39 protein-coding genes and 1 tRNA gene (1 of these 40 running past the window's edge) are annotated in these 57,671 nt (G+C 49.0%); 14 read left to right on the top strand and 26 right to left on the bottom strand.

From position 1 onward, the window contains the following. The 4 genes from JNJ77_11410 to JNJ77_11395 all read right to left on the bottom strand — a co-directional run. Window positions 1-1,993: the 5' portion of a PSD1 domain-containing protein gene (locus tag JNJ77_11410; protein MBL8823187.1), read on the bottom strand. The gene continues 761 nt to the left of window position 1, outside the view; 1,993 of the gene's 2,754 nt are visible here — the first part of the coding sequence; the start codon lies at window positions 1,991-1,993; its stop codon lies beyond the left edge, outside the window. 218 nt (window positions 1,994-2,211) lie between these two features. Then, window positions 2,212-2,745, bottom strand: a complete 534-nt coding sequence (locus JNJ77_11405; GenBank protein ID MBL8823186.1) for a DinB family protein — start codon at window positions 2,743-2,745, stop codon at window positions 2,212-2,214. A gap of 53 nt (window positions 2,746-2,798) precedes the next feature. Next, on the bottom strand, window positions 2,799-4,850 hold the full coding sequence (locus JNJ77_11400; GenBank protein MBL8823185.1) for a molybdopterin-dependent oxidoreductase: 2,052 nt from the start codon (window positions 4,848-4,850) through the stop codon (window positions 2,799-2,801). Window positions 4,851-4,876: 26 nt separating this feature from the next. Then, window positions 4,877-5,455: a hypothetical protein gene (locus JNJ77_11395; protein ID MBL8823184.1), complete on the bottom strand. Its 579-nt coding sequence runs from the start codon at window positions 5,453-5,455 to the stop codon at window positions 4,877-4,879. Window positions 5,456-5,572: 117 nt separating this feature from the next. On the opposite strand from JNJ77_11395, the gene JNJ77_11390 reads away from it, so the two are divergent. Continuing rightward, window positions 5,573-6,994: a PLP-dependent aminotransferase family protein gene (locus JNJ77_11390; GenBank protein ID MBL8823183.1), complete on the top strand. Its 1,422-nt coding sequence runs from the start codon at window positions 5,573-5,575 to the stop codon at window positions 6,992-6,994. Window positions 6,995-7,122: 128 nt separating this feature from the next. Here JNJ77_11390 and JNJ77_11385 read toward each other — a convergent pair. From JNJ77_11385 to ligD (JNJ77_11375), 3 genes are all read right to left on the bottom strand, one after another. After that, a protein-coding gene (locus tag JNJ77_11385; protein MBL8823182.1) for an IS3 family transposase occupies window positions 7,123-8,306 on the bottom strand; the annotation gives its coding sequence in 2 pieces (ribosomal slippage) (window positions 7,123-7,997 and window positions 7,997-8,306; 1,185 coding nt in all). Between the two features lie 267 nt (window positions 8,307-8,573). Beyond that, window positions 8,574-9,236, bottom strand: coding sequence for a hypothetical protein (locus tag JNJ77_11380; GenBank protein MBL8823181.1), 663 nt, complete (start codon window positions 9,234-9,236; stop codon window positions 8,574-8,576). 1 nt (window position 9,237) lies between these two features. After that, window positions 9,238-10,833: a non-homologous end-joining DNA ligase gene (ligD, locus tag JNJ77_11375; GenBank protein ID MBL8823180.1), complete on the bottom strand. Its 1,596-nt coding sequence runs from the start codon at window positions 10,831-10,833 to the stop codon at window positions 9,238-9,240. A 170-nt stretch (window positions 10,834-11,003) separates the two neighbouring features. Here ligD (JNJ77_11375) and JNJ77_11370 point away from each other — a divergent pair, with 170 nt between their 5' ends. The 4 genes from JNJ77_11370 (at window position 11,004) to JNJ77_11355 (ending at window position 17,574) form a co-directional block, all read left to right on the top strand. Beyond that, entirely contained in the window at window positions 11,004-11,882 is an 879-nt protein-coding gene (locus tag JNJ77_11370; protein ID MBL8823179.1) for a Ku protein, read from the top strand. Window positions 11,883-11,888: 6 nt separating this feature from the next. Then, window positions 11,889-12,812: a non-homologous end-joining DNA ligase gene (gene ligD / locus JNJ77_11365; protein ID MBL8823178.1), complete on the top strand. Its 924-nt coding sequence runs from the start codon at window positions 11,889-11,891 to the stop codon at window positions 12,810-12,812. 5 nt (window positions 12,813-12,817) lie between these two features. Further along, on the top strand, window positions 12,818-13,975 hold the full coding sequence (locus JNJ77_11360; GenBank protein ID MBL8823177.1) for a tetratricopeptide repeat protein: 1,158 nt from the start codon (window positions 12,818-12,820) through the stop codon (window positions 13,973-13,975). 329 nt (window positions 13,976-14,304) lie between these two features. Then, window positions 14,305-17,574 carry a serine/threonine protein kinase gene (locus JNJ77_11355; protein MBL8823176.1) on the top strand — a complete coding sequence of 1,090 codons (3,270 nt, stop codon included), beginning with the start codon at window positions 14,305-14,307 and terminating at the stop codon, window positions 17,572-17,574. Window positions 17,575-18,268: 694 nt separating this feature from the next. Here JNJ77_11355 and JNJ77_11350 read toward each other — a convergent pair. The 4 genes from JNJ77_11350 to JNJ77_11335 all read right to left on the bottom strand — a co-directional run bounded on the left by JNJ77_11350 (window position 18,269) and on the right by JNJ77_11335 (window position 24,242). Beyond that, complete coding sequence (locus JNJ77_11350) at window positions 18,269-18,997, bottom strand: PEP-CTERM sorting domain-containing protein (GenBank protein MBL8823175.1); 729 nt, start codon at window positions 18,995-18,997, stop codon at window positions 18,269-18,271. A gap of 84 nt (window positions 18,998-19,081) precedes the next feature. After that, entirely contained in the window at window positions 19,082-22,555 is a 3,474-nt protein-coding gene (locus JNJ77_11345; protein ID MBL8823174.1) for a protein kinase, read from the bottom strand. Continuing rightward, on the bottom strand, window positions 22,552-23,157 hold the full coding sequence (locus tag JNJ77_11340) for a sigma-70 family RNA polymerase sigma factor (protein MBL8823173.1): 606 nt from the start codon (window positions 23,155-23,157) through the stop codon (window positions 22,552-22,554). The genes JNJ77_11345 and JNJ77_11340 overlap by 4 nt, the downstream gene beginning before the upstream one ends. Before the next feature lie 557 nt (window positions 23,158-23,714). Continuing rightward, window positions 23,715-24,242: a response regulator transcription factor gene (locus JNJ77_11335; GenBank protein ID MBL8823172.1), complete on the bottom strand. Its 528-nt coding sequence runs from the start codon at window positions 24,240-24,242 to the stop codon at window positions 23,715-23,717. Window positions 24,243-25,172: 930 nt separating this feature from the next. Between JNJ77_11335 and JNJ77_11330 the strand changes: the two genes are divergently transcribed. Then, window positions 25,173-26,537 (top strand): DUF3987 domain-containing protein, encoded by a 1,365-nt coding sequence (locus tag JNJ77_11330; protein MBL8823171.1) that lies wholly within the window; start codon window positions 25,173-25,175, stop codon window positions 26,535-26,537. Between the two features lie 185 nt (window positions 26,538-26,722). After that, window positions 26,723-28,051, top strand: coding sequence for a site-specific integrase (locus JNJ77_11325; protein MBL8823170.1), 1,329 nt, complete (start codon window positions 26,723-26,725; stop codon window positions 28,049-28,051). Between the two features lie 21 nt (window positions 28,052-28,072). Here JNJ77_11325 and JNJ77_11320 read toward each other — a convergent pair whose 3' ends face one another. Genes JNJ77_11320 through JNJ77_11310 form a run of 3 tightly spaced genes read right to left on the bottom strand, consistent with a single transcriptional unit; the run spans window position 28,073 to window position 33,597 of the window. After that, the gene (locus JNJ77_11320) at window positions 28,073-29,746 is read right to left on the bottom strand and encodes a restriction endonuclease subunit S (protein ID MBL8823169.1); all 1,674 of its coding nucleotides are present in this window, start codon (window positions 29,744-29,746) and stop codon (window positions 28,073-28,075) included. Beyond that, the gene (locus tag JNJ77_11315) at window positions 29,743-31,224 is read right to left on the bottom strand and encodes an SAM-dependent DNA methyltransferase (protein ID MBL8823168.1); all 1,482 of its coding nucleotides are present in this window, start codon (window positions 31,222-31,224) and stop codon (window positions 29,743-29,745) included. The genes JNJ77_11320 and JNJ77_11315 overlap by 4 nt, the downstream gene beginning before the upstream one ends. Window positions 31,225-31,227: 3 nt before the next feature. After that, a complete protein-coding gene (locus JNJ77_11310; protein ID MBL8823167.1) occupies window positions 31,228-33,597 on the bottom strand; it encodes a DEAD/DEAH box helicase family protein in 2,370 nt (789 codons plus the stop codon). Window positions 33,598-33,735: 138 nt separating this feature from the next. Here JNJ77_11310 and JNJ77_11305 point away from each other — a divergent pair, with 138 nt between their 5' ends. Continuing rightward, the gene (locus JNJ77_11305; protein ID MBL8823166.1) at window positions 33,736-34,812 is read left to right on the top strand and encodes a hypothetical protein; all 1,077 of its coding nucleotides are present in this window, start codon (window positions 33,736-33,738) and stop codon (window positions 34,810-34,812) included. 201 nt (window positions 34,813-35,013) lie between these two features. Here JNJ77_11305 and JNJ77_11300 read toward each other — a convergent pair whose 3' ends face one another. The 7 genes from JNJ77_11300 to JNJ77_11270 all read right to left on the bottom strand — a co-directional run bounded on the left by JNJ77_11300 (window position 35,014) and on the right by JNJ77_11270 (window position 45,274). After that, window positions 35,014-36,555, bottom strand: a complete 1,542-nt coding sequence (locus JNJ77_11300; GenBank protein ID MBL8823165.1) for a hypothetical protein — start codon at window positions 36,553-36,555, stop codon at window positions 35,014-35,016. Between the two features lie 75 nt (window positions 36,556-36,630). After that, the gene (locus JNJ77_11295) at window positions 36,631-38,472 is read right to left on the bottom strand and encodes a hypothetical protein (protein MBL8823164.1); all 1,842 of its coding nucleotides are present in this window, start codon (window positions 38,470-38,472) and stop codon (window positions 36,631-36,633) included. A gap of 218 nt (window positions 38,473-38,690) precedes the next feature. Then, window positions 38,691-39,908: a patatin-like phospholipase family protein gene (locus tag JNJ77_11290; GenBank protein MBL8823163.1), complete on the bottom strand. Its 1,218-nt coding sequence runs from the start codon at window positions 39,906-39,908 to the stop codon at window positions 38,691-38,693. A gap of 552 nt (window positions 39,909-40,460) precedes the next feature. Further along, a tRNA-Ile gene (locus tag JNJ77_11285) sits at window positions 40,461-40,532 on the bottom strand. Between the two features lie 143 nt (window positions 40,533-40,675). Then, entirely contained in the window at window positions 40,676-41,815 is a 1,140-nt protein-coding gene (locus tag JNJ77_11280) for a hypothetical protein (protein ID MBL8823162.1), read from the bottom strand. A 169-nt stretch (window positions 41,816-41,984) separates the two neighbouring features. Then, window positions 41,985-43,103 (bottom strand): hypothetical protein, encoded by a 1,119-nt coding sequence (locus tag JNJ77_11275; GenBank protein MBL8823161.1) that lies wholly within the window; start codon window positions 43,101-43,103, stop codon window positions 41,985-41,987. 458 nt (window positions 43,104-43,561) lie between these two features. Then, entirely contained in the window at window positions 43,562-45,274 is a 1,713-nt protein-coding gene (locus tag JNJ77_11270; GenBank protein MBL8823160.1) for an NAD-binding protein, read from the bottom strand. An 84-nt stretch (window positions 45,275-45,358) separates the two neighbouring features. Here JNJ77_11270 and JNJ77_11265 point away from each other — a divergent pair, with 84 nt between their 5' ends. From JNJ77_11265 to surE, 3 genes are all read left to right on the top strand, one after another. Then, a complete protein-coding gene (locus JNJ77_11265; GenBank protein ID MBL8823159.1) occupies window positions 45,359-45,601 on the top strand; it encodes a CDGSH iron-sulfur domain-containing protein in 243 nt (80 codons plus the stop codon). A gap of 86 nt (window positions 45,602-45,687) precedes the next feature. After that, window positions 45,688-46,533: a hypothetical protein gene (locus JNJ77_11260; protein ID MBL8823158.1), complete on the top strand. Its 846-nt coding sequence runs from the start codon at window positions 45,688-45,690 to the stop codon at window positions 46,531-46,533. A gap of 92 nt (window positions 46,534-46,625) precedes the next feature. After that, window positions 46,626-47,408 carry a 5'/3'-nucleotidase SurE gene (gene surE, locus JNJ77_11255; GenBank protein ID MBL8823157.1) on the top strand — a complete coding sequence of 261 codons (783 nt, stop codon included), beginning with the start codon at window positions 46,626-46,628 and terminating at the stop codon, window positions 47,406-47,408. Between the two features lie 6 nt (window positions 47,409-47,414). Here the strand turns inward: surE and JNJ77_11250 are convergent, their stop codons facing one another. Both JNJ77_11250 and JNJ77_11245 read right to left on the bottom strand, forming a co-directional pair. Beyond that, the gene (locus tag JNJ77_11250; protein ID MBL8823156.1) at window positions 47,415-48,572 is read right to left on the bottom strand and encodes a cysteine desulfurase; all 1,158 of its coding nucleotides are present in this window, start codon (window positions 48,570-48,572) and stop codon (window positions 47,415-47,417) included. Next, a complete protein-coding gene (locus JNJ77_11245; GenBank protein MBL8823155.1) occupies window positions 48,569-49,369 on the bottom strand; it encodes a hypothetical protein in 801 nt (266 codons plus the stop codon). Before JNJ77_11245 ends, JNJ77_11250 begins: the two co-directional genes overlap by 4 nt. 179 nt (window positions 49,370-49,548) lie before the next feature. Between JNJ77_11245 and JNJ77_11240 the strand changes: the two genes are divergently transcribed. The 3 genes from JNJ77_11240 to ggt all read left to right on the top strand — a co-directional run bounded on the left by JNJ77_11240 (window position 49,549) and on the right by ggt (window position 53,824). Further along, on the top strand, window positions 49,549-50,595 hold the full coding sequence (locus tag JNJ77_11240; protein MBL8823154.1) for a hypothetical protein: 1,047 nt from the start codon (window positions 49,549-49,551) through the stop codon (window positions 50,593-50,595). 31 nt (window positions 50,596-50,626) lie between these two features. After that, on the top strand, window positions 50,627-51,946 hold the full coding sequence (hisS, locus tag JNJ77_11235) for a histidine--tRNA ligase (GenBank protein ID MBL8823153.1): 1,320 nt from the start codon (window positions 50,627-50,629) through the stop codon (window positions 51,944-51,946). An 87-nt stretch (window positions 51,947-52,033) separates the two neighbouring features. Continuing rightward, window positions 52,034-53,824: a gamma-glutamyltransferase gene (gene ggt / locus JNJ77_11230; GenBank protein MBL8823152.1), complete on the top strand. Its 1,791-nt coding sequence runs from the start codon at window positions 52,034-52,036 to the stop codon at window positions 53,822-53,824. A 98-nt stretch (window positions 53,825-53,922) separates the two neighbouring features. Here the strand turns inward: ggt and JNJ77_11225 are convergent, their stop codons facing one another. The 3 genes from JNJ77_11225 to JNJ77_11215 all read right to left on the bottom strand — a co-directional run. Continuing rightward, window positions 53,923-56,052, bottom strand: coding sequence for a S9 family peptidase (locus JNJ77_11225; protein MBL8823151.1), 2,130 nt, complete (start codon window positions 56,050-56,052; stop codon window positions 53,923-53,925). Between the two features lie 104 nt (window positions 56,053-56,156). Then, on the bottom strand, window positions 56,157-57,521 hold the full coding sequence (locus JNJ77_11220) for an aspartate aminotransferase family protein (GenBank protein MBL8823150.1): 1,365 nt from the start codon (window positions 57,519-57,521) through the stop codon (window positions 56,157-56,159). Between the two features lie 34 nt (window positions 57,522-57,555). After that, a partial coding sequence (locus JNJ77_11215; protein ID MBL8823149.1) for an IS5/IS1182 family transposase occupies window positions 57,556-57,671 on the bottom strand: 116 nt, incomplete at its 5' end.

Here is a 57,671-nt window from a genome sequence, read left to right as displayed (position 1 = left end):
TCGATGTAACTTCCTGCGCAAGTTCCAGCCGTCCACTGCCGTTTTTAAACGGTTTTCGCTGTGGATTTACAACTGCGAGGAATTGCCGAGGTACATGTTCACCCATTCGGTTAGGTTGACCACGCAGAAACACGCTCGGTTCATAAGGTCTGGTTGCATCGTTCAGCACCATGGCCCGGGCCGGCCCCTTGGCGCAATGAACTTCCACATCCTTGATCAGTTTCTTGTATTCTTCCTGCGTTGCCCTGTCTGGAAATAGAGAAAGGAAACCCCAGTCTAATTCAAGCGGCGCATCAGCAGCGGACTGTGGACCGTAGAGTACGTTACGCAGTTGTTCCGCATCAGGATCGTCCAGTTTGACGGGAAGCGGCTTGCCCCTGAAATACGATCTGATAAGTAGATGCTTCCAGCGACGCTCGATGCTTTCGAGCAACTGTCCATAACGTTTTGCCACTTCCTGCATATCTCGCGGAGGCGTCAGAAACAGCTTCTTGACCAGTGGATTCAAGCCACTCTCCGCTTTGATGCTTTGATTTATCCTTTCGCTTCTTGCAGCAAACTCCTTCTCACCCAATACTGCAAATGCATGCCAGGGTTTCCAGAGTTGATCGCCTCGCTTGCCCGCTTCCTCGATATAAACCCGCCAGCGGTTGATCATGGTCGGATTCAGATCGCCCTTGTCAGCAATCAGCATGAAGTCATCAGCCGGCGGCTGATTGCGCGTGGCATAGACTGCCAATAAATATTCCGTCACACGTTGACGGGCGCCCGTCACCAGTTCCTGATGCCGGGCTGATACGAAGTTTAGAAGTTTCTTCTCCAGTAATGTCAGTTCTTTTTCAAATTTCTCATACTCCTTCGTGTGGGGAGTCTGCTCCCAGAGCGGCGGCACCAACGGCTCCGTACTGCTTCTGAAAACACCGTACAGCGAGTAGTAATCAGCCTGCAAGACTGGGTCAAACTTATGATCGTGGCACCGGGCGCACGTGACGGTGAGACCCAATAACCCACGCGAGAGTACATCAATGCGATCATCGATAATGTCATGGGTATTATTCATGAAGTGCCCGCCAACGGTCAGAAATCCCAGGGCTGCCAAGGATTTCGTATCTTCCAGTTTCAGTTGATCTGCAGCCAGTTGCTCTTGTATGAAGCGGTCGAACGGTACATCCCTGTTGAATGCATTGATAACGTAATCACGATAAGTGAATGCCCACGGATAGTTCTTATCTTCGAAGAAGACATACCCTTTATTATCGGCGTAACGGGCGACATCGAGCCAGTGCCGTGCCCAGCGCTCGCCATAGCGTGAGGAAGCGAGCAGTCGGTCAATCATCCTGGTGTAAGCGTCGGGCGAAGTGTCGGCAACAAATGCATTTACTTCCTCAATGGTTGGTGGCAGTCCATGCAGGTCAAACGTTGCACGGCGAATCAGGGTATATTTCTCTGCCGGTGCCGATGGTTGAATGCCTGCCTTATCGAGTGATGCCAGAATGAAGCAATCAATCGGGGTTCGTATCCAGTTCTTATTGGTGACAGTAGGTGGTTTGAAATGAACAATAGGTTGAAACGACCAGTGTTTTTTTGCAACAGTGGCAATGGTTTCAGGGGAAGCAAGTCTGATGTTTTCCGGCCAGGGCAGGCCTGTCTCAATCCACTTCTCGATAGCTTTGATTTCTGCCTCCGATAATTTACCCGACGGCGGCATCTGTACATCACCCTGGTGCAGAAGAACTTCCATCAATCTGCTTTTGTCTGGCTGCCCAGCTGTTACGATGACACCGCTATTGCTGCCCTTGAGTACAGCATCTCTCGAATCGAGTCGCAACTTGACCTTGGCAACATTCGATCCATGACAGGCAAGACATTTCTCTGCCAGGATAGGTCGGATTTGCTTCTCGAAGAACTCCACTTTCTCTGCTGAAAATTGCTGTCCCGGTGCCGGCGTTACTGGCAACATGAGATGCAGCATAACAAGAAAAGACCAACGCATAAGCAAACCAGTAGGAAAATGGAAAACAACACAATGCAGGCGGGTTGACTTAGCTTAACTGATTCAGGTTTGAGTTGCAATTTATTAGACAGTTGGAATTCCGCGCAATCAATTGCATTAATAGATTGGTTGCGGGTATGTGATAAGAGCAGGAACAGTCGACCAAATGGGCATCAAGGCAGACCAATATCCGGTATCATCAGAAGTCGGTTTAAACACTAGTTACCCAGACGCTTGCGAACGATCTTGAGGTGATGATTGATGTGTCCTACCAGGATGTAAGCAAGCGCTCTCACTGTGACAGGATGATCGGAAGCTACGCCTCGATTATCCCAGGCTTCCGGTTTGATACGGCGTAGAAGAAGAACATTCGCCTGACGAAGGTGAATCAGCTCATTGAGCAGCGCTGGCAGCGTTGGTTTCACATAATCGTTGTTGACAATATAGGGGTCCTGATCCATTCCAGGAATCGGTTGTAGATCGCCCGAAGCAAAACGATGAAGTCGCTCAGCGAAGATTCGTTCAGCATCAATGAGATGACCGACCACTTGCTTCATGGTCCAGGTATAGGGAGGATGTAATTTCATCGCCTCCTGCTCACTGACATTTCCCAGGACAGAACGAAGTTCCGAGATCTGTCCGTCGAGCAAGTTGAAAAAATCGCCTGCAGGAACGCAATTAATGTAGTTTTGGTAATACTCGAAATACTCATCTGCCTCTGGTCGGCGTGTGTAATCGGGTTGATGGGACATGATTTCTCCTTAGCTGATAGTCTTTGATGCGGGAGGCCATTTAAGATCCGTTGCTAACATTTCTCAACTTCCACAAAAGCATCGTAAAAGCCACTGCCTCCGCCCCAATCAGTTGGCTCTTCAGGGGTAAGTATATTGACCGAGCAAGCCTGGCCTTTCACATCGCCGAAACCGCCAAAAGGCATCCACACCACACCTGGCTGCACCCGATCTGAAATGCGGCACTCAGCTGTGATCATTCCTTGCTCGTTGCCGACCTTTACTGTTTCTCCATGACTCAGCTGACGGGCTTTCGCATCGTCCGCATGAAGCTCAATAAAGAGTGTTCCTTCCTTTTGACGATGATGCTCCACATGAGCATAACTGGAATTAAGGAAGTGCAACGTCTTGCCCGTGATCAACTGCAATTGTCTGCCTGAAGCCTGGCGTATCTCTCCACTGGCAGGTAAGGGATCGAGCCCTTTTTCTCGCAACGATTCAGACCATAATGCTGCCTTGCCGGAAGGTGTGGCAAAATCACCGTGAGCAAAAGGTATCCAATCTCGCTCTGGATTTAGCCTGACAAAACCCTCGTTCCAGAGTCGTTCGAAGGTGATGCCACTCATCCACGGATGGTTGGAATTCAATGCGATGCGAAGCAAAGTTTCATCGCTATCAAAGAGCCAGGGTTCGGTTCTTCCCAAAGCTTTAGCGAGACGGCGAAAGAACTCGGTGTTGGAGACAGCTTCACCCAACGGTGCAATAGCCGGTCGGTTTAACGTCAGGTAATGATGTCCCCAAGCGGGAATAATATCGAGGCACTCAATCTGACTGGTCGCAGGCAGAACGTAGTCCGCAAAGCGAGCCGTTTCTGTTATGAAGAGATCATGCACCACGGTGAAGAGATCTTCTCGCCGCAAGCCCTTGATGATTTTTGACTGGTTGGGAATAGTAACCACCGGATTGCAGTTATAGATGCACAAGCTACGAATGGGTGGAGCCAGTTCCTTCGAGCATAAATCTTTGCCAAGGTCTCGCATATTAAGAGTGCGAACGTCTGCTTGGTTCTTCTCTGGCATTAGCACGGCACTATTGTTAAGAGTCGAATACTGGAGCGAATGAGTCGAACGAGCTAGACCGCCACCCCGATGCCGCCAGGCGCCGATCAGGATAGGAAGACATGCCAGCGTGCGAAACATCATCGCTCCATTCCGATGATGTTCAATGCCAATCAACGGACGTAACATCGAAGGAGTGATCGTTGCATACTCTCTCGCGAATCGTTCGATTTCTTCGACTGACAAGCCAGTGATCTGCGTCACTTTGACGGGAGAATACTCTTTCACTCGCTCGACGAGCTGTTCATAACCCTCGGCATAACGTGATACAAAATCATGATCTACCAGATCATCACGGATAATGATGTGCATCATGGCTAACATCAGTGCTGCATCGCTCCCGGGCCTTGGTGCAATATGCCAATCCGCCTGAGCAGCTGTGCGGGTCCTGATGGGGTCAACGACAACGACCTTCGCTCCCCTCTTCCTGGCCTCCAGAATAATCGGCCACAGGTGCAAATTGGTGACAACCGTATTGGTTCCCCAGAGCACGATGTATCGACTGTGCACCAGGTCCTCCGGATCAGCGCCAAACCCATTGCCTTGCGTGGTGGCTAGACCAGTGGCTGCTACTTCGCCACAGATACTTCGCTCGAGTTGGGTGCACCCTAGCAGACCGAATAAGCGCCGATCCAGTGACGCACACTGAATCAGTCCCTGTGTACCAGCTGAGCTATATGGCAAAATGGCCTCTGCACCATTTTCATCCATAGTGCTTAACCAACGGGCAGCGATGTCCTTCAACGCCTCGTCCCAACTCACACGTGTGAATCGACCTTCCCCTTTTGCACCCATGCGTTTGAGTGGATAAAGCACTCGATCGGGATGATATACACGTTCGAGATAATGATTCACCTTGCCGCAGAGCGTACCCCGCGTGAAAGGGTGGTCAGGATCGCCGTACATCCGCTCAGCTTTTCCATCGCGAACTTCAACTTTCCATGAACAGGTATCAGGGCAATCATGTCCGCATGCGCCATGAATTACTGTGAGAGGTTTAGCAGTCATCGAGAGTACCCCCTAGCTTCGGATCGCTACTTCACCCGAGTCCAGTCCATGAACCAACTTTCCTTCCAGGTTTTACCCCCATCGTTGGATCCGGCTTGATACCATCGGCAAGAACTGGGAGTGATTCGATCCCAAACGCCTTTGGAAATCACTTTCTTTCCGTTTTCCATCTCCTCGGCTGAAAAGGTACCAACTCCTTTTTCGAAGTTTCCGGTGAGTCCTGGTGTGGTAAGTACACCACTCTTGGCATTAACCCAATAGTCGTTCCATACTTTCTTCTGAACATCAAGAAGCCGCAAGCCCATACCTGCGAAATGGCGAGCAGGTATTCGCAATTCCTCTATGCTGCAGACTCCCATGAGAATGCTCCAGCATGTGGCTTCTCCGTCGAACTCATCCCATTCTTTCCCGCCAGGCGTTTTCAAGCGACGGTTCTTGATCTTCCACTCGCCAGTAAGGAATTCAAAGTCTCCAGGCTTCCCTTCTGGTTTGCCTTCCAAAAGAACTTCCATCGACGAGTAGGCAGAACAAGCTTGCACAGCCAATCCAGCCGCAAGCGACCCCATTACTAACTGCAACAACTGGCGACGTGGTACGTTGATCATGGACTGTCTTTCTCAAGAGCAAGTTGGTGACATGAGATACCCGGAATATAAGAAGCATATCTGGATCTAGTAAAGCTCCAGAATTGTGAATTATCATGGTACCAGATAGAGAATAGCATGAGTCGCAAGCCGTTACTTTCCATTACTCTCAATCCTACTCTTGGCCGCTCATTGCAGGATCAGCTTTTCTTCGGATTGAAACAACAGATTCAATCAGGCCTCATTGTCACAGGTACTTCTCTCCCATCCAGTCGCGATCTGGCACGCGACTTGGGTGTATCAAGAAACACTGTAATTGCGGCGTATGATCGCCTATCGGGTGAAGGGTATCTGGAGACCAGACCCCGTTCCGGAATCTACGTTACACCGGCAATTGTTGAAGGATATGCTACAAGGCCGAACGCATCAGACAGACATAACAGACTTCATTTCAAGGCTTCTCAAACCATTCTGCATGATCCGATTCCCTTTCGTCCTTGTCAGCCTGATGTTCGACTTTTCCCGCTCACGCTCTGGAACCGGCTTAGGCTTCGTGCCTTACGTAAGTTCAGCACCGGGATCTTACATTATCAATCAGCCCATGCATTGGGCCTCCCGATTCTCCGGCAAGCATTAGCTTTATACCTCCACGAAAGTCGAGGTGTGAACTGCAATTGGGAACAAATCGCAATAACCACAGGTTCACAGCAAGCCATCTATCTGCTTAGCCAGATTCTGCTCAAACCTGGTGATCACGTTTTGCTAGAGAATCCGGGATATCCCGGGGCGCGAGAGGCGTTTCACAAGGCGCGAGCACTGATTCGGCCACTTTCCGTTGATGCCCATGGAGCCTTGCCTCCCAAAAAAATCGAAGCAGCAAAACTGATTTACACAACGCCTTCACGTCAGTTTCCGACAGGTGCTTGTCAGCCTGTGGCTCGCAGAATGGCATTGCTTGAGTTCACGCGAAAAGCAAAAGCCTGGCTGCTCGAAGATGACTACGATTCCGAATTCCGTTATACTCGACCGCCGATGCCGAGCTTGCATAGTCTTGATGTCGCAGGGCGGGTGATCTACCTGGGCACGATGAGTAAAGTGCTCTTCCCTTCACTTCGTATTGGCTATGCAGTGTTGCCTCCAGCACTGATACATCCTTTCGAAACGCTTCGCCTCATCATGGAAGACCACGGCCCATTGATAGATCAAGCGACCCTTGCAGAATTTGTTTACTCTGGTGCTTTCTACACCCATATACGTCGTTGCCGTAAAAACTATGCAGCTAAACTCGCCACATTTCTGAACGCTGCCAGGAAGCACCAACTACCCCTGGACTTCCCGCATATCGATGGCGGGATGAACCTGATGGGTTTCTTCAGAGAAGCCGATGTTAACACCGAAGCTATTTCGGAACGTCTCCGTCAGCAGAGCATTATGGTACCTTCCAGCGATTTTTATTCCATAAAGAAAACCAAACCCGGCCTAGTGTTCGGTTTCACAGCTTTTGATCACAATGTGATTCGCGAAGGGATAGAAAGCGTGGCGCGAGTTATCGCTCGATAAGTTACTATCAAAATTATTGTCGGGATATCAAAACAAAATCTCTCGTCCTAAATAAAGTCTACACGTAAGTAGTAGTAGTCCAGGGGGGTCTGGGGGGATATTGACATGTCAATAACCTCTGGGGTTGTTCAGGCAGCCAGTTCATACATCTCCATTGGAGTGCGTAAGCCCAGGCTCCAGTGCGGTCGTTTGGTGTTATACACCTCCACGGCTCGTTCGACAGCCGTTTGTACATGGTTGACATTGATGAACTCCGCATCCAGGTTGAACTCATCCTTGAGGATGCCGTTGATCCGTTCGGCGATGGCATTCTGGTAACAATGGTCAGCGTCGGTCATGCTCGACTCCATTCCGTGCGACTTCAGCATGGCCAGGTACTCATGACAGCAGTACTGGCAGCCTCGGTCCGAATGATGAATCACGCCTTGACCCGTCACGCCCTGGGACTCCTTCAGCCAGGTCGCCGCTTTTGACAGCGCGATCACCGCTGAGTAATGCGACAAGTCCCGACTTACGTGATACCCCACGATCCGTCTCGTGTACGCATCGCTCACCAGGAACAGGTACGCAAACTTTCGTCCCAACACTCTGAGGTAGGTACAGTCGCAGACCAGCACCTGGTTCGGTTTGTCAATCACCAGCTCCTTGATCCGATTCGGCGCCACCGCATAGCCATGACGCGAATAGGTCGTCTTTTCAAAGCGTTTCTTCACTTTCACCAGACGGTGCTCCCGGCCCAACAAGGCAAACAGATGATCTCGGCCTACCTCCGTGTCGTGACACGTCTTCAGCCGATCCACCAGCTTGCGCGTGCCCATCCGGGGCTGTTCCTGGCGAATCTCGTCAACCAGCTGCAAGATCGCTGCCTCCTCGTTACTGTCATCCCGGCGTCGCCGGAGATGCTTGTAATACGCATCCCGGCTCCGGCCTACCGCCTGGCAGAGCCGTGCGAGGCCGGCGGAGGTTTCCCTTCGAGACTGCTCGACGCCTGCGGCCCAAAAGTTTTTTTTAGATCCACCTTGTACTTCTTGCTGGCCACCTCGATGATCTTCTCGTGCACCAGCAGCTTCAGGTGAGCGTCTGCCAGCGCCTTCTCCAGGGCGGCGATCTTCTCTTCTTCACTCTTCATAACGACCTCAACGATGTCACGCTTGGGTTGATACTTGCCATACTCCTTCAGCCACAGTTGTATGCGACTGACCGTCGTATGCCCACGTGCCGGCGCCTCTCGCAGTGAAAGCTGACCACTTTCGAGTTCTTCTACAATCGCCCGCTTCAACTCCGGGCTAAACGACATCTGTGCGCGTTCCATTCCTACACTCCTTGTTCATAACTCACGGGGAGTGTAGACTCCGGTTAGGACGGGACAACAGCCCATTGTACTACAAATTGCGATTGACTGTTCGCCCCGAAGCAGTCTTTGGGTAACGACACGACCAGTTCCCAACGGCACAAGCATACAAACTAAAACATAGATGTTGTGGGGTCGAATATTACACTGTGGTCATTAGCAGCCCAACATTTTAATTGTTAATACGCAATACGCGTCGGTGTCCCATATGGAAGACGCAACTGGATATTAAGATTTAAAGTTTGGTGGTCTTGCATGTTTGGCAACCTTTTCTAGCAACATTTTATCTTTGGTATCGATTCCTGTAACCTCGATATCACTTCTGACAGGTAATGTTCCAAATAACACTTCAAAGAAGATACATGCTGCGAAGTAAGTCCCAGCCATTGAGGGATGGCTCTTGTCACGGTCATGCAAGACTGGTTTACTGTGCTTAGCTTGGAACCTCTGCCATGCTGTTCCAACTGTGACGACTATCGATTTCAGTTCTTTGCCGATGCTGGTATAGGCTTCTGAAATTGCTTTTTGGGTTTCAGGAAGATGTTGACGTGCCCAAGTCATATAGAGGACTGTTTTTGAACCTGCCCTTTTTATTACTTCATCGAAGAGACGTATATTCTCGTGCATTCTGACTGCATTCTTAATAGGCAAGGTACTTTGCTCCTGAAGCACTACGTAATCGTACTTTCCTGTTTGTATTTCCTGATTGGCTTTACCTGCGTTCCAGTGTGCACGAAGCGATGCGCCACCAGCAAAGATGAGCTTATGTTGCATAGACATGCCACTTGCAGTTGCTAGTTGCGCAATCAGTCCTGGCAAGTCATTGCGGGAAGTGAAGCTGTTGCCGATGAACAGTACGTTGATCGATTTCTGACGTTTTGGTCGAGCCATTTCAGTTCCGATTCTTTTGTATGAGTGCCAGAGTCTTGATTGGATTAACAAGTCCCTGGCGAATGTGTGCTATCTCCTGCCACGGATCGCGCTTCAGCTTGGCTAACCGTTTTGGCAGATTCCTTATTGTGTAATGGCTAGAACTTGGAATCTTGCCCAGTTCCTTCCAGCTAACTGGCACAGAAACCGAAGCATTTGAGCGAACGCGCGGCGAATAGGCAGCTACAGCAGTAGCATCGCGGGCATTTCGCAGGTAATCGATATAGATTTTTCCATGACGTTGTACTTTTGACATATTAGCGATGAAGTGACGGGGATCATATTTGACTATCAAGTGGGCAACTTGACGACAGAAGGATTTGACTTCTTCCCAGTTGTGCCGACGTTCAATGGGAATGACAATATGCAAGCCTTTCCCGCCTGTCGTCTTTACAAAGCTTTTCAGACCTAGTTCCTCCAGTAAGCCTCGAACTTGGTGTGCACTTTCTATGACTATTTTCCAAGGCAATTCTGTGTCAGGATCGAGATCAAAAATCAACCGGTCAGGGTAATCAAGTTTATCAGACCGTGAACCCCAGGCATGCACCTCCAGCGCAGCTACTTGAGCCAACGAGATTAGTCCTTTTACATCTGCAACCACAAAGTACTTCTCAGTTTTCTCTTTGCCTTTTATTGGGATTTGACGAAGCGACTCAGGCGATCCCGGTGCAGGGTGTTTCTGATAAAAACTTTCCTCGTGACGCCCTTCTGGACAGCGAACCAAGACAATGGGGCGATCTGTTAAATGTGGTAGCATCCACTTGGAGACCATTTGATAGTATGCTGCAAGTTCGAGCTTGGAAATGGCATCTTCGGGATACAACATCTTCTCTGGGCTGGTCAGCCGTACCCCAGCAAATTCCTGATTCTTCGTATCATACTTTTCCATGCTGGTCGTCAGGTCTTTAGGGATTTGCAGCTTGCGCCTTTTCACTGGCTTGTTAGACGACTGCGTTGCCTTCCCCAACTTAGACGACCAAACATCTTCTTGTTCCGACGCTATCTCTGCAAGACTCCGTCCTGTCAAAACACTACGTGATGATTCAAGTAGCACATCACCTTTCTCAGACGGTTGTGATTCACTGTCCCTTTCCTTAAAGAGTAGCCATTGAGGTTTACTGCTCTCACCCTGGCTACGATTGGTACGCAGCAACATCCAATTACCACGGAGTTTCTCACCGTTAAGCTTGAACTTTAGCCGCCCGGTTTTGAAGTCTTCCTGAGTATCTCCAAGTGGCTCCCAGGTGCCTCGATCCCATACCATCACTGTTCCGCCCCCATACTCACCCTTGGGAATGATCCCCTCAAAGGAACCGTATTCAATGGGATGATCTTCTACTTGCACAGCTAATCGTTTGATGTTGTGGTCTAGACTGGGGCCTTTAGGTACTGCCCAACTCTTGAGAACCCCATCCAACTCCAGCCGGAAATCATAATGCAGGTTACGGGCATCGTGCTTCTGCACGACAAAACTTCGGCCTTTCTTAGTAGACTTCTTGCCAGCCGGTTCGGGAGTACGGGCAAAATGACGCTTATTTTGATATTCTTGCAGTCCCATTCGACGTTACCAAAGTAAATAAGGCATGCGGAGTATGCAGGTCATAAGGGGAGCAATTAAGACAAATCACCCTACCAGCCGATGAAACCCCTTGCAAGCAGTTGAACAAAAAATGACAATGAAGTGGGAATAATAAAGATGCACGGAGGTGCTTATCATGGGGAACTGGCATGGCACCTCGTTCGACTTGGAAGGGTTTTCTCAAGCTTAGTTTAATCTCGTTGCCTGTTAAAGCATTCAACGCAACTTCAAGCGACACAAATGAAGTACGGTTCAATCAATTGCATGCTGAGTGCAACAGCCGGATTCAATACAAGAAGTGGTGTCCGATTCACAACGAGATTTCTCATAGTGAAATAGTTTCGGGTTATGAGTATGCCAAAGGGCAGTACGTCATTGTCGATACGGATGAACTTGAAAAGCTTCGTTCCGAGAATGACAAAGCAATCAAAATAGAGACCTTTGTGTCACAGAATGCTATTGATCCGGTTTTCTATAGCGACAAAACCTATTACCTCGTTCCCGATGGGCCTATAGGCGAAAAGCCCTATGTCCTCCTTCAAAAGGGAATGGTAGACGAAAAACGCTATGCAATTGCCCAGGTTGTATTGAATAAGAAAGAGCAGTTAGTTCTTCTTCGCCCGATGGATCGCCTGATTGCTATGACAGTTTTGAACTATGCGAACGAAATTAACAGTACCTCAACTTTTGATGATGAAGTTCCCAAGCTTGACACGTCAAAAGAAGAAACCAACTTGATGAGAACAGTGATAGGCTCAACAACCGACAAGAAGTTTGATTTCACCAAATACAAAGATGTCTATGCAGAAAAACTGATTCAGCTTGTTGAAGCTAAGGTTGCTGGCAAGGAAATAGTTTCAACACCGCAACCTGAAGAAACTCAGGTTATCAATTTGATGGATGCGCTCCGGCAAAGTGTGGCTAAGGCAACAGGGGGCAAGGTCGAAAAGGCTGTGTCGAAACCACCAAGGAAGATGGCTGAAAGTACCAAAGGGAAAACCAAGGAACTTCGCAGAAAATCGTCGTAGCATTTAATGAAGCAACGATTCGATCAAATACTTCCCGCTTTTATTTCCCCGATGTTGGCCAAATCGGGGAAACCATTTGATTCCGAAGATTTCCTGTTTGAGATAAAGTGGGACGGAACACGGACGCTTGCATTCAGTGAACGCAAGACGCTAAGACTCGTCAATCGACGCCGCCTAGACATGACAGATCGTTATCCAGAGTTATCGTTTCTCAAAGACCTTCCTGGCGGCACTATTCTCGATGGTGAAATAGTTGTATTGCATGAGGGAAAATCTGACTTTGGGATGCTCCAATCCCGTGAGCAGTCACGTTCGCCATTCAAGATTAAGCTGCTATCACGGTCTTCACCTGCAACCTACATGGTGTTCGATTTACTGTATTTAGACCATCAATCTTTACTGCACCAGCCATTGTATCAACGACGCGAGTGTCTGAAGGAACTCGTCAACGAATATGGTCAGGGCAGAATGCTGCTTTCCTCATCAATAGAAGGAAAGAATGGAACAGCACTTTTCGCTGAAGCGTGCAGCCGAGGTCTGGAAGGACTCATTGCCAAGCGCGCCAACAGCACATACCAGCCGGGTAAAAGGTCTGGCGACTGGGTTAAGATCAAACGCGCTGAAATTCTTGACTGCGTGATTATTGGCTTTCTTCCATCAGGCAAAGACGACTTCCGCAGTTTGATCCTTGCATCCTTAAGTGATGGGAAGCTAAAATGCGTAGGCAAAGTAGGTACAGGATTCGATACGAAACTTCGGAAGAAGCTAAATCGTTGGCTTCGAGGTAATCTGAGAGCGAAGCCGATCATCCCTTGTAAGATAAAAGGTGTATGGGTTGATCCTGGCCTTTATTGCAAAATCACTTGCATGGAAAGAACAGCAGGAGGCGAATTGCGAGCGCCTGCCTTTGTGGAGTTAATCGAGGAATGACAAGCATGGATAGCTCGACTAACAGTGATTGGCTTAAAGGAAGACAAGTTGCATTTGCTGGCAAACTTGCATCCATGAGCCGCGCTGAAGCCGCGCAGATTGTCAAAACCTGTGGTGGCACGGTTGTTCCGGCAGTCAGTGAACAAACAGATTATGTCGTGGTCGGCCAGGAAAGCGAATTATTGACCACTGCAGGCAAACCCACCGCTCAGATTAGAACTGTACAACGGTTGCAAAAGCTGGGAGCAACAATTGATACGGTCTCTGAGGAAGAGTTTCTTAAACGCTCTGGGTTAGACTCTTTTGTTCAAACTGTCCATCAGCTTTACACTGGTGTGCAAATATCTCGTTTTCTCAAAATTGCTCCTGACAAGTTTGCTCGCTGGGTTCGGCATGGTTTAGTTGAACCAGTTGAAACGAAACATGGCGTTTCCTTTTATGACTTTCAACAGGTTTCCTGGGCAAAGACACTAAGTAATCTGACGACAGCTGGTGTTAAACCGGAGCGAATACGTCAAAGCCTACGACAATTGAAGGGTTGGCTCACTTCTGGTGACCCTGCAGCACAGTTAGGATTGCTAGAGCTGAACGGTCGTTTGATGATTCGACTTCGGAATGGACAATTAGCCGAAACACATGGGCAACCACTGCTCGATTTTGGAGAACACCCAGAAAACAAAATCATTCAGACTTCCAACCCTGTTAAATCGGCACAAGATTGGTTTACAACAGGTTTGGCTCTCGAAGAACAGGAAAAGTACGCGGAAGCCAGCGATGCATACCTTCAATCACTCATTACTGGTGGCCCTGATGCTGTAACATGTTTCAACCTTGCCAATGTACACCACAAACTGGGACAAAAAGAACGGGCTGCAGAACGTTATCATCAAGTTGTCGAGATCGATCCAGAGTTTGCAGAAGCCTGGAGCAACCTGGGAAATGTTCTGGCCGAACTAGGGCACATTGAGCAAGCTGTAGCAGCAATGAAGCAAGCAGTGGGAATTGATCCAGCCTGTTCAAGTTATCGCTACAATCTAGCTGATTTGCTTGATGAAAATGGGGAAATAGACCAAGCTCAAACACATTGGCGTACATATCTACAACTTGAAAATACTGGAGAGTATGCCGATTACGCCAGAAGGCGAATTGCCAGTTCAGATTGATAGTTAACTTACTTTCTTGATGATCCCTCTGCCTCCCCCAATCCATTTCTAGGAAAACGGCTGCAAATGCTTCAGCCTGGGCTGCGCAATCCTTCAGTTTTTTGTTTGCCGTCGCTCTGTCTCCGGGTGCGTGCTGGCTTCACAATGATGGTTGCAAGGCAGGATGACAGTTAGAGCATGAAGGAGGAAAGGGAGGAGGGAGCGGGAAATAATTATTTCAGGTGCTATCAGAATCACAAAATCACTTACAAAGCGACAATTTCTAATTGCAACAACCTGCGAGTTGTCACGATAATTTGTCAATCCAGAATAGCATGCTTGAGGCAATCATGGTTGACCCATCTAAAGCTTCGATACCAAATATTTCTTCATCACTTCCTATTGGAGATAGCATATTACGAGCGTTGGCAGCCACGACACCGCAGTTGCCTCAAATACAGTTACCTGAAGCTGGCCAATCAACTACATCAGAAACGCCATTATCTCCATCAAAACTCCCAGAACATAGATATAAACTCGAAGGAGAAATAGCCCGTGGTGGCATGGGCGCCGTGCTTCGTGGTCGCGATGAAGATTTGGGACGCGAGATTGCAGTTAAGGTGATGCTTCAGAATCACGCAGGCAAGACGGAACTTCTACAACGGTTTGTCGAAGAAGCGCAAATTGCTGGCCAGTTACAACACCCTGGCATCACCCCCGTATATGAATTAGGACAGTTTCCAGATCAACGACCTTACTTCACCATGAAGCTTATACGAGGACAGACACTTGCAAAATTACTGAAGGAGCGTAGCGATCCATCGTGTGAGCGATCACGTTTTCTCAAAATCTTTGAACAGGTCTGCCAGACGATGGCCTATGCCCATGCACGCAAGGTGATTCACCGCGATTTGAAGCCACAGAACATTATGGTTGGCGCATTTGGTGAAGTGCAGGTGATGGACTGGGGACTGGCAAAAGTACTACTATCATCCGCGGAACGCAATAAAGAATCTGTTCATCGGCCCGAGATACGTGCATCTTCCGAAGGCTCCGTTCAGACAAAACGCAGTAGCGGCAACTCTACCGACATCCCCAACACCCAGGCCGGCTCTGTCTTGGGCACACCAGCTTACATGGCTCCCGAACAAGCACGGGCAGAAGTTGATCAACTTGACGAGTGTGCCGACGTGTTTGGATTGGGTGCTATTCTCTGCGAAATTCTTACCGGTAAACCGCCATATGTGGGCGAGAACGGCTTAGAGATTTACCGCCAGGCTGTTGATGCTGATCTGGCTGAAGCCTACCATCGATTGCAAACCTGCGGAGCTGACGATGAACTCATCACATTGGCCAAGTGCTGCCTGTCGGTTAATCGTGACGACCGACCCCGTGATGGGAGCGAACTGACAAAGGAATTGACCGGTTATCTTCTTTCAGTGGAAGAACGTTTGAAGCAAGCCGAATTAACCGCGGTAAAGGCAACGACGAAGGCGGAAGAGGAGAGCAAACGACGACGTGTGACATTCCGGCTCGCTGCAGGAATACTGCTGACACTCCTGGCAGGGCTCGCGGGCAGTTTATGGCAGATGCGTCGGGCGATGGATGCGGAGGAGTCAGCGCGGAACAATGAATCTACCGCCAAGAAAGAAAGAGATGAAAAGGAAGTACAGCGTAATAAAGCGGAACAACGATTACACCAGGTCGAAAAGGGTACCGCTCTGTTTGCAGAACTCTTAAACGGTATCAATCCCAGGTCCGAAGTGAAAGGTGGACCTCCACTCTATCAACAACTGCTGGCCCGTGCTGAGCAGGCAGCAGACCAATTACAACCTGAACTCATTGCTGACCCACTGGTCATTGCACGTTTGCAGGTACTTCTAGGCAACACACTGATCAATCTGGGAAATTCGAAGAAAGCTGAAGTAATATTGCGAAATGCAATACCTGTATTGGCAGCAGAAGGAGCTGGATATGATGATGAGAAAATCATCGCAAGAACATATCTGGCTGATGCGTATCGCATGCAGGGTCGCATTCACGATGCGATCGAGGAGTATCGGTCCATCAGGAAATCCGGTTTGCAGAATATGCCTCGAGGGAATGAACTGAATAGACACATTTTGAATAATCTTGCCATACTGTACAGAGAGGCGGGCAATTATCAGGATGCCTTGTCTATTTATGAGCAATTGTGTGACCCAAATGTCAATATGAAGCTTCTGGATCAGGAGGAAATATTAGTGTACGCCAATCTATCTATGACATATCTCGCTATGGGTAGGATTCAACAGGCACTCGACCTGGCAGAAAAAGTCGATGCCTTTTTTAGCGACAAGCTGGGACTGACACATATCGATACGCTAACCAGTAAGAATAATCTGGCAGGGATCTATACCGCAACGGGAAAATACGGTAAGGCACTACAGATAATGAAAGAGATGGTTGAAGTTCAAGAAAAAAAATTTGGTAAGACTGGTTACAATACTCTTATTTGTAAAAACAATCTGGCAGGTATTTATGATGAAATCGGACAATCTGATAAAAGCTTCCCTTTATTCCAAGACATCTGCAAGACTTATGAAACAACTTACAGCGAAGATCATCCAGAACGAATGCGTGCGCTGAGCAATCTGGGCGTCGCCTTTTACAATTCTCGAAGATATCCAGAAGCAATCTCAAATTTGACAAAAGTCGGTGAATTGCAAAAAAGAAAACTGGGGGAGCAACACCCAGATACGCTCGCTACGTTAAGCAGTCTTGCCAGGGCACTTCGTGCCAGTGGAAAAGTACCACAGGCCATTGAGCTCTTTGAAAGTGTTCTTGAAATGCAGACAAGGATACTTGGTGAAAATCATACTAATACCCTTCAAACAATTAATAACCTCGCTGAAGCGTATCGAAATGCAGGTCAACCCGCGAAAACACTGAAATTGCTGGAGAAAGCAGTTTCTGCTCAGGTGAATAACTTTGGGTCCAGTCATCCTGATACTTTGACTATCCAGGGTAATTTGTCCTCTGCTTATCGATATGCAGGCAGGCTCCACGAAGCTGTGGAACTCATCGAGAAAACTGCATTAGAACTTGAAAGGCAACGGTATCAGCATCGTTTTGCGAAAAACATATTGCAAGATGCAGTTGAAATCAATGAAGCGGATAACCAATTTCCAAAGGCTGAGGAATGGAAACGAAAATTAGTACAGTTTATTAAGAAGCGTGATGGTGAATCTTCGCCAACGTACATCAGTGAACTAGCTGGCCTTGCACTTAACCTGCTTTATCAAAAAAAATGGATCGATGCTGAAGCCACCGCCCGTGAAGCTCTGAACTTTCGCCAGAAAAAAGAACCCGATGCCTGGACCACCTTCAACACTCAAGTCCTCCTCGGCGCAGCTCTCCTCGGCCAAAAGAAATATGCCGATGCCGAACCACTGATTCTCACAGGCTACGAAGGCATGAAGCAGCGCGAAGCCAAAATTCCCCAACTTGTCAAAGTCCGAATTTCCGAAGCCCTCGACCGCCTCATCCAACTCTACACTGAATCCAATAATCCCGATGAAGCAAAGAAGTGGCAGGCAGAGAAGGAGAAACTGCAGAAATTAGCACCTGTCAAGAAATAATTATGGTAGTAAAAGCTTCCACTTCTTTCTCTGCCTTCCCCAATCTATCTCCAGAAAAATCGACTGCAGTTTCTTCAGCTTGATCGGACCATGCCCACTCATAGTCTAGGACGGGAACAGTAACTGCTCTTGAGTAACCGGTGTCAACAGTAGCAGGTTCATGATCTGGCTGATTCGCACTCGGCCTGCGCTCAATGTACGACAGTGTGATTGTGGCAAGGGGAGAAAGGAGCCAAGTGTCGAATTTGCCCAATCCGATCCAATTAATTTCAATCTACAATTGGCATCTGCAACCAAGGGAGAAGCCATCCGTTGGTTACAGGTTTAATCATCTGCTCTCTAGTTGTATTTCCCTGATACGCTGGTTTTGTCCCCTTCGGTGTCACCAGGTTAACCCTGACACTTTTCGTTCTTTTCGTGACAATTACGCATCTGTCGCATCGTGATTATCAGACTCACAACCAAGGCTTTCTACGACCAGTGGTTTGATGTAATACTCTTCAGGAAACGGCACAGAACTTTTTGAGGAGTGTAGACATAGATACTCAATCTGTGACAGCTATAAGTCAAGCAGGCTTATTTGGCCCGGTTAGTGCTATGTCACCTATCTTGGTTGTCTCGAAGCTTATCGCACATGCAAGGGTGCACCAACGATAACAAGATTCTTTATGTGTTATGTGGTGTTGAATTGCCCTTAAGACGAATATGCTATTTCCTCCCGTTGTCGTTTTCGCCACAAATAGAACGTGGCACAAAGTCCAGTAGTGATAATGAGTAGATACGTAGTTGGCTCAGGCACTGCATAAGTTACAGATAATTCGACGCCAACATAATCTCCGACACCATCGCCTGTTGCTTGAAATGACAATTCCAAAACATCCCCTCCATTTACTGACAGATTATTTAACAGTCCACCCGAACCATTATCGAAATTGAATGGATTAGAACGATCATAAATATCACCTGAAGCAATACTACCTGAAGACAATAGGTTGCCATTAACCCGTAAAAACCAGTCATTTGAGCGGTCGATTTCACGAATCATCCAAACACCTCCATTGATGTCGATGATTCCGGAAGTAGGGCTGGTCCATACTACGTTTGTTAGGTTAGTCGGAACTGTATGAGTAACCACATCGCCAATTTGAGAATCTAATCCAGAACCATTTGATTGTGTTTTAAGCCAGAGCGCTGGTGGACTACCTAACCATGCGGGTTGTGCCAGATCGAAATCACCCGCTGGATATGTGCCACTTGATAAAACGCTATTGCCTTGTCGATAGCTCCAAACACCATTCGGATTATTTATATCGCTCCAATCGTTTCGAAGATCATAGGTTTGAGCATGGATCGGATATGTTACTTCCAAGAAAACCAGAACAATCAAGGCAAATCGGGCAATTGTAAAGAACAGCTTGAACATGATACTCATCTCCAGGTAATGAACGGCTCCTCCCTGTGATAACCATCTCTTTCCTTCAGATTCTTACCTAGAAAATGAAATCAATTACCATCCCAATCCGACTTCTGCTAAGCTTCGTTGCATTCTTGGAATATCGACTAACATAACTGTTCCATCCTGATTGCCCCAAATAAGTTTGCTCTGAGAACTGTTTAAGGCAAAATTGGTGTAGCGTGGTTCACCAATCTGAACAAAGTTGACGAGAGGTGCCGAGGATTCACCATGTATAAGTGTGCCGGGGGGGTACCGAACCCAGTATTTTTGACTAACAAACATTCTGTTGAAATCGCTCAATGACCAATCGCCAAGATGTTTACCAGTAGCAATGTCTAACAATGCAGCTGAATCTCGGGAATTGGTGAAGCAGGCAATAAGTTTCTCAGTCGGATCAATATCAGTAGAGCCATACGTTTCTGGATATTTGAATGGCACAGACCATATTTCTTTACCGGTATTTACTTGATAGGCTTTTATTTTCCCTTCGAGCCCAGCTGGTCCCGATGACAGGCCATTGACAAAGTACATCCCTCCATCTTGTGTCATCTTGGCATCAAAAACAGAATGATTGAAATCACGATTTTGGTGCAATGGATCTAACGGCTGATTACCCAATAAATTACGTATTCGGTAGATCAGTTGTTGCCCCCGCGATGCAGGAATTGTGCCTGCTTCATTTTCGAAGCGAATTGACATCAGCTTGTCGGTTGATTGAAAAGCCAAGTTATCCATCAAGCCTGGCGGCAGCTTCCATGAGGTAAGTAATTTCCCTGACTCTACATCATAGAGTCTTGCCTCCTCGCCTGCACTCATTACACATTGAGTGCATTCCTTGTTGAAGGAAAGAGCAAAATTATCCAGCCAGTATCCTCGAGGTGCATCGAGTATGTATTTTAATTTTCCAGTTGCAACTTCCCACAGACCAATTTGCCATGCATGCGATAACGCGACAACAAGTTTATCATCGGGTGAGAAAAAGACTCTGCCAACAGCACCAGTCATGCCACTTAATGTTTGAATTCCCCGATTTGAATGCAATTTCCAAATATCGACGCCGCCTCTGTCAGATGATGAAGCTCCTCCCCAAGCTTGAACACTGCTTACTGCTAACTGATCACCTTGAGATGAAAATGCCACACCCAACATGGTATTTCGATCAGCTAAATCCAGAAGCACCTGGCCTGTTGCCACATTCCAGATTTTGGCGCTATTTCTCCCTGCAGATGCAAGCAGTGAACCGTCAGGGCTGAACGACAATGAGTGAATCTCATATTGGGATCCACGACAGAATGTAATTTGTTGTTGCTGTTCCAACCTCCAGATAGTGATAAGACTTCCTGCATCCCCAACGGCTAATAGCCATTGATTGCCAATACGACAAGGATCGCGGCCAAATGCAATCGAAAGTACGTGCATTCCATTGATCGAAACAAGATTTGCATGAAGAGCTTTCCGTTCAGTTGACCAGACTTCAACTCCTTTTTGGGTTCCAACTGCAAGAAACTTGCCATCAGGTGAAATACTTAGTGAAGTTGCAAGGTTATTGATTGTCAGAACTGGTTCGCCGGAAGCAGTATCCCACAAATAGATAACCCCTCGATCAACCGATGATTGTGCTACAGCTGCATAAGAGCCATTTGATGACAATGCGAATACGAGATTGCGTGAGTTGTTTAGTTTAGTCCAGGAAAATTCTCTTACCAATTGCTGCTTGCTAATATCCCAAAGCCATAATGCAGAAGCTTGTTTTGGACTACGGGTGAGTTGCAGTGGTGTTCCATTAACTGCGAAAGCTACAGGGCCATGGCCTTTGAGTTCCGACCGGAAAACTTCATCATTTTGCGTATGCCAGACTTTTGCAGCTTCGGATTCTGAACCACCAATTAACAAGCGGTGACCAGCAGTATCAAAAGCCACCCCCGAGGCGCTGAAACCTTGAAACCGTTTTACCATAGTGGCATCCAGACATCCAAGAGTTGCCGCGTATTCATCGGTTAGTTGTTGAGTTTTGCCATTTTTCACTGCAAGCCGAGCCAATTGCTTTACTTCTTCAGACCAACCAACTTGCCGATTAACAAATCGGTAATGCATAAGTTTCTGAACATAAGATTGCTGCTCCAATTCATCAGACCGCTGCTGTTGTAAAATTGCTATCGCCGAGGGTATCGCAATCATCACCATGGCAAGGGAAACGAGTGTAGTGGCCCATGCTCGATTCTTATTAATCCAGAGAAAAATTTTCCTTATTAATCCTGCTGGTCTAACACTGACTGGTTCACCTCGTAACCATTGATCTAAATCATCTCGGAATGCTTCTGCAGTTGCGTAGCGATTTGCAGGATCTTTTTCCAGTGCCTTCAAACAGATTGCTGCAAGATCTGCTGGTACATTAGGAACATGTTGTGCTGGTGGAATCGGTGAATCTATCTCAATCATCTCCCGTATCTGCGATTTGTGGAAAGTCGAATCTGATTCCGCCGGAAGTTCAAATGGGCGATGCAAAGTCAGTAATTCATAGAGCGTGACGCCGAGGCCCCAAACGTCTGTTCGTACATCAGCCTTGTGCTGCCACTGCTCTGGAGCCATATAAACAGGCGTGCCGATAAGATGACTTTTGGTTAAAGGCTCTGTTACAAATTCATCCTCGTTTGGAGTTTGAGCAAGTGATTCTGGTTGATTCAGAAATCCAGCGAGTCCAAAGTCTATGATCCAGCACTTGCCGTGAGGCTCGATCATAATATTGGAAGGCTTCATGTCTCGATGCAATAAGCCTTCCAGATGTGCATGATGCAAACCACCTGCAACATCAGCTAATGTCTGAGCAACTGACCGATAATATTGCATCGGTAGGGATCGTGGGTTGATAGCGTTCGTAGAAGGAGTTTGTTTTGATTGCTGGGTAACTTCAGCGATTGGCCTATCAGCTTTCTGTTCTTCTGAATTACTACTTTTCACCATCCAATCTGCAGCAAGGGAAGATAGAGAGGAAGATGTGCTGTCTTCGGTTGTTTCTCGAGTTCGGAATTCTTCGATAACATGATTCAGCGATGCACCTTCAATATACGGCATGACAAAGTACTGTAATCCATCCTTTTCGTCGGCAGTATGAATGGGCACTATGTGCGTCTGATGTAATCTGGCCAGTACTTCCTGTTCTCTATTGAACCGCAAGCGGGAAGGACATGTACTCCATCCAGCGTTCATTGTCTTCAATACTACTCGTCGTTTAAGCCGTTCCTGGATGGCCTCATAAATTACGCCCATACCGCCTCTGGCCATCTGCCGAATTATTCGAAAATCCCCCAACTGTTTAGGATGCTCACGACTGGAAGACGGTTTGGATTGATCGATGGCCAGTGCAAAATATGCATATCGACGTGCCTCCTCTGCTTGATCTGGATGTTGAACACAGAAATCTTCGAGAAGCAGTGCAGGGTTTTCTGCATGATCCATATCCCGAACCAGACTAGCGAATAGTTCTTCACGCAGGTTAGGCTTGCTGCCAGATAGTGTAGAATTCATTCTGCAGTCCCTGTAACGGGGTATCGTTGCAGCCAAAGTGTTTCGAGCTTTTTCAGAGCACGAACGTATCGAACCGTAGCAGCGTTTTCTGTGATTTGAAGTATTGAGGCAATATCTATGAATGAAAGCTGATCGTAATGTCGCATCCAAAGAATTTCTCGATCAGAAGTTCTAAGGAGTGCCATTACCTGACGCATGCTTTTTTGAATTTCTTCACGAACAGCGCCTTCGCTAGGACTGGTTCCTGTTTGTACTAATCCTAAGCCAAGACAAATAGATGACTGATCAGGCATAGGGAAATCGCGACGAATGTCACGCTTGTCGCGACTTTCACGACGCCACACAGCACTCAGGCAGTCGAGACTGATCCGATATAGCCAAGCAATAGGTGAGATACCTGTTTGTCGCTTGTACCAATCCCATTTTGTACGTGCGAGTAAAAAAGCCTCACTGAGAATATCTTCAGCGTTGATTCTGTGAGATAGTTTTGGGTCGATGCGTCTTTCCATCATTCGAAGCAATGTTTCACGATGCTCGTGGAGCATTTTTCCAAGTGTTGCCATCTCTGCAATAGTTTGTGTATTGCTGTAGCCTGTTGGCATAAGCGATATTCCTCAATCCCCATGTCACCTCAATATTAACCAAACATTTTTCAGCGTTTCTTACTTGAGAATCCTGGGGTATTGTATTTTGTAAATATTTCAGTCAGTCCTCCACTGATAATTCTGTCTTTGATTTGAGATTTACATTTTTATGTGAACCACATCTCCTTCTGCCAATCCATGACCAGACAATTCGGCAGCAGATGCTACAGGTTTATAGGATGATGGCCACCGATGGTCTTGGGTAGAACAGAAACTCCTCATGATTATTTGGTGTCTGGAGTAGCAGGTTCATTGATCTGGCTGATTTGCTCCCTGGCCTACGCTCGATGCGTAACTATCGGATTGTGACGAGGGGAGAAAGAGGACAAGTGTTAAAGTTGTCCAATCTGATCCAATTTATTTCACTCTACAGTTGGCATCTGCAACCAAGGGATAGACATTCCTTGGTTACAGGTTCATATATCTGCTCTCTACTTGTATTTCCCTGATACGCTGGTTTTGTTCCTCCGGTGTCACCAGGTTAACCCTGACACTTTTCGTTCTTTTCGTGACAATTACGCATCTGTCGCATCGTGATTATCAGACTCACTGATTTCGTTCATTTCGTTCTCCAAAGTATCTGCGACCACTTCAAAACCAATAACAGGAAGATGCCCCGTTTCAGAACTACCACCCTTTGGTAACAAACCAATAAGCTTTGCTCTTTGGCTGATGCAATTCCCGACAATCTGCAAATACCTCGGATCACCAGGTGACATACTACGCACTTCCTGCTTGATGATCTCCTTGGCCCCTGACCCAGCCTTGGTCCTGGCTCGTTGAGTCTCAACAACTATTTCACCCTGGCTCTTTTCGAAGGCCTCATATGCCATCTTTTCGATCAAATCGAGTTTAGCAAGTATATCCGTCTTGCGCTTACTCACGGATTGTTCTGCAAGAGTAGCCCATTCCTTTTCGATGTATTGCAGATCGGCATGGACAGTTCCGATGGAAACCCCAAGATCCTGTGCGATCTGGCGAATGGTTCTTCCTTCCAAATAGAGTTTCGCCACCTGCTCACGACGTTTGAGCAGTTCCGTCATGCGAGAATTTCTTTTTTTCATGTTCAACCCCTATGGTGTTCAGGTTCCAAGAGGTCTCAATATCGATCAAGTGCTAGGTGGAGTTCAAGTTAAGTCGATGAAACACGCTCACAATAGTTATCAGTACCACATCCATTTCTCGTACAGTACACCAGTGTACATAATTCCGTTGTGATCTAAATTCAGTTACTCTTTCATCAACTCAAAGAAGCGGCATATCAAAATCGAAAATTATTGTGTCTCTGTCAGGCGTTCAGTAGGCGACCAATTCGACAACCCTAAAAATGAAGATGTAGTAGTGCGCGCCCAGATCCAATTCAGGACCGCCACAGGTCAATCGTTCAGTTTTCAAGCGGATTTTGTGATTCTTCATATCTGATTGCATTTGGAATACTTTCGGCATCTCGTCGATCACTGAGCATTTTTATTGTTGAGCATCAATAGAGTTTGAAAAATTGGGAAGAAAATAAATTTTTCAGCGTCATGAGCGACCCATAGGCGCCCAAATCGAAAACCTCACCTCCTAAGCTGCCCGAAGCCGAACGCAGGCGTTGTCTTGCGACGGTCATCACTGTTTCATTCATTTTTTGGCAGTCCTTCGGAGATTCTTGATGTCAAGCATCGGAAATGAACAACGCAGCATCAGTCTGCTATCTGCATCACAAGCCGCAAATATCATTGGAATCGGAACCAGCACTTTCTGGCGCTACCATAGTGCTGGGCTACTACCAAAGCCAGTTCGGTTAGCTGGCCGAACCCTCTGGCGAATTGATGAATTGCACGCCTGGATAACTGCCGGATGCCCTAAGCAAGCTGAATGGCTCCGGAATTCGATCAACAAGTGGTCGATTCTGAATCAACGGCTCCCCAGCAGAGCAAACAGAATGCAATCATAATTTTTTCTTACCTCGAACAGAAAGCCTAGGGACCATGTCATTTTCCTTATTCGACGATCAAGACGTGAATGTGGACAATCAAACCAAGAAGATCAAATCCCAGAAGCATGCGAAAGCTAATTCCTCTTTGTTGGCTCCTTGCAATTCTCTTACTTTGCATCGGGATGCTTTTCACGGAATTCCTGGTGAGATCGTGCATAGCATTGCTCCCTTCTCAGAAGCAGATCCTGTTGCTCTACTCGTTCAACTCCTTGTTTGTTGTGGCTCAATTTTAGGACGGACTGCTCATGCCATGGTAGAGGGACACAAACACTATCTTAATCTGTTTGTAATTCTTGTTGGTAAATCTTCAAAGGCACGCAAAGGATCCAGCTGGCATCGAGTTAAACAGTATCTGACTGAGGTCGATAATGATTGGCTGACGCACAGAGTACAAAGTGGATTAGCCAGTGGTGAGGGAATGACCTATGCCATTCGAGATTCTGCTCCCCTAACTACACACAAAAAATCGAGTAAAAAGTACCAACCTATCGATCCAGGGATCAAAGATAAAAGATTGCTCTGTATAGAGGAAGAGTTCGCTGGCATACTCCGCCAATGTGAACGTCAAGGCAGTGTTCTTTCTGCCAGATTGCGAGAGGCGTGGGATGGTACACCGCTTGGCAGTATGACCAAGCATTCCCCAACGAGGTGCAAAGAACCTCATGTTTCACTTATTGCACACGGGGTAGACTATGAAATCGTCAGGTATCTCAACAATGTCGAAATCGCTAATGGCTTGGGGAACAGGTTACTGTGGTTTTCTGTCCAACGAAGCCAATGCCTTCCTCATGGCTGTGAGTACACACCTGATCAGCGATTGGTAGCACGTTTGATTGAAGCTATCCATTCGGGAAGGTCCAGAGGATTGATCACACGTACTACCAAAGCAGATCGCCTTTGGGAATCAGTCTATCCACAATTATCTGAGGGCAAGCCAGGTTTTTATGGTTCTTTGCTCAATAGAGCCGAAGCCCAGGTGTTACGACTCTCCTGCTTATTTGCAGTGCTTGATCAAACAGCTCAAGTAGCTGTTGAGCACCTTAAAGCAGCATTGGCCATTTGGAATTACTGTGAATCAAGTGTAAAGACAATTTTCCAAAATAAGACCGGTGAACCGTTAGCAGATCGCATCCACAAGCAATTACAAAAACTGAACGCTATGGATAGAACTCAAATTTCCGCATTTCTACATCACAATAAAACCGCCGAAGAAATATCTGAAGCACTCTGTTTGCTGAAAAGACTGGGGCATGTCCAGATGACTAAAGAGTTAATTTCAGGTGGTGGAGTTCGAGAAATCTGGTCCCTAACGAATGTACGAAATGAACGAAATAAGGACGGTTCTGATTCAACGTGATCGATACACGAAATCAACGAATTGCGGTCACGCTTTTCGTTCTTTTCGTACCGCATTGGCTGACTACGATTTGCAGGTCAATCATCCATACCCCGATTTCGGATTACAAAACATAACCCTTTGATCATGTGTCACCAGGCTGGGTGTCACCATAAGATCGTTCCTCCTCAAACAGGAGAGAAACCATGGCTCATATTTACCGCAAGAAGTACACCCGCACCAATGCCCAGGGTGAACGCATCACCAAGGTTCGCAAGAAGTGGTACATACGTTATGTCGATCCGCTCAAAGGTCGGCGGGTCAGCATTGCGGGCTATTCTGATCGCAAAGCAACCGAGCAGAAAGCTGCATTCCTCGAACGCCAGGCAGAACGGCGTGCATCGGGCTTGATTGATCCTGCAGAAGTACACTGGAATCGGCCTATCGAAGATCACCTGCAGGAGTATCGTGATTACCTCATCAATAAAGGTGCTTCGGAAGAACACGCGAAACGAACATTAAACCGTGCAACTTTGATCTTGAATGCTTGCAAGATTGAAAGGATTAACCAGATCACGCTCGCCCCCATCCAGGCTCATGTTGCTCAACTCCGTAGCAGAAAAGCTCTGGTAACCATTCCTGAAAATCAGGAACAGTTCACCAAGAAGGAAATTGCAGTACTATTTGGCATCGGTATAGCCGCCGTCGGCAAACAGATTAAACATTGCAATCTGCCTGCTGATGGAAATGGCAAAGCTCGACGCTTCCCTCGAGAAACTGTTCTTACTCTGGCTACTATGCGAGCTGAAGGACGCAGTATCGCCACTGCTAACCATTACCTGCAGTCAATTCGTGGTTTCTGCCGTTGGCTGGTAATGGATCGGCGACTTACTTCAAATCCCATTTCCGGAATCAAAGCAGGCAACACTAATCTTGATTGTCGTCGTAGTCGTCGTGTACTCACTCATCAGGAATTAGCATTGCTCCTTGATCGAACCAGAACAAGCAAGCGGGTGATCAATGCCTTTGACGGCCCAACTCGGTGCATGCTCTACTCATTGGCACTCAGCACTGGCTTCCGTGCCCACGAGTTATCTTCCTTACGCAAGGCTGATATTCACTGGGGGGACAATTTTGCATCGGTTCGCTGCCATGCCGCATACACCAAGAATCGAAAGCACGTTGAGCAACCATTACCGCCTTGGATCATTCCATTGTTGGAGCAGTTCCTGCAGCCCCTCGCATCAGAAGCCAAACTCTGGCCCGGCCCCTGGTACAAACGCGCCTGCTACATGTTACGCAGTGACATGACCGCAGCAGGTATTCCCTACAAAACATGCGAGGGTTATTTCGACTTTCATTCTTTCCGAGGCCAGTACATCACTGAGCTTGCATCCGTAACTCACAACATCAAGGTGCTACAGACGCTTGCCCGACATGCAGACGTTCGGTTGACTCTGCACCGCTATGCGAAAGCAAGGCCAGCGGAGATTATGGCGGCAACGGCGGCGCTACCGGTGCCGATGTTAAAATGATGAATCGCGTACTGTATTTAGTCAATTCCTGGTAGTAAGTTCCCCTACCACCGCCTCCATCAACTTCCTGGCTGTCGCCTGGCTGACCGCCAGTTGGGATTCCAACTGATCCACTAGGGCCATCAATTGATCGACCTTGGCGACGATACGACGCTGTTCGGCGAGGGGTGGGAGGGGAACAACAAGGTTCGAAAGCTCAGTCGTGTTGATATTCTTCACACCGCTTGTGGTCCGAATTGGCCCTTCGATTTGTTCGCGGACAAATGGCGTGCTGAGTGCTACTTGAATATATGGAGTGAAAATCTCATTTTTTGGTATTCGGGCTCGAACAAGGTAACCAGCATACGCAAAGGCCTCATCATTTATTGAGGCAACAGCGCTTCTTCCGACTAGTGACTCGCTTCCATTTGAGCGAACAAGAAGGAGATCGCCTTCCTGTAATCGTAGCTCCTCAAATTCAGATGACGGCATTGCGGTATATTTCATATCTGTTGATTCGATCCGACCACTCTGGATATTGGGGATCCGCAACACTGGTACGCCATTGGAATTGCGAGTGCATTTTCGTGAAGTACCATAGCGAAAATCAAGTACGAGGTTACCGAGCCGACACCAAATCCAAGATTGTGGGACATTGTGCAACCATCCTGCGTCATTCAGCTCTCGTATTTTCTTTGTTGTTTTTGATCGTTTATCGGACAAATACTTTGCTCGTATTTTCGAAATCCTATCGAAGAGTTCTTCTGCTGGCGCATCACTAACATCCTGAGGCACCAGCTTACCCTGCACCGCCATGCTCAGAATCATCTTCCGCAAATCGGCGGGCGTGACGGCGTACGAGGGATGAAAGAGAAACTGAAGATTATCCGGCGTCGGAGCATCAGCAAACCGCGCCAGCGAGGCATTGACGAGTGCAGCATGTCGGTTCTCCCGTTCCTCCTGCTGTGCCTCCAGCCGATCACACAACGCCATCAACTCATCCACCTTCGCCACAATTCGTTTCTGCTCAGCGAGGGGCGGAAGCGGAATAGGACATGCACGGACTTGGCGCATGTTTATCGAAGCGAGGTTAGTAGTCTGCTTTGAAGCTGATTGAAAGTATGCCCTACCAACTGGCGAATTGAAGTATCGTTCAAACCAAATAGGTAGTAACTGAGACGAACGCATCCGTGCTCGAAAAATATGATTTTGATGAAGACATTGAGGTATTTGACATCTCCAAATAACTGAACGGCCAACTTTGTCCCAATCACCTCCTTCAGTCATGAGAAGATCATTGTTCAACAGCGAGTATCGCTCTATCTCGTCCTCCGCAATTGTTACTTCTTTCACTACACTCAAGTCGAGTTCGCCGCGTTTTACATTCGCAACACGAAGGTATGGTAACGTCACCATTTTCCTATCGCCAAGTTTACGACCTAATGTGACACCTCCAGCAACTAATGCTACATCTTCAAACTTGATGATAGTCCAAGTGGACGGGATAAATCGTTCGAGACTTGCATCATTGTTCTCAAGAGCAGTAGATTTCAAATCCATTCTGGACAAGTACGTTGTTGCTGGTTCGTCATTTGGATCTTGTGGGACGAGTTTTCCTTGGATGGCAATGGCAAGCACCATCTCCCGCATCTTCCTCACCGCCCCGGGCGCATCAGCGAACAGCTCAAACTTCTCGAAAAAGGTCTCCAACGTCATTCCACCACTCCAGCCGTGGCGGTAAGTGCCTGGTGCAGTTCTTTCTTGAGTGCTGCTCGTGTCTCCGCAATCTGCCCCAGCAGCTTCTCGTACTCCGGCAGCAGATGATCCACATCGCCGGGGCCATCATCCGTGCTGTGCGGGTTCTTCAGATCGAGGTTGTAGTTGCCTGTCTTGATCTGATCGATGGAAACCCGCCAGGCCTGTTCGTTCTCCTGCCTTTTGCTGTACTCCCCCTTTTTGTCAGGCTTGCTCCACCACTTCCGCTCGGCTTCAAACTCCTCAATGCGAATCGGCTTGCCCTTGTTGTAACTCTTGGCCCCGGCGGGGTACGGGTGCTCGTAGTACCAGACATCCTTCGTCGGCTGCCCCTTGGTGAAGAAAAGCAGGTTCGTCCGGATGCCGGTGTAGGGATTGAACACCCCATTCGGCAAGCGAACGATGGTGTGCAGGTTGCACTCATTCAGCAGCGCTTCCTTGATTCGCGTTTTGACACCCTCGCCAAAGAGCGTGCCATCTGGCAGCACAAGCCCGGCCCGGCCGCCGGGCTTCAGAATTTTCATCAGCAGCACCAGGAACAGGTCAGCCGTCTCCCGAGTGCGGAACTCGGTGGGGAAGTTGGCTTCGATGCCATCCTCTTCCATGCCACCAAACGGCGGATTGGTGACGATGACATCCACCCGCTCCTTCGGCGACCAGTCCCGCAGCGGACGAGCCAGTGTGTTATCGTGCCGGACATTGCTCGGAACATCGATGCCATGCAGCAGCAGGTTGGTGATGCACAGAACGTGAGGCAGATGCTTCTTCTCGATGCCGGAGAAGCACTCCTGGATGGTGCGTTCATCCTCTTCCGTCTTGGCCTGCTTACGCAGGTGTTCGATGGCACACACGAGGAAGCCACCGGTGCCACAAGCAGGATCAAGGATGGTTTCACCCAGACGGGGGTTGACCTGTTCCACAATGAACTGAGTGACTGCCCGTGGCGTATAAAACTCTCCGGCGTTACCTGCTGACTGCAAGTCTTTGAGCAGTTTTTCGTAGATGTCGCCAAACATATGGCGATCATCGCTTGCATTGAAATCGATGCCATTAATTTTGTTGATGACCTGCCTCATCAACGTGCCATTCTTCATGAAATTGTTGGCATCTTCAAAAGTCATGCGGATGAGGCCGGTAATCTTATCCGATCCGCCGGTAAGGGCTTTCAACTTGGGTAACAGGGTATTGTTGATGAAATCAAGCAGGGCATCGCCCGTGATGCCTTCTTCATCGGTCGCCCAGTTCGACCATCGCAGGTGGCTGGGAAGCGGCGACTTGTAGTTGTCTCGAATGAGTTCGAGTTCTTTCTCGCGGTCGTCGAATATTTTGAGGAAGAACATCCAGCCGAGTTGTTCCAGGCGTTGGGCATCGCCGTAGGTACCGGCGTCCTTCCGCATGATGTCTTGGATGGATTTGACGATGTTGGAGACGTTGGCCATGAGTTACGCTACAGACTTATAAAGGGCGGTTTTCAGTTCCCGAATGGCAGCCAGGTAACCAAGCTTTCCACCAAATAGTTTTACGATTTCCACGGGGGTGCCGAAGCCAGTCAGGGGGTCTACTTTCAAGATTTCGAGAGATTCCACACTGGTGATGCCTGAGTCAGCATATTTCTGCAGCAAGGCTTCCAGCACGGTACGAGCTTTATCACTGTACTGCCCGAAGACATTACGTTTTTTGACTCTGTCTGCTCGTTCCTTGCGTGTCAGTGGTGGCTGATCGAATGCCACGTGGCATACGAGGTCGAATGCATCGTAATCGCGGCCCACCTGCTCAGCCAACTCATCCAGGAAGACTCCCTTCGAAGCCAGCTCTTCCAGTATGGCTTGTTTCTTCTCAGCATCGTTCCAAGCGGTGAGAAAGTTATCGAGCGAGGTGTAAGACTGTTTGACGGTTTTGCGGGTGTAATCCTTGAGTGATTCAGTGATAAGCTTGCCATTGGCATCGAGGTATTGCACGCGCTCAGTGGCAACTTTCACTTCCACGTTGTTGACGTAGTATTTGGTAACGCCAGTTGGTGGTGGGTCACCAGGTAGACCGTTGCCGTCGCCAATGGTTCCATCACCTGACGGCTGGTCTTCATCCCCTTCCGGAACATCGTCGGGCGGGACGGGAGAGTCTCCGGTCTTGGGTTCGTAAACCTGCACGGGCACGTCATTAAACTTTGGATCAGCAAACTGTGAGGTGGCTTGCCTGAAATCCATGATGGTGAAGAAGAGCTTATTGTAATCCTCGTTGATGCGGGTACCTCGTCCGATGATCTGCTTAAACTCTGTTGGGGATTGAATGGCACGATCCAAAACGATCAGCTTGCAGGTTTGTGCATCCACTCCCGTGCTCATCAGTTTGGAAGTGGTGGCAATGACGGGGTAGGTAGATTCAGGATCGATGAAGTTATCGAGTTGGGCTTTGCCTTCATCATTGTCACCGGTGATACGCATGACATACTTGCTGTTGGCAGCAGCCAGGTCGGGGTTGGCATTAACCATAGCCTGCCTCATCCGCTCTGCATGGTCGATATTCTCACAGAATATGATTGTCTTGGCATAACGGTCGGTTGCGCGGAGGAACTCAGTCACCTTGGCAGCAACAGCTTCGGTACGCTTTTCCAGGACCAAGTTGCGGTCGAAATCGCGGATGTTATATTCCCGGTCTTCAATCAGGTTGCCGTACTTGTCGGTTTGACCTGCTTCTGGTCGCCAGCCATCAAGATCTTTATCCAAGCCGATACGAATGACCTTGTATGGAGCCAGGAAGCCATCGGAGATACCCTGACGTAGCGAATAGGTGTAGATCGGTTCGCCAAAATACTCGATGTTGGAAATATCCTCGGTTTCCTTGGGAGTGGCTGTTAGACCTATCTGTGTGGCTGAAGAGAAGTACTCCAGCACTTTTCGCCAGGCAGCATCATCGGCAGCACTGCCCCGGTGACACTCATCAACTACAACCAGATCGAAGAAGTCTGGAGAGAACTGCTTGTAGATGTTCTGCTCTTCTTCGGTGCCGGTGACGGCTTGATAGAGGCATAGATATATCTCGAATGCCTTATCTACCGTGCGATTGGTGATCTTTGTCATGGCCTGACCGAACGGTTTGAAGTCGTTGGTCTTGGTTTGGTCAGCCAGGATGTTGCGATCAACAAGAAATAGGATTCGTTTCTTGGTCCCTGATTTCCACAATCTCCAGATGATTTGGAAAGCGGTGTAGGTTTTACCTGTCCCGGTAGCCATGACAAGCAGGATGCGGTTTTCTCCCCGGGCGATAGCATCCACGGTCCGATTGATGGCCACGAGCTGATAGTATCGCGGTGGCTTGCGTGTGCCATCAATGAAATAGTCCTGGGTGACAACAGCTTCCTGCTCGGTCGAGTACCCCTTGGCCTGTCGATACCGTGCCCAGAGTTCATCCGGCGTGGGGAACTGATCGAGCGGAATCTCGCTTGTTATAGTGCCACTCGTTTTGGTGCGGTCGTGTTCGAGGAATGCATCGCCATTGGAACTGTAGGCAAAAGGAACGTCGAGAATCTCGGCATATTCCAGTGCCTGTTGCATCCCAGCGCCGATCGAGTAGTTGTTATCTTTGGCTTCAATGACTGCAATGGGGATATTCGGCTTGTAATAGAGGATGTAGTCAGCCTTCTTAGCCTCTCCACGCTTGACCGTTTTGCCTCGAACGATGACTTGTCCCTTCGTGAAGTAGATTTCCTCACGAATTTGAGTCATTAAGTTCCACTTTTCCCCATTAACGCCAAGTAGGGCCGGGGTAATGAACTTCGTGCGAATGTCTGCTTCTGTAAGTTCTTTCTTGTTCATACGGACTACAATCTTGCCTCGAAATATGGTATATTCCAAGGAAATTATTGTCATAGTCTGAATTATTCATGCTGACCATTGACCAGTCATAACACTTGATGGTTCCATGCGTTTTTCAGTTTACAATCAAGTGCTTCCATGCTTTACCAACTTGAAGATGGCTCTATTCATAATGATGCTGGATTCTTGGTTTACATGAGTACCGATCGATTTCTAGATAGCATCGTAAGTGGCGATTGTTGTTTCATCTGTGGTCGTGCCCCCTCTAAAACAGATTTCAATAAGGAACATATTCTTTCGAATTGGATCCTTAACCGGTACAAGTTACATAGTAAATACATCGACTTGCCCAATGCCACTGGCCATTCTTATGGCAGCTATACCATCCCTTGCTGTGTAAATTGCAATGGGCTAATGAATACGATTTTCGAAATTCCCATTCGGGAGTACGTGCTAAAAGGATATTCCCACATTAAGACTGCATTGCATCGAGATGGACCATTAAGATTCTTCGTTTGGCTAGCATTGATTTTTCTGAAGACACATTTGAAGGATTCGCGAATTCCACTGCATCGGGACAAACGCAAAGGATCAGGCAATATCTCAGATGCTTACGCTTGGAATGAACTTCACCATCTCCATTGTGTTGCACGAATGTTCTTTACAATGTGTGATTTAGATCCAGCCACACTCGGAACAGTTTATCTGGCACCTGCCCTTTGTGACACAGGGATTGAGCCTTTTGATTACGCTGATAATCTTGAAGCTCAAACCGTGATGATCCGTCTCGATTGCATAGCACTTATTGCTGTGTTAAATGATTGTAATGCAACGGGAAGTATCCTCGAAGCGGATTTGATGAAGTTGCCTGGTCCATTTGAACCACTTGAATTGCGAGAATTATTCGTTCACTTTACAAACGTCAATTTGCAGATCATCAACCGGCCAAAGTTTATGACACATGCAGACGGCAGGCTGGGAAGGCTCGCCATTCGAGCTGAGAATATCCCTAGTGATTGGGAAACAAGACTATTCGATCAGACTCAATTTGCCACATTAATGAATCGTTACTGTTACATGACGAAATCCGTCGAAGGCCAGAAGCATGATCCAGAGTTATTAAAGCAAGGCAAGATAACGTTTCTGAAAGAGCCTGAAGGTGGCTATAAATACATGAAGTATCAGAAATGGCCTAACCGCTTTAACAGCAGATGAAGCCTGTAACTAACAGATTCTAGACCAATCCTCTTCAAGGTGAAATGCGACAGAATTATTGCTGTGAAGTTCATAATCATCGATCAAAACTCATTCTTTTCATTCACAGTGTCCCCTTATCTGTCCCCTCGAAATGGAGACAAGGTGAGTTTTGGCAGGCTTAGATGAACTTGTGGAAGTCGCCTCATTAAGCCCAAAGCATCAACGCATTACAGTGAAATCAAAGAAAAGATCCTGACCACTGGTTCGACGTAGAAACAAATCCCATTCACTGGCTGACACACCAGGTGGTCTCTCGATGTCGTCAAGGTTCGTGTCGGTCTGAAGCACGCGACCTGAAGCCTTCTTTATTAAGGCATCTTTGATTTCTTTCCGAGGATGGTCCCACCCTTTCTGAGTTTGAGCCCATTTCGGAACTGCTGTGATCATAGCAGTAAACTCCTGGGCAAATTTTCCTCGCGCCATCCAGCCAATGTTCGGAAAATCATCATCTGGACGACCATTTATTGTCGCATTGTGGCTACAGTGGTGTCCCACTTTATAGAGTACGGTACGGCCGAGCAAGTCTTTTGCACTAACAGCGTTACCATCATCACTAAAATCTTCGTTTCCCCAAGAGAGCCAATTTCCCCGTTGTGCGTCAGCAGCGAATAGTAATACCTTCCCGCCTTTACCCAGTTCGAACGCAAGGACGAGACTGGCGTTATTAGTGTCTCCATTCATCGCGAGAGCCAAATCTTCTGCAGAATAAAGCCAGTCATTATCAATACGACGCCATTCTGCATTATTCGATGCCACTTCATCAGACGTGGATGTGTCAACAGTGTCAGGATAATTAGCTGCCACTTTGCTATGACCATAATTGTTGGTGAAGAATTGACCAAACTCTGGATCCTGATAAATACTGGATAAATCGAGGGCATACCGTCTGGAGAAGGGTGAGCGATTGGCTAAATCTGTTTCTGATACTTTAGTTCTTGCTGCAGCTGCAAAATAGTTGGCTGGAGAACGCAGTCCAGCTGCCAGATGAAATTCTTCGTCCCCTTGAGGATTTAGATCACTCAAAGCATCCTCATCGCGGGGAGGTCCAAGCGCAAAGACTCGGACATTTTCATTGCCAGGCAAAGTCAGGATTTTTTCGTGTGGACGCAAATATACAACATGTTTGGCGCGATCTTTGACCAACTTCATAGCTTGTTTGTTTTGAGATTTCGCAGGATCCTTAGCCGCAGCTCCGAGCAACGCGGGTTGAATCTCTTCTTCCCCACCTAGTTCAAATGCAAGAAATTCATCAATTGCTTCGGCTGATTTGATGTCACCAGCGGCAGCCAGGCGATTACGAGCTTCGGAAAGCCCTAATAACTGATCCTTATAGATAACCCTGAGTTTGTTAGCGAGTGTGTCGTCGGGATCTTCTGTCCATGCGAACCATGCTTGTCCGATGGTGATGTCATTTTCGCTGAAATTCGATGCAGTAAATGCATTTAGATGATCTTGATGTTCGTGTGTGATCACGACGACATCTAGATGTCCGTCGGTGGCTTCACGGATACTGGCTGCAATTGCCTTGGGTGTTGATTTGAGAAAACCAGGCGATCCAGGTTTATATCCGCAGTCGATGAGAACGTAGACCGGCTTGTCTTCGACTTTGCCTGGGAATGCGATTAGAAAACAGTCGCCATGACCGATACGGTACATACGAACAATAACACCATCGGCAGGAGGGATAAGTCGCGTAGCCATTTTCTTTTTCCTTGATATCTGCGTTTTGGTTTTTACCTTTGGTTTTGGTCTTGCGTTTTTGCGTTTAGCCATGGCTTAGTTCTCCACCTCACTATGAAGAAGTGCGAATGGCTCGTTAAGCCTCAGATGGTTTGCTTTCGTTTGGAAAGCATTTACTGCCATGTTGGCTCCCTCCAACAAATATTTCCGCATTCGGTCAAGTTGCACGTCGTCCTTGATCGTTCCAGGGGTTCGTATTACCCGACGGATTTCCATCGTGTTTGGGTTAATTAGTAGCGTACACCCCGCTCGATAGATGAAGTCTTGCTCGTCTGTTACTTTACCGTCGTCGTTATCTTTTTGTTTTTTGAGATCAAAGAAACCACGACGCCGTTGGGTAATTTCGACGACGAGGTCGGTGATAGGTGCTCCACGTTGACTTCTGCGGACTGCAGACCGTACCGAATGAACCTCTACCGAAATGCGATTTGGGTTCTCCTTACGAAATACTGTTTGTGGTGGGTTATCATCTTCAAGCACGATTCCAATGACTTTCGCCCACTTCCGACCTTTGCCCTTAACAAGCCAACTCCAAAGAGCTGCAGCATTCGAGTCCATGCCTTGCCATGTCTGAAAGCGATCACTTTCCAAAGTCCAGGAACGGAATTGATTTAGATTTGCCTGATTACGATGACGCGTTTTAGATTGACCGGACTCAGTGGGTTGTTGTACTTGTGTAAAGTAATCTTTCAGATCTTCACGATCCAGATGAACTTCTTGTTCTTCCTGAACGGCAACACCTGTTGGCCAGAGTAGACTCTCCGCCGACATGCTCCGCATGTTTCCAGGATGTATGCCCCATTGCCTGAAACTTTCAATGAAAGCGAGGCGGAAGCCGCTTGGATCATCTGGGTTGAAATCCGTATCTGCGGTGACAATAGCGCGAAGGTAATCGCCAAAAGTAATTCCAACCGGTGGGCAATAATCTATTGCCCGGATGCACATCTGGAGTGTTTGGAGAGCAGCTCGTGCTGCTTCATCAGCAAGACGATAGGCAAGATCTGGATGAATCTCTCCTTCACGAAGGACGCCTGTCCCTTCACTGGCAATACGGTACAGATCAACTGTGCGAGCGCGATAGACTTTCAGGAATGCGTTAAAAACCGCAGCAACCAAGATCGCGCCCCTGGCGTGTGGTTCCGTTGTCCGTTCGAGTTCTCGTACATCCGGTTTGAGTGGCTCCCATTTTCCGTCAGCATTTTGCTTGCCAAGGAAGTCGCGTAGGGCACGTCCACGACCAGATGCCTTGCCAAACTGTTGAGCTAGTTGACCAAGAATATTTTCGCCACCAAGGTCGCCTCGAGTGCGTGCGATTTGATCTCGAAGCACTCCTGGATAGGAGAAGTGTTGGAACAGAGCTACTATGTCGGCAAAAGCCTCGTGAAACGCAAACACATCCCCATTGACTGGTTCATTAAAGCGAGGATGGACGCCATCCAGTAGTGCATGTGTCGTTTCGTGTGCGATGATGTCATGCGACAGACAGGTAAAAACTAGTGTGCCAGGTGTATTGTTCGCATCTTTGATTCCGACAGGGAAGTAACCAAAGAGTAGTGCTTTCTTCGCTGGGCTGTAGTAGGCATTGCGATCTCGAAGTGCATGCGGGTAGATTCGCAGCCGTGGAACAAATTTCTCGATGTACTCATTCTCTTCATTCTCACGATGCGACGACCAAAGTGCAACTCGGCCAAGTGCTTGCTCAAACTGTCCGATAGTGGCCATTGCCACAGCGTAAACCATTTGCTGATGAAATTGTGGATTTGCTTCTGATGGGGCGAGGCCATTTTGTGCTAAGAGACGTTCGTCGTTTAGATCTACAGGTTTGTAAGCCACTCCACTGGCAGGATCAACATCGACAACTTCTATGTACTCTCCAATCGGGCCGGGCCGTGCATTCTTTTCCCAGGGAATGCGTATGGTAATTTCCCCGATGCCAGCAGTATCAAATTGTGCAGAAAGACCAGGATCAAACGCAAAGATCCGTAAGCTTCGTGATGACGGATCAGGAATTAGATCACTCTTAGCCATTATGACAACTCCACAAGTCCTATCGATAAGAACACAATGATTGCTTCTCTTTTCAGTTAGTCAGCACCTTAAATGCCAGCACCTGGGTACGGTAAAGTGGGCAGCGGCACGTCAGGCGACTTTAAGTAATAGCGTCGAATGGCTACGTCGGTAATGGCATAGCCCCAATTGATTAGTTTTTCTTGTAGTTCTTCTGCTATTGTTGCTAATCGAGTGTCCATATTTGCAACAGATGGCACAGGCTGGGCTGCCGAAAGGGGCAGTACTATACCCTGAGGCTGCAATTGGGTGGGATCGTAATCTTCGTAGGCTGTCGTGATGCCCCAATATGCGCCATGACGAAAAGGAATTCCCTGCTGACCCAGATACGAAGCAATGAGTTGCCTCTTACGTAGCGCAGAGACCTGTCGTTCCAACAAATCAATTAGCCTGCGCGAATGGAGTGCCCAGTCACCTGCCGGCTTCCTATCCAGAGCCATCTTTCGTCCACCATCACTACACAAGACCACTTTGAATCGCTTCCAAACAGTCTCCAAGCCCAGATTATCGTAAACACCTCCATCAGATAAAATGACGTTACGCGCGAAAATATCAGGTTCAGCCTTGCCCAGCGCATACAACTCAGAGGGCTGGTATGGATTTAAGTCCAGAGTGCAGGGCGAAAGAAATGGTGGAAAGGCCGATGATGCAGCCACCACTTTACTTAACGGGACATCTGGTTGCTTCCACATCCCAATCAGATGATCCACCATGTATGGCTTAGAAAAGCGAAAGAGTGATCCGGTTTGGACATTCGTTGCGTTAAACACAATCCGGAGTGAGTCAGGAAGATCTTGTAATGTCTTGGAGCCAAATACGTATTTTTGGTAATAGCCTCCAATCTCATCACTGATTGACTTGAAAGGGTTAATAATCCCCCAGCCAACTGCAGAAACATCAATCGTTTCTTGGGCTAATCGTCGCGTGGGTTTTGCAAGAGCCTGGATGAAAGACTCTCGTGATGCAATCTTTGTATTTGAATCAAACTGAAGCTGATTCCAATTCATTCCCAACGTTGCAGCTGTGATAGAACCCCCAGATACACTTGATATCCGCTTGAGTTGACTGGGATGCATAAGACCAAGTTCATTGATTCTCCACAGTGCTCCAACGTGGTAAAGCATTGCACGATAACCGCCACCAGAGAGGCATAAACCAATGCCATCTTCTGGAGTTTTCTCAGGAGCCCCCGGCACTTCGATATCTGTTACTGGCAACAGTGCATTGGCCTGTTCTGTAAATGGCATCTTGGCTCCTTAATTAGTCAATTATTTCGAAGCAATAATTGCCCTATTAGTCATTGGCAGTCTGCTCTCACACGAACTCCTCAAAGATAAAAGCGTAAAATGAAAGTTAAATGTTTCAATTTCTTTTTTTTTTTGGCATTTAGAGCAGTCGCAGTGTCGCCAGTTCGTTTTGCTTATGGTGGCAATGGTCCCGAAAATTATTGCTAGGTGAGTTGGACACTGGTTGAAGAAGAAGGGTGTTAAAACTCTATTTAACAAGCAAGGAAGCCTCGTGTAAAAAGCAATGTGGAATGCATTCATTAAAGGCAAGTTCCGAAACGAGATGCTGAGGGGTGAACTCTACTAATTGCTCACTTTGCACGAAGTATGCTTAAACGAAATCATCGCAGCGTGTCCCCTCCAGTGTCCCCTCGAATGGGAGACACGGTGAGATTTGGCAGGATTAGATGGGATTGAGCACTCTCGATTACTCTCACTAATCGATCAGTCCAAAACAAGAAAAACAGCCTGTAGAGAGGCTGTTTGGGACTGCATTAGACTGAATGGGATCAGTGGGCCCAGCAGGATTCGAACCTGCAACCAAGGGATTATGAGTCCCCTGCTCTGCCGTTGAGCTATAGGCCCGGTACTTGGAGCATTATCTTAGGGACACTGCTCCACTGGCACATGTTCAGGGTGCACTGAAGATCAGGATACACGCAAGCTGAGCAAAAGCAAACAGGGCAAGGTTGCACCTTACCCTGTGGAGTTTTAGACAGTCACGTCGCTTAGTAGCGGATGCCGATGCTGGCGGTCAAACCGAAGAGTGACAGATTGTCGTTCTGCGATTCAAAGGGGCCAGCGCCACGAGCGGAGCGGGAAGAGTTGCCAACGCCGCCGAAGTGCATGCCAAGCAGTCCGCCACGGGCATAGACTTGCGAATTTCCAACCGATACGCCATATTCCAGACCGAGTTCAACTTCAGCGGTGGTCACCATCTTAGCTCGATCCTGCTGAGCGGAGAACAGTTCAGGATTGTCAATGAATATAGGAACTGTATCTGGATCGTGATTAATACGGTGGTAGGCTTCCTGTCGGCCTTCCATGAAGATGAATCCGACACGACCCAGGCCATAAACGCTCAAGTTATCAAAGATGTTATGACGGCCTTCGAGTCCCAGGATTGGTCCAAGACCATTGAGCGTGTGCTGTGAACGCAGCGTCTGGCTGATACGGGATTCAAAGTTACGATCGTCGGTTGGTGGCACGTTCTGCAGCTTCTCGGTTGCGTTGTACTGCTGGTTGAGTTGCAGGTAACGCAGACCCGCTGACCAGGTCAGGTCCATACAACCACAGGTGGTGTTTTTGGTCAGTTCCAGATCCCAGATTTCCACCCGCATGATGTTGCCATAGACGGTAGTGGTAGGATCGTTTACTGAGCCAAAGCTGGTGAAGAACTGCAAGCCGAGCGGAGCAGCAGCGTCGAGGCGGGAAACGACACCCGTTCCACCAACTGGAATGCCATCGGTGTTGTCAACTGCAGTCTGATTATCTGCACTTTCCCATTTGAAGTAGCGAATGCGGCCACCCCAACCATCGCCACCCGAGTAACCAATGGTAGCACGATATCCGATATCAACACCGTTATCAAATTCATTCACCGTGGTGATATTCGAGACAGGTACTCCATTGACCGATTCAGTAGCAAAAGTCGAGTATGACAGATTGCCGTTGGCATAACTTTTCAGGAAGAGGATGCCAGCTGAACCGTAAACCCCGCCACCTGTGTTGCAGCCGGTATCGCAAGTTTCAGCACAGTTGTTGCATTCGACAGGTTTGACCCATCGGAAGAGTGATTGTGCGTTAGCTGTTGAGCCCAGGCAAGCCAGTGCTGCGACAGCCAGCAGTTTGTAATGTCGTTTCAACATGGAACCAGAACCTCCGTGTATTGTCAGCTTCTCAGGGATGCTGGTAATCACCAGGGACAGCCAGGAGAAGGTGTGTTTCCTCAGAACAGGATCATCCAGGTCTAGTCAGCAGTACCCCACCGCCGCGAACCAGGAAAGAGCGGGCATCCTGCCCACCCTGTCGAACCTGTTAGTATCGGATGCCAACGGTAGCGGCAAAGCCAAAGAAGTATAAATCTTCGTTGGCAGGCATGTTGCTGCTGTTGACCCGAGCAGCATTGCCGGCACCCCAATAAGCGTTGGCCATTACGGAGCCACGGACAAAGAGTTCAGGACCATCGCAGCCGAGAACACGGTTATATTCACCACCCAGTTCGAGTTCACCAATGGGCAGAGCCAGAGTACGGCTCATGGTGATGCTGCTGAAAGGCACCTGAAAGACGGGAGGCTGATCCGGGTCACGAGCCTGCAGAGCAAGCGTGGCAACCTGGTCACCTTCAGCATAAAGCAAGCCGAAACGTGCACTTGTGAAAGCTTTCATATTCGCTATCACGGGATAGCGAGCTTCGACACCTACAGTCGGGCCCCAGGCATCAAGGCTGTGCGAGGAACGCAATTGCTGACCTACAGGATAGACTGCAGGAAATTCAAAGTTTTCCAGTGGAGGCAGAACTCGCTCGCTGGCATTGTAATCCTGTTCGATCCGCATGAAACGGATACCGCCGAACCAGGTGACTTCCAGACATCCTCGTCGGCAGTCAGAAGTAAGGTCCAAATCGAGTGCCTGAATACGCAAGTTGCGATCATAGTTCAATTGCGATGGTGCAGATTCAGTTCCAACCGAAGCGAAATTGATACCGACCGGATTTGCAGTGAGGTAACGATTACCGGTCGTTGAATTGTAAGTCTGGCCGGGGAAGCCATTCACAGACTGTACACCGGTGTTATCCTGGAACGAGATGGAACTATCATCTTCAAACCAAAAATAACGAGCCCGAAGCCCGAAACCGCTGGCATCCTTAACGCCAAGTTCAACCCTGCCAGCCCATCGGTATTCCTGATCGAATTCCGATAACTGTGAGCTGACCAGGAATGACTGTCCATTCTGATTGACCGGTGAATAGGTTTCAGTAACGAAAGCAGGATTGCTGCCTCCCACCTGCTTCAAAACCATAACGCCAACTGAGCCGTACCAACCACCTCGAGTGGCAGGTTCTTCACAGGTAGTACAAGGGTCACCTGCCCAGGCACTGCTACCGAGCCAGGTCATGGCCACAGCTGCCAGCAGTTTGGTCATGTGCTTCTTCATGGTTACCACAACCTCCTTAAGCAAACCCGATCCGTTGTCCAGCGGATCGGACGCTTGTGTTCCACTAATCAGCCCTGACTTTGCAGCCAGGTATTTCCCACCACCATTAACGGAAACAACCAATGAAACCGCTTACTCACCCCAGAACCCACAATGGCATCATGCCTTAGAGATCCGTGCCTGCACGCTATCTCTGCTACACCTCTTTCGACCAGCACGACCCGACTTCGCTTCCTGTCAAACCAAGAATGGGCAAACAGCAACGAAACGGCACAAGCATCTTGTGCATCTGATGACTTCCAGAACTTTTTGACACATCAGGAACAGGCAGCAAAGCTTTCGACAATTACCCAACTGTTAAGGTTTCACATAAGCCTGCTGTATGAGTTCATCTGGAATAACGATTCTTACTGCTTGAACTCCGTTTAGTTACACAAACCAGTCCATTTTGTTTCAAGTCAACTGACATCACTCAGTAACCTGGGGTTGTAACATTTCTCCATCACCTGGCTGACTAGCTCCGCTGATACGACCATCAGCACGGTTTGCCCCTCATTCAGCATGGTTTTGTCCGCTTGGCCAGGAACGATGATCCAGCAGTTCCATTCCTTTTCCAGTTGCTGGGGTGATTGCCCCAGCAGGCCAACCGTTTCTGCAGTGATAGTCAATTCCAGAACCAGATAGAGCACCTGGTTCTTCCACCAGAACATGGTAAGAATTCTGTCGCCAAACAGGGGCAGCACAAAAGCAGGCGCAACCAGTTGAGGAAGGGCCAGAGCCAACCGAATCTGAACGGTTTCGCGCAATGCCCGGGCCAGGCCGGCATCATCGAGCCGCATGACCACGCGAAGCTTGGGATTCAGTTCACGGGCCAGCAATGCAATTTCCACATTTGCCAGATCACTGCTGGTCGCCACCACCAGGGCACGGGCCTTCCCTGTGTGAGCACGCTCCAGTGTTGACACCAGGGTTCCGTCAGCAATCATTACTGTGGCTCCCCGTTGCCTGGCTGCCGCTACGAATCGTCCACCTTCCTGCTTTTCCATCACCACAACTGGAATTTGTTCCTGTCGTAATGCTTCCACAACTCTCACACCAACGGTACCCAGGCCACACAGCACGACATGCCCCGATTCTGGTATGCGACTAATCGACAAAACGCCACGCAGCCTGGCACGAACCAGATAATTGGTCAATAACGCAGTAAATGCCGCGGTTAGAAGCAAACCAGCAATCTTGAGGAATGAAATAAAAACACGATGCCAATCTTCGAGTGCTTCTTTTTCTTCAAGGTTGGATGAGGTTACCATGATATTGATGGTCTTGAACATCCCTTTGGACAACGTGGGCGATAGACCACTCAGCCAATAGAGAACACTGCCAAGCAGTAGCACACCGAAGAAGCAGAGTGCAGCCAGCTTTACAGGCCATTCAATTTCTCTGACTGTTGTGAAAAGTGTTCGAAGAAATCTACGCATGCGACCAGCCCAGCGAGCAGGCAAACTGTCTTCACCCGCTGCAACATCGCGCAGTGCTGGCAGATCTGAAACGGGACCAATCCAGAGTTGTGCATTGCCAGCCTGCAATGCGTCGTACGATCCTGTGTGATCAAGCAGGTGCAGCGAGGGATGCTGTTGCTGAACTTCTGTCAGAGATCGACCGATGAGCATACTATCAGCATCAACCCTGATCCGCTCAAGCTGCCAGTCTTCTCCGGCCGTTTGAAAGCGTGCCAAGACATCACCTGAAAGAGCAGCAGTCGCCAGCAATGGCCCGGATAATCGCGAAGAAGATAACGCTACCATATTTGAAACGGTCGAGCTGAGTTTGGCTACCAGGTTATCGTTAAACAATCGAACTACAATGAAGACAGTCGGATGCAGCCGACGGATTTCGAGACACGCTGCCAGGTTGTTCAGGTCATCGTTGGCCAGTAGTATGACGCCTCGTGCATCCTGCAGCCTGGCTTGCGTCAAAACAGCAGCATCACGAAAGTTTCCCTGAATGAAGTGAATGCCTGCCAGGCGTGGATCGGTGGGTTCTGTTTCCTGGTCTATGGCGATAATAGGCCAACCCAGGGCACGGATGTAATCGATGACAGGCCAGCCGACCCGTCCCAGACCACAGACAATGACAGGTGCCGAGACGGATGCATGGGATACAGGATTCATGCGGAATTCTTGAGACCTCCGGCCATCTACCATATCATGTTAGAGAAGGTAACCTGATTGATGGCCAGTTCGCAAGGATAAACCATGAGCACACCTTTCACCATTCGTTGTCGCGAAAACGGGCCAATTGTTATCCCGCTCGACCAGGGTATTACGCTGACCATCACAGATCACCTTGGACAACCATACGTATTGCCTGAAGGCAAGCCATCCATTGCGTTGTGTCGATGTGGTGCCAGCCAGCGCAAGCCGTTTTGTGACGGAGCACATAAAACCTGTGGCTTCGCTGCAACGGAAACTGCGGCACCACCACCTGTCACCACGTAATTCGCTGTTAATCGAGGCAGATTCTTCTTGCACCACCGCTTTTTACACCCTACGCTGCAAAGGTAGAGTTATTTGAGGAGCAGAACATGACATTCAAGCAAATGATCGTCACCAGTTGTGCAGCAGCACTGCTACAGATACCTTGTTTTGCCCAGGATGCCCAATCTGGCCCATTGCCTCGATGGGGAAGCGCAAACAAGCCTGAGCCAGGTCTGATCGATCCTGTTGCCAGGATCAAGAAAGACGTTGCTGACCTGAAAGCTCGGGTACGACAACTGGAAGAAAACCATACCTCCTACTCAGCAAGCACCAAGAACCAACTTGTCACTCTGGAAGAATCGCTCAATGCTTTGCAGGCCCAATGTGATAAGTGGACAACTGACGGCAGCAAATCACCTGTAGTGCAGACTTCCGCCATCGTTCCTGTCGCCAAAGTACCAGTCGATGATTCGGTACAGCGCAGGCTGGATGAAATTGCCAGCATGCTGAGGGATTTGAATCAGTTGCCCAGCCAGGTACAGACCACCACTCGTGAAGTGACTGATCTTAAAAAGAAGTACGATACACTTCAGATTGAACTCATTCAGGCACAGAATGATATTGGCAAATTGCAGCAGGATCTGGCACGGCACAATGCTGCAAGCAGCGATTCCACCCGCCGATCACTCGCTCTTCCTTTGCCACCAGATTCCGCCAACACCAACACAGTTACGCCCCGCCCTGCTCTGGGCACGGTCAAGTTGGTCAACACTTACCCAGCTACGCTGAATGTTATTGTGGATGGCCAATACTACACGCTGCGTTCCAATGAATCGCTGAGTCTGAATAAAAACCCAGGCTACTTTACTTATGAAGTGCCCGGCATTCAGCCTAACACTCTGCGAACATTGAATGCTGCGGAAACTTTGACTATTCAGATTTATCCTCGTTAACCACATAAGTACCATTTGAAAGCCCTCACGCTCTTCAGATTGTGAGGGCTTTTCTTTTTTATCTACGACCATATCCCAACATTATGGCTGCTTTGAATATTCTGCTGACCAATGACGATGGGATCTTTGCGCCGGGGCTACGTGCATTTCTGGAAGAACTGAAGAAACTTGGTAACGTTACCGTGGTAGCCCCGGCAACCGAACAGAGTGCTGTCGGGCACTCCATTACGCTGATGCAACCACTTCTGGTGCAGGAAGTGTTTGATGAACACCACCATCGCATAGGCTGGGGTGTTGAAGGGCGGCCGGCAGATTGCGTCAAGCTGGCCATCACCCAACTGCTGCCTCAGCGACCTGACTTGGTTATCAGTGGCATCAATGCCGGTTCCAATGCCGGCATCAACGTGCTTTACTCGGGTACTGTAGCTGCAGCCATTGAAGGTGCGTTTTTTGGCATCACCAGCATTGCTGTTTCGCTGGAATATCGCCGACCGCCTCGTTTGAACTTTCCGAAAGCTGCGGTGCTTGGCCGACAGATGGTCGAGCAGATTCTGCAGCAGAAGCCTCGACAGGGACAACTATTTAACGTCAACATCCCGGCTCTTGATGATGGGCCACCAGTTGGCGTGCGAGTCGCACCGCAAGGCACAGCACCCTACGACGAAAAATATGATAGGCGAACCGATCCCCGGGGAAGAACCTATTTCTGGATTGCGTCTGATGTTACCTGTCCCCCTGATGGAGGTGAGAGTGATGTTCGCGATTTAGCCAACAGGTATATCACCGTGACACCTCTGCATTTCGACCTGACTGATCCTCATCGGCTCAGCGAAATGTCCAACTGGCAATGGCAGACGCCTGTATTGGATAAGTAACCCTCATTACATCACCACTTGGCTGATTGCATCTACTGCCTGATCAATTTCTGCTTCGGTTGTGAAGCGACCAACGGACAATCGTACTGCACCCTGCGCTCTCTCGGAATCAATGCCCATTGCTGCCAATACTGGCGATATGCTGACTTGACCTTCATGACAGGCAGACCCCGTTGATGCAGCAATGGAAGGACACGCGGTGAGCAGTTCGCTGCCAAACCACCCTTTCACACTGATATTGAGCGTATTAGGCAATCGTTCGTTTGCGTGCCCATTCAATTGAACTATATCCTCCAGACGTTCTTTCAAACCATTCCACAGCCGATCTCGCAACTGTTGCAGATGTTGTGTTGCGCTGGGCAAAGACTGGCGTGCTATTTCCGCTGCCTGCCCCAAACCAACGATATATGGAACATTTTCCGTGCCGGCCCGTCGGCCTGCCTCTTGCCCTGCACCGTGTATTACCGATTCCAGTTGAATGCCCTTACGGACAAACAAAGCACCCACACCCTTGGGCGCATAGAGTTTATGCCCGGCAATTGTCATTAGATCTATGTCGAACTCTCTGACATTAATCGAAACCTTGCCCAGAGATTGTGCAGCATCCACATGAATCAGTGCACCTGCCTGGTGAGCCATACAGGCGATTTCCCTGACATGCTGCAAGGTTCCTACTTCATTGTTGCTGTGCATGATGGAGACAAGCAGTGTTAGTCGCTGGAGTGCTGATCGCAATTTATCCAGATTCAGAATTCCGAATTGATCGACTGGTATTACTTCGATGTGACAGCCGAATTTAGCAAGCCATTGACATGGCTTGATCGTTGCAGGATGTTCGATCGCAGAGTGGATGACCTGCAGTTGACTGGATCGGCGAGGAGAGAGTTCCAATAATCGAGGCCAGATACTGCCTTTGATAGCGAGGTTGCTGGCTTCGGTGCCACTGCCGGTGAAAACGATTTCCGACGGATCAGAACCGATTAAGTTTGCCAACTGCTGCCTGGCTAATTCAACAGCCTGGTGTACCACCTTGCCATATACATGCACGCTGGAAGGATTTCCAAAATGATTCTGCAGCCAAGGTAACATGGCAGACTTCACGGCAGGATCGATGGGCGTCGTAGCATTGTAGTCAAGGTAGATGGGCCGCTGCGGTGACATCATTGAGGCCTGGTAAAGATAATGTCATCTACCTTATTGTGCAGTGTTAATTCTTCAAATGTCAGTTCCATGGCTTTGTTGCCATCGGTGTAAATCACCCAGCGCTGGGGAAACTGGATGCCCTGCATAACAGCGTAGCGTGTGAAAATAGTTTCTTGATCTCGATCAATCAACAGATTTGGATCGAACACTCTGGTTTTGGCTATCATGGGTAAGCCTGTATCTTTATCAAAGTAAAGCGTTAAATCCTGCTGGTCTTTGCACTTAACGGTAAAGCCCTGGGTCATCACGCCCTCTTTTCGTTCTTCCTGCAAGGGTTCCAGGGTGTAGGCTACATCTCGTAACGGAACAAGTGTCATGAGATTATTGAAGTAGAGTTGTTCCCTGACTGCACGAACCGCTGCCGGATCCATTTCCTTGACTTTGCCACTGATGGATACCCAGCCTTTTTCCTTGCCAAGAACCTGAACAAATTTGGTGCCGTCTTCATAAGTCGATTCGTCGCGTATGCTGTGAGGTAACGCGGATATAGTGATGAAATCAAAGCTCGACACCACATTGGAAGGAGTCGATTTTCCTTTTCCTTTGTAGGTAACCTGCAGCAGTTTTTTGAGCAAAGCTTCACCGCCACGAGCAGTAATGGCTCGTTCCAATACTTCTTTCGGTTTGGAAAGTGGAGCTGTAGGCTTGCGGAATGTGGGTGCTGGCCCAGTCACAGGAACGGTACTTCGGGGCGGGTTGGGCATGCAACCTGCGAGGACAACGAGCAATATCCAGAACAGGTTGAATCGCTGTATCATCAAATGAACCTTAAAACCGACATGGTTGTCGCATTTTCCAGATACTCCTGCAAGATCAACTCCCAGGCAGTTGTACTCTTAAACCGAAGGCACTGCAATGCACATATGCATCAGCGTGTTGAACTGATAGAATATGCATAATCGCAGTACAGCAGTGAGGGCAAATCATGCAGGGACCCATGTTGTGGTCCATACCGTTTACACGTATCGCAGGGATCATGGTTCGGATCCACCTGCTGTTTATCATTTTCATTGTGGCGGAAGTGGGACAGGTTTCCAAGCTGGGTGGTTCATTTGCCCTGGAAATGTTTATCCTGCTGATCATGCTGTTTGCTATCGTATTGATGCATGAGTTGGGACATTGTTTTGCGGCTCGTTCCGTGGGTGGATCAGCAGACGAGATTCTGCTCTGGCCGCTGGGCGGTCTGGCTTATGTGCATCATCCACACAATGCCTGGGCGAGTTTCATTACGACGGCTGGCGGGCCTGCTGTCAACCTGATCTTTTTCCTGATCGCTGGCCCAATTCTGATCGTTTTGGGCTATTGGCCACCGATCTCGCCTTTGTGGAGTCCGTGGGGGGCGCTCAACAGCATTCAAGGGCAGGGAGAAGCCATCCTGCAACTCCCCTGGTATACCGTCTGGCTGGCCCGTTTCTTCTATCTCAACTGGTTCCTGTTCTGGTTCAATGTGCTCTGCGTCGGCTTCCCGCTGGATGGTGGCCGATTGCTACAGGCTGCGCTCTGGCCCCGCTATGGCTACACGACTGCTACTCGCATTGCCTGTTATGCCGGGTTCACAATCGCAGTACTGCTCGGTTTATGGGCCATCATTTTTCTGGGCAAAGAAGATTACAGCAACATCATTACCACTTTCATGATGTCGTTCTTTATCTTCACCACTTGTCAGCAGGAACTACAGCGGCTGGAAGCCGGTGGAGGCGATGATAACCCGTTCGGCTACGATTTCTCTCAGGGGTATACGAGCCTGGAACGCAGCATTCGATCACGTGACAAGAAACCATCCATGCTGCAGCGCTGGCTTGCCGAGCGAGCGGAGAAAAAGAAACTCCGTGAAGAAGAAGAACGCATTGCCGACGAACAACGCATCGATGAGTTGCTTGCCAAGATGCACGAGCAAGGCGGCATCCAGGCGCTATCCCCTGAAGAACAGCGATTCATGAAACGGGTTTCTGCCAAGCTCAGGCAACGTCGAAACAGCAAGTAGCCTTTCACATAACCACACAGCACCATTTTCCATGCTTATAGAACCTCGTACCCTGGCTGGCTTCCGCGATTACCTCCCAGCCTTGATGATTCCTCGCGAACGCTTTATGGAAACGGCCCGGCAGGTGTACCGATCCTACGGTTTTGTGCCTATCGACACGCCTGCCCTGGAGTACACCGAAATCCTGCTCGGCAAAGGTGGCGAGGAAACCGATAAGCAACTATATCGCTTTAAAGATAACGGTGATCGCGATGTTGGCTTACGCTTTGACCTCACTGTGCCCCTGGCCCGATTCGCCGCTCAGCACATCGGCACACTGGGAACCCCGTTCAAACGCTATCACCTGGCTCCGGTATGGCGTGGTGAACGACAACAAAGAGGTCGTTACCGTGAGTTTGTTCAATGCGACTTCGACACCATCGGCACCACCAGCAACGCTGCTGATATTGAAGTTGCCCTGGTGATACACGATCTTCTGGCTGCTTTGGGTTTCAGTCGGTTCCGCATCCATATCAACAATCGCATGATCCTGAACGGTTTGCTGGAAGAACTGCAACTGGCTGACCGCACTGCCCCCCTGCTTCGTTCGCTGGATAAACTCGCCAAGATCGGTCGTGATGAAGTAGCTACAGAGATGCAGGCCAAGGCAGGTGTAGCCAAACAACAAGCAGAACGCATACTCGCGCTGGTAGAACTGCAGGGAGAAAATACTTCGATTCTCGACCAGATGCAGTCGCAGTTTGGGAGCAATGCCCGATGTACAGAAGGCATCAAGCGACTCCGTGAACTGGTACAGGTTGCCAGTGATGCTGGCATTCCATCAGAAAGGATTCAGATTGACTTGGGCATTGCCCGAGGGCTCGATTATTACACAGGCACGGTTTACGAAACGCTGCTCACCGATTTGCCAGGCATCGGCAGCGTCTGTTCCGGAGGTCGGTACGACAATCTGGCCAGCCTATACACGAAACAGGTACTTCCCGGCGTAGGTGCCTCGCTGGGGCTGGATCGCCTGCTGGCTGCCATGGAAGAATTGAAACTGCTCCCTGCTACTTCCACTGCTGCACCGGTTCTGCTGGTGCAGTTTTCTGCTGATCACCTGGGTAAGTATCAGGCGATGGCGAGGAAACTGCGACAGGCAGGCATCGGAGTGGAAGTCTACCCGGAAGCAAAAAAGATGGGCAATCAACTCAGTTATGCCGAGAAAAAAGGTTTTAAGCTGGCACTGATTGCCGGGCCGGATGAACTGGCCAAGGGCATCTGGCAAGTAAAAGACCTTGCCCAGCGCAGTAGCATGGAAGTGCCTGCCGACCAACTCGTTGAGACTATTCAGAGGAAACTGGTTGACTGATCGATAACGCTGCCACGCAGTTATTCCTTTGACTCCATTGAAAAACAGAGCACATAATGTTCTGTTCTTCATGTATTGAGTCGTTCCATGCTCTGCAAACTTCGCTTATTCGCCTTTATCTGTGTAACGTTATTCTTCTGTTACTCAAGTGATTGCCTGGCGCAAGAAGAATACCCTGAGAATGATTCGGTTCCCGGTCAGTTGCCTGCTGCTGTACATCACAAGCGAGCAATGGTGGCAGCAGCTCATCCACTGGCAGCAAAAATTGGCACTGATATTCTGCGTGCTGGTGGCAATGCCATCGATGCAACGGTTGCCGTGCAGATGGCACTCACCGTAGTGGAGCCACAATCCTCAGGCATTGGCGGAGGCTGTTTCATTGTTTACTACGATTCCAATAAAAAGCAGACCTTTTGTTTCGATGGCCGGGAGGAAACGCCAGCAGCGGCCCGGCGGGAACAGTTTCTGACACGCGATGGCAAGGTAGTGAAAGATGCCTTGACCGGTTGCCGGGCTGCTGGCGTTCCAGGCACGGTGGCGGGTATGTACCTGGCTCATCAGAAATTTGGCAAGCTTAAGTGGAAGCAGTTGCTCCAACCTGCCATCGAACTGGCCGAGGGTGGCATTGGTGTCACTCCTCGCCTGCGCGATGCTATTCTAGCCAATCGGTCCCGTTTTCTCCGCATACCTTCCAGCAAGAAGCAGTTTCTTCTGGGCGACGAAGGGCATGTTTCAGAGATTGGCACCGTCTTGCGGTTGCCTGACCTGGCCAAGACCCTGCAGCGCATTGCAGATCATGGGCCACGTGGTTTCTATGAAGGTGAAACAGCTGCGCTAATCGTGAAGGCAACTGAGAAATGTGTCATTGCGCCCGGAGCCATCAGCCTGGAAGATTTGAAGAATTACCGGGCTATCGAGCGTGATCCTATCAGTTTTTTCTATCGAGGGTATCATCTCTTCGGCATGCCACCGCCCTCTTCGGGCACGATTACGCTCGGCATCATTCTGCATTGCCTGGAAGCAATGGAACCGGAGCAGCGCAATCTGAACAGCGCTAATGGCATTGATGCCTGGGCACGAGCGGAATCCATCGGCTTTGCTGACCGCAATGCCTACCTGGGCGATCAGGATTGGACACGTGATTATCAGATGAAATATCTGCTGGCTCCCTCCAGGCTGGGGCAACGACGTGCAGCATTTCTACAGTTGAAATCAAGACAGAAGGCCAAGCCGGGTGAACTATTTAATCTGCAACCCTCGACAGGTGCATCCGGGCAGACTGAAGGCGAGCATACTACTCATTTCAGCATAGTCGATGCAGATCGCAACATCGTCAGTTGCACAACCACCATTGAGCATGGCATGGGCTGCGGTGTGGTCGTGGAAGGGGCAGGTTTTCTGCTGAATAACGAACTCACCGATTTTGACCTCGACTTGGCTGAAGGGGCTAATGCACTCGATCCAAGCCGACGAACTGTGGGTGGCCGTCCTGCAGGCAAACGGCCACGCAGCAGCATGACACCCCTTATTATTTTCAAAGACAACCAGCCGGTGATGGCTGTTGGTTCACCGGGTGGTTCGCGTATCATCGGCATTGTGGGTCATGTTGTTCTCAACGTGCTGGATCACGGGATGGATATGCAGGAAGCAATTAATGCTTCCCGATCATCCTGTCGAAACACTACCCTGCAACTCGATGGCATGTTCAGGAATCGAGCGGAGCTGGTGAAGCAACTGGAATCGCGTGGATGGGAGATCGCACCACTCAGTCTCGGCAACACCGTTTGGGGCGGAGCGCAAGGCATTCGGCTGTTGTCAGATGGAACCCTGGAGGGTGGAGCTGATCCACGGCGTGAAGGGTCGGTGAGAGGTTATTAGTGCCGTGGGTCACGATTGTATCGTGACATCATCGAGTGATGTCAGAACAATTCATCCCCCTCTGACATGTTACAAACGTGTCCCACGGGGAATATTCTTTACTTCTTCAGCCCCAGGTGTTTCACCAGGAACGCCCACTGGTCTGCCGTTTCTTCAATGACCTTGGCAGTAGGTTTACCTGCACCGTGGCCGGCACGGGTTTCGATGCGAGCCAGCACCGGGTTGGAACCGCTGTGACAATGCTGCATCATCGCGGTAAACTTGAAGCTGTGGCCTGGCACCACGCGGTCGTCGGTATCAGCTGTCGTCACCAGCGTTGGCGGATAGCTGACGCCGGGTTTGAAATTGTGATAGGGTGAATACTTCAGCAACGCCTTGAACTCTTCAGGGTTATCAGATGAGCCGTAGTCATCGGTCCAGAAGCGACCTGCGGTGAACTTCTGGAAGCGGAGCATGTCCATCACGCCAACTGCGGGAAGACAGGCGCCGAAGAGTTCAGGCCGCTGAGTCATGCAGGCGCCGACGAGCAAACCACCATTGGAACCACCCTGAATACCCAGTTTCTTGGGGTTGGTGTACTTGTTGGCCACCAACCATTCAGCAGCTGCGATAAAATCGTCGAAGACATTCTGCTTTTTCAACTTGGTACCAGCAGCGTGCCATTCTTCGCCATATTCGCCGCCGCCACGCAGACAGGCCATCGCAAATACACCGCCCATTTCCATCCAGTTCAATCGCGAAACGGAAAAGCCGGGCACCATAGGTATGTTGAATCCGCCATAGCCATAGAGTAATGTCGGGTTGTTGCTATCGAGTTTCACACCCTTTTTATGGGCAATGAACATAGGAATCTTGGTGCCATCCTTGCTCGGGTAAAACACCTGCTTGACTTCATAGTCATCAGGATTGAACTTCACGTCAGGCTTGCGGAACAGTTTGCTTTCACCCGTAATGAGGTCGTAGTGATACACGGTTGGTGGCGTAGTGAAACTGGTGTAGGTGTAAAACGTATCAAGATCCTGTTTGCGTCCACCAAAGCCACCTGCTGTTCCAACACCTGGCAATTGCACTTCACGCACTAGCTTACCAGCAGTGGTAAAAATCTTGATCTGCGACTGGGCATTTTTCAGGTAGTTGGCAATGAGGAAGTTACCCGTGTTGCCTACACTCTGCAGCGTTTCAGCCACTTCGGGGATGATCACCTTCCAGTTTTTCTGATCAGGATTGCGAATATCAATGGCAACCACGCGACCACGGGTAGCACCATTGTTGGTCTTGAAGAAGAATACTGGACCATCGTTATCGACGAAGCTGTACTCATTCTCGAAGTTGCCCACCAGTTCCTTGAAGGTCCCGTAAGGCTCTTCCAGGTCTTTGTAAACCACTTTATGCAGTGCCGACGTACCGATACGGATATTGATGACCAGGTATTTGCCATCCTCGCTGACCTGAGCGCCGAAACCCCACTTGGGCTGATCGGGGCGTTCGTACACCAGTACATCATCGCTTTGTGGCGTACCTACCCGGTGGTAATAGACTTTTTGATTGAGCGTCAGTGACTGGAATTTCTGGTCGGCGGCAGGTTCAGGGAACCTGCTGTAAAAGAATCCCTTGCCATCCTTAGTCCAACTGATGCCGGAGTATTTCATCCACTTGATCTCATCATCGAGCACTTTCCTGTCAGCCAGGCGCATGACCTTCCAGGTAGACCAGTCGGAACCAGCATCGGCAATGCCGTAAGCGAGATATTTGCCATCTTCCGAAAGTGCCATGCCGGCCATGGCAATGGTGCCATCCTTGGACCAGGTGTTGGGATCGATCAGAAGTTCGGGTTTGCTGTCGAGCGTATCCTGTACATAGAACACGTTCTGGTTCTGTAGGCCATCGTTGCGTGAGAAATAGTATCTTCCAGCCACCTTAAAAGGTGCACTGACTTTTTCGTAATTCCACAGTTCAGTCAGACGCTTCTTGATATTTTCGCGTTCGGGCAAGGTGGCCAGGTAATCGAAAGTCACCTTGTTCTGAGCTTCCACCCAGGCCTTCACCTCGGCATCGACACGGACGTCATTTTCCAGCCAGCGATAGGGATCGGGCACCTTGGTGCCATGGTAATCATCCACGTGTTCGATCCGCTTGGTAGCAGGGTACTTGATGCCATCCTGGGCAGAAATGGAAACAGCTAAGGCAGTTATCAGCATGGGTATGATCACGAGACGGAACCACAACATGGTGGCAGACTCCGGGATTAACAGTGTGGATATCTTTTTATTGTAGAAAAAGTCAATCGCTTCAGTCTTTGAGACTGGCGATGTTTCATCGACTTCTCATGGAATCAACTACACCACGATAAACTTTGAACAGTTGATTCCAGACGAGCAAGAATCTCCGGCATCCAGGCAAGATGTTCCGGCTTCATCAGGCAACTGCGCAGGCAGGTGACGTTATCCTGATCCCAGTGTTTGATCGCACCCGCAGGTTCCACCATGTTTCTAGGAAAACTTGCCAGTGCGAGATAGACATCGTGTTTTTCAGCAGCATCGAAGAATTCACGTGCCCGGCTGTTGGCTTCGCTGGCGGAATCACTGCGCACCGTCCAAACAACGATATCGAGCTCCGGATGGAGCAGTGGCACGAAACACTTCGATTTTCGCAACCAGGCTTCAAGCTGCAATGCAGCCTGACGACACTGATCGAGCGATTGAGCGAATGCACCGTTTCGTTCCAAAGGCAACAGTTGCACGGTGGCCCACAAGGCAACCGCTGACGCACCAGGCCGGGAACATTCGAGCGATATTTCACCCAGATGCATTTCATCAGATGTGAAATACGTGTAGGGTGAATCGTGACGGTAGTAACGCCCCACGGCGGGATCACGAAACAGGATGCAGCCACAGCCGTAAGGCTGCAAGCCATGCTTGTGGGGATCGATCACGAGGGAATCGACCTGCGACAACGCATCGAAGGCGGCGCGAGCCGGTGCATCCAGCTTGCTGCATAACGTGTAATATCCACCATAGGCGGCATCCACATGAATGCGGAAACCATACTTGCTCTGCAACTGCAGAATGGCAGGCAGCGGATCGACCGCACCCGCTGCGGTTGTGCCCAGGGTGACCACCACGGTGCCAATGTCGCCCTGTTTCAATTGCTGTTGGAGACTCGTTAAGCACATCCTGCCTTGTGCATCGGCAGCCACTTTGCGAAAGGGAATGCCTAAGACTGCTGAGATGCGTGAATGCGTGTAATGAGCCTGTTCGGAAGCCACCACTGATTTGCCGGAATGCGTTTCACGACTGACCCAAAGCGCTTCGAGATTGGCAAAGGTACCTCCGCTGGTGAGATGGCCCAGGTGCGTGTTCCAGCCGAACATGCGGGCGATTTCCGCGACTGCTTCCTTCTCCATGCGGGAACTGGCCCGGCCGCCATCGAGTGCATGGTTGTTGGGGTTGAGCACCATGGCGAGCGAATAGGCCCACCTGGCGAGCGGATGTGGCGGCTTCAGCATCTGGCCTATATACAGCGGATGATGGTACGGATAGTTTTCGTGCAGCTTTTGTGCTGTTTCCTCCAGAATGCTCTGGAGCCTGGGTATGTCGAGATTTGAATCAATCTCTGGCAACGGAAACCCGGCCAGCAGGGTTTGCACGGCTTGAGGAAGCAGTGACTGATCTTTTTCAGAAAGCGAATGTTGGTGCATCTAATTTATCTTAGAGCATCTAACAAAAAGAACATTAGAGGAAATAGCCGCAGATGACGATGCACCCGAGTAGCATGAACGCTTCGTGGATGTCATCGCGTCGTTCATAGCGAACCCGTAAGCGTCGAAATTGATGTAGCCAACTGATGG

The sequence above is a fragment of the Planctomycetia bacterium genome (assembly GCA_016795155.1).
Taxonomy (GTDB): domain Bacteria; phylum Planctomycetota; class Planctomycetia; order Gemmatales; family HRBIN36; genus JAEUIE01.
This window is presented reverse-complemented; position numbering and strand designations above follow the sequence as displayed.

What these genes read in the sequence shown, in the direction of transcription:
- JNJ77_11325 (MBL8823170.1), top strand. Translation starts at nt 26,723, where the DNA reads ATGGCTCATATTTACCGCAAGAAGTACACCCGCACCAATGCCCAGGGT.
- JNJ77_11350 (MBL8823175.1), bottom strand. Translation starts at nt 18,997, where the DNA reads ATGTTCAAGCTGTTCTTTACAATTGCCCGATTTGCCTTGATTGTTCTG.
- JNJ77_11250 (MBL8823156.1), bottom strand. Translation starts at nt 48,572, where the DNA reads ATGATGTCACCGCAGCGGCCCATCTACCTTGACTACAATGCTACGACG.
- JNJ77_11240 (MBL8823154.1), top strand. Translation starts at nt 49,549, where the DNA reads ATGTTGTGGTCCATACCGTTTACACGTATCGCAGGGATCATGGTTCGG.
- ligD (MBL8823178.1), top strand. Translation starts at nt 11,889, where the DNA reads ATGAAGCAACGATTCGATCAAATACTTCCCGCTTTTATTTCCCCGATG.
- JNJ77_11360 (MBL8823177.1), top strand. Translation starts at nt 12,818, where the DNA reads ATGGATAGCTCGACTAACAGTGATTGGCTTAAAGGAAGACAAGTTGCA.
- JNJ77_11405 (MBL8823186.1), bottom strand. Translation starts at nt 2,745, where the DNA reads ATGTCCCATCAACCCGATTACACACGCCGACCAGAGGCAGATGAGTAT.
- JNJ77_11390 (MBL8823183.1), top strand. Translation starts at nt 5,573, where the DNA reads ATGAGTCGCAAGCCGTTACTTTCCATTACTCTCAATCCTACTCTTGGC.
- ggt (MBL8823152.1), top strand. Translation starts at nt 52,034, where the DNA reads ATGCTCTGCAAACTTCGCTTATTCGCCTTTATCTGTGTAACGTTATTC.
- JNJ77_11280 (MBL8823162.1), bottom strand. Translation starts at nt 41,815, where the DNA reads ATGTTGAAACGACATTACAAACTGCTGGCTGTCGCAGCACTGGCTTGC.
- JNJ77_11220 (MBL8823150.1), bottom strand. Translation starts at nt 57,521, where the DNA reads ATGCACCAACATTCGCTTTCTGAAAAAGATCAGTCACTGCTTCCTCAA.
- JNJ77_11260 (MBL8823158.1), top strand. Translation starts at nt 45,688, where the DNA reads ATGACATTCAAGCAAATGATCGTCACCAGTTGTGCAGCAGCACTGCTA.
- JNJ77_11395 (MBL8823184.1), bottom strand. Translation starts at nt 5,455, where the DNA reads ATGATCAACGTACCACGTCGCCAGTTGTTGCAGTTAGTAATGGGGTCG.
- JNJ77_11310 (MBL8823167.1), bottom strand. Translation starts at nt 33,597, where the DNA reads ATGAACAAGAAAGAACTTACAGAAGCAGACATTCGCACGAAGTTCATT.
- ligD (MBL8823180.1), bottom strand. Translation starts at nt 10,833, where the DNA reads ATGGGACTGCAAGAATATCAAAATAAGCGTCATTTTGCCCGTACTCCC.
- JNJ77_11355 (MBL8823176.1), top strand. Translation starts at nt 14,305, where the DNA reads ATGGTTGACCCATCTAAAGCTTCGATACCAAATATTTCTTCATCACTT.
- JNJ77_11400 (MBL8823185.1), bottom strand. Translation starts at nt 4,850, where the DNA reads ATGACTGCTAAACCTCTCACAGTAATTCATGGCGCATGCGGACATGAT.
- JNJ77_11270 (MBL8823160.1), bottom strand. Translation starts at nt 45,274, where the DNA reads ATGAATCCTGTATCCCATGCATCCGTCTCGGCACCTGTCATTGTCTGT.
- JNJ77_11340 (MBL8823173.1), bottom strand. Translation starts at nt 23,157, where the DNA reads ATGCCAACAGGCTACAGCAATACACAAACTATTGCAGAGATGGCAACA.
- JNJ77_11380 (MBL8823181.1), bottom strand. Translation starts at nt 9,236, where the DNA reads ATGGCTCGACCAAAACGTCAGAAATCGATCAACGTACTGTTCATCGGC.
- hisS (MBL8823153.1), top strand. Translation starts at nt 50,627, where the DNA reads ATGCTTATAGAACCTCGTACCCTGGCTGGCTTCCGCGATTACCTCCCA.
- JNJ77_11330 (MBL8823171.1), top strand. Translation starts at nt 25,173, where the DNA reads ATGTCATTTTCCTTATTCGACGATCAAGACGTGAATGTGGACAATCAA.
- JNJ77_11335 (MBL8823172.1), bottom strand. Translation starts at nt 24,242, where the DNA reads ATGACGGAACTGCTCAAACGTCGTGAGCAGGTGGCGAAACTCTATTTG.
- JNJ77_11320 (MBL8823169.1), bottom strand. Translation starts at nt 29,746, where the DNA reads ATGACGTTGGAGACCTTTTTCGAGAAGTTTGAGCTGTTCGCTGATGCG.
- JNJ77_11225 (MBL8823151.1), bottom strand. Translation starts at nt 56,052, where the DNA reads ATGTTGTGGTTCCGTCTCGTGATCATACCCATGCTGATAACTGCCTTA.
- JNJ77_11275 (MBL8823161.1), bottom strand. Translation starts at nt 43,103, where the DNA reads ATGAAGAAGCACATGACCAAACTGCTGGCAGCTGTGGCCATGACCTGG.
- JNJ77_11245 (MBL8823155.1), bottom strand. Translation starts at nt 49,369, where the DNA reads ATGATACAGCGATTCAACCTGTTCTGGATATTGCTCGTTGTCCTCGCA.
- JNJ77_11265 (MBL8823159.1), top strand. Translation starts at nt 45,359, where the DNA reads ATGAGCACACCTTTCACCATTCGTTGTCGCGAAAACGGGCCAATTGTT.
- JNJ77_11290 (MBL8823163.1), bottom strand. Translation starts at nt 39,908, where the DNA reads ATGCCATTTACAGAACAGGCCAATGCACTGTTGCCAGTAACAGATATC.
- JNJ77_11315 (MBL8823168.1), bottom strand. Translation starts at nt 31,224, where the DNA reads ATGGCCAACGTCTCCAACATCGTCAAATCCATCCAAGACATCATGCGG.
- JNJ77_11300 (MBL8823165.1), bottom strand. Translation starts at nt 36,555, where the DNA reads ATGGCTACGCGACTTATCCCTCCTGCCGATGGTGTTATTGTTCGTATG.
- JNJ77_11305 (MBL8823166.1), top strand. Translation starts at nt 33,736, where the DNA reads ATGCTTTACCAACTTGAAGATGGCTCTATTCATAATGATGCTGGATTC.
- JNJ77_11370 (MBL8823179.1), top strand. Translation starts at nt 11,004, where the DNA reads ATGGCACCTCGTTCGACTTGGAAGGGTTTTCTCAAGCTTAGTTTAATC.
- JNJ77_11345 (MBL8823174.1), bottom strand. Translation starts at nt 22,555, where the DNA reads ATGAATTCTACACTATCTGGCAGCAAGCCTAACCTGCGTGAAGAACTA.